Origin of the sequence: Arthrobacter sp. MP_M4, from assembly GCF_035984855.1 — a bacterium.
In the GTDB taxonomy this organism is placed as follows: Bacteria; Actinomycetota; Actinomycetes; order Actinomycetales; family Micrococcaceae; genus Arthrobacter.
On record NZ_JAXCHX010000011.1, the window covers coordinates 57,672 to 109,005 of the forward strand.

Sequence of the window (51,334 nt, forward strand, 5' to 3'; positions counted from 1 at the left end):
ATGAGCTCCCAGTTGGCCTGGGTGACGCCCGTGCCGTAGAAGATCCCGATCAGCACGGTGGCGGTGATGGCCCCGAGGTACCGGCAAGTCTGGAAGATCCCGGCGGCCACCCCACGTTCCTCCGGCCGGGTGGACAGGTACATGCCCTGGCTCGACGCGATGCTGACCACCCCGTAGGGCACCCCCAGCAGGGCGGTCAGCGCGATCACCAACGGAACGGCCAATGACCCCGTCAGGAGCCACATGGTGCCCGACGCCACAATGAGCAGCACGACGCCGGCGACCAGCACCCGCTTCACCCCGAAGCGGTCGATCGCGCGGACCGCGACCGGCGTGACCACCACCGACATCGCCGCCAGCGGCAGCATCAGCAGGCCCACGACGCCGGGCGCGTAGCCGCCGGCTTCCTGCAGCAGCTGGGGCAGGCCAAAAAACGCGAAATAGTAGACACCGTTGAACAGCGCAAAGCCGAGGTAGACCAGCAGCAGCGGTCGGTTCCGGCCCAGCAGCCGCAGGTCCAGGAACGGCGGGGCAAAACGCAGTTCGCGCCACACAAAGAGCACGGCGAGCAGCGTGCCTGCGCCGAGCAGCCACCAGCGGTAGCCGGGCACCACGTTGAGCAGCGCCATCATCACCAGCACCAGGGAGCCGGTGAATGCCAGGATGCCGGGGATGTCCGAGTCCCGCAGCAGGTCAGCGGCGCGGCCGCGTTCCCGCTCCTCATCTGCCGGCGCGAATTGCCGGACCAGGACGATGGCGGCCAGGGCCAGCGGGACGTTGATCAGGAACAGGGCCTCCCAGCCGACGAAGCCCACTAACAGCCCGCCCACCACCGGCCCGACGGCGGCGGCCGAGGTGTTGGCCATCTGGATCCGGCCCAGCGGCCGGGTGGATTTCACCTGTGCGAGCTTCGCCAGGGCACCGACCATCACGACCGCACTCGGGTAGGCGGTCGCTGTCCCAAGGGCCATGAACGCGCGGGCCACGCAGAGCACGGCGAAGTTCGGCGCGAACGGTGCCACCGCGCAGGTAACGGCCACGAGCGCCATGCCGACGATGAACAGCCGCCTGGGCCCGAACCGGTCCGCCAGCCGGCCCATCAACGGTTGGCCTGCCGCGGAGGTGAGATAGAAGGAGGTGATCACCCAGGTGACGGTGGCGACGTCGAGCCCGAAGTCCGCACGCAGCACCACGAGGGCCACGGCGATCATGGAAGAGTTCAGCGGGTTCAGGGCCGTGCCCAGGCTGAGGCCTGCGATGGCGAGGCCGGTCCGGGGAGAGTTGCTCACGGCAACAGTCTGTCCCACAAGCCCGGGCAAAATCGAACCGGACCGGCCGCCGCGGGCCTTAGAGGACCTTGGAAAGGAACGCCTTGGTCCGGTCATGTTGCGGAGCGCTCAGGACCTGCCGGGGTGGGCCGGCTTCCACCACCACGCCTTCGTCCATGAAGACCAGCGTGTCTGCCACTTCGCGGGCGAACCCCATCTCGTGGGTCACCACGATCATGGTCATGCCGCTCTTGGCCAGTTCCTTCATGACGTCCAGCACCTCACCCACAAGCTCCGGGTCCAGGGCGCTGGTGGGCTCGTCGAAGAGCATCAGCTTCGGGTCCATGGCCAGGGCCCGGGCAATGGCGACGCGCTGCTGCTGCCCGCCGGACAGGTGCGCCGGATACGCGTCGCCCTTGTCCCCCAGTCCCACCCGCTCCAGCAATTCCATGGCACGGGCCGTGGCTTTGGCCTTGGAGATTCCCTTCACCCGCATGGGCGCCAGGATGATGTTCTCCACCGCGGTCAGGTGCGGAAAGAGGTTGAACCGCTGGAAGACCATGCCGATTTCCTGGCGCTGGAAGGCCGCTTCCTTGAGTTTGAGCTCGTAGAGCTTGTCGCCTTTTTGGCGGTATCCCACCAGCTGCCCGTCCACCGACAGCCGGCCGCCGTCCACCCGTTCGAGGTGGTTGATGCACCGCAGGAAGGTGGACTTGCCCGAACCACTGGGGCCCACAATGCAGAGCACCTCCCCGGAGTCGACTTCGAGGCTGATGCCGCGCAGCACCTTGTTGGTGCCGAAATTCTTGGAGACCCGCTCCGCAAGGACCATCGGCGCGTCCGTCATCCTTTTCCTCCAAAGTCAGTGCCGAGCGGGGTGCCGGGCGTGCCGGGACCTGCCGCCGGCGCCGGGCCCGGCGCCGTCGGTTCCTTGTCCGTTTTGACCCGTCCGGTGCCGCGGGAGAACCGCTTCTCGATGAAGTGCTGCCCCACCATCAGGACCGAGGTGAACAGCAGGTACCAGAGGGACGCCACGATCAGCAGCGGCACCGGGGTGAACGTCACCGCGGAAATCCCGCGGGAGACGCCGTATAGGTCGATACTCAGCGGAATCGCGGCCACCAGGGATGTGGTCTTGAGCATCGAGATCACCTCATTGCCCGTGGGCGGGATGATGATCTTCATGGCCTGCGGAACCACGACGAAGCGCATCGTCTGACCCCAGGACATGGCCAGCGCCGTCGACGCCTCCTCCTGGCCCTCATCAACGGACAGCAGCCCGGCACGCACGATCTCGGACATGTACGCGGCCTCGTTGAGGGCCAGCCCGATCACCGCGGTGACGAACAGGTTGGTGAAAACCTCATTCGGAATGGTGACCCACGGCGTCGTGAACGGAATCCCCAGCGTGAACACCGGGTAGATCAAGGACACAATGCCCCAGAAAACCAGCTGGACGTAGACCGGGGTGCCGCGGAAAATCCAGATGTACAGCCAGGCAATGCTCTTCAGCACCGGGTTCGGCGAGAGCCGCATGATGGCCAACAGCAGTCCAATGACGATCGCGCCGATCATCGCGTAGATGGTCAGCCACAGTGTCACCCACGCTGCCTGGCTGATCCGGCGGTCAAAGATGTACTTGCCGACGTCGGGCCAGCCGAAGTCCGGGCGCTGGGCGGCGTCCAGCACAAAGACCGCCAGCCCAAGGACCAGGACCACCGCCACCGCGTTCCGCCAGGGGTGGCGCAGCGGGATGGCGACAATCGCTTCCGCCGGGGCGTCGTCAGCGTGGTGTTTCCTGCCGGCCGACGGCGCCCCGCCGGGTTCCGCTTCCAGCATCCGGCCGGGTTCAGGCTCGCTCATGGGCTATCACCCTTTGGCTGCCACATTGAGGTCCGCCGTCTTGACTCCGCCGGCTTCCACGCCCCACTTGGACAGGATCTTGGTGTAGGTGCCGTCGTCGATCAGTGACTGGAGCGCCTTCTGCAGGACCGGGGTGAACTCGCTGCCCTGGGCCACTGGGATGCCGTAGGGCGCCACTTCGAAGGCGTTGCCGGCGGTCTGCAGCTTGTCCTTGGTCTTGGAGATGGCGTAGAGGGTCACGGGCGAGTCGGCGCTCATGGCGTCGACCTGTCCCACCACCAGGGCGTTGGTGGCCTGGTCCTGCGCGTCGTACTTGAAGATGGTGATGGCGGGCTTGCCGGCGTCGGTGCAGGCCTTGGACTTGGCGGGCACTTCGTGGGTGTCCTCGTATGTGGTGGCCTGGACGGCGACCTTCAGCCCGCAGGCGTTCTCGGGGTCCACGGTCTTGCCCTTCGGCGCGGCCCACTGGATTCCGGCGGAGTAGTAGTTGACGAAGTCCACCTGCTTTTCGCGTTCCAGCGTGTCCGTGAACGAGGACATGCCCATGTCGTCCTTGCCGGCGCGCACGGCGGGCAGGATGTTGTCGAACGTGCCGATATCGAAGTTGACCTTCAAGCCCATGACCTTGCCCAGGGCGTTGGTGAGGTCCACCGACCAGCCTGCCGGCGCACCGTTATCGTCCTTGAACTCGTTGGGCGGGTAGTTGTTGGCCATGCCGACGTTCAGGACGCCGGCGCTCTTGATTTTCTCCGGGAGCATCGCGGCGATGGAGTCGCTCTTTTGCACGTCGATGGCGTCCGCGGTTCCGGATGCGCCGCCGGATGCTCCGCCGGTGGCGGCGGGTTCGCTGTTGTTGACGCAGCCGGAGAGCGAGAGCGCTGTGGCGACGGTGAGGACGGGGAGTAGGTATCGGGTGCGCATGATGTCCTTAGCTGTTCACATACTCTGGCCTCCCGCGACTCTGCGGGAGGGTATTGGCTGCCTGCTTCGTCAAAACTCATTCAGTAAGGTCACTGTACGCCGGAGCCGGACCGCCGGGTTGCCGCCCACGCCCCCATGCCAGCTCCCGGAGCCGGACCAGATCGAGTTCCGGCTGATCTGGCAGGACTCCCGGCCGGTTCCGCGGCACCAGGACCCGCAGGGCGCCGGGTTCGATGGTGCACCGCACCGGGGTAGCGAACAGCAGCGCCTCTCCGTCCACCCCGACCGGAATCTCGGGTACGTCGGCGTCGACCACCACCTCCTTCGCGGTGCGCTGGATCAGGCCGCGCTTGGAGGCCCGGCGCAACAGGCCAACGGCCTTCCGGGGGCTGATGACAGAGAGCGTCACCGCGCCGAGCACGCCCCGGTCCAGCCGGGTGCGGCGGCCCAGGCCGGCAAGGTCGTGGCTGCCGTAGGGCCCATTGCTGACCAGGACGGCCTGGGGCCCGTCCACGGTGACGCCGTCGAGGTTGACCAAAAGGCGGGCACCCCTGTCCCCCTGGATCAGGTCCGGAAGCATCTGCAGCACGGTACCGGCTTTGTCATTGCGGTACTCCGGGCTCTGCACCACCTCGGCGTAGACCCCGAAGGAGGAGTTGTTCACGAACGTACGGCCGTTGATCTTGCCAAGATCGACGTGCAGTTCCACGCCGTCACGGAGAGCCTCGAGGCCGGTAACGGGGTCTTCCCGGTCCAGGCCGAGGTCCAGGGCAAAGTGGTTGCGGGTGCCGGCGCTGATCACCAGGAACGGTAGATCATGGTCGGCAGCGATGCCAGCGACCAGCGCCTGGGTACCGTCACCGCCGGCGACACCGAGCAGATCGGCTCCCCGCGCCACCGCGTCCCGGGCCAGGGCAGCGACGTCCACCCTCCCCGGTCCCTGAAGCAACGCCACCTCGGCGCCGAGTTGTTCCGCTTTCCGCTGCAGATCGAACTTCACCACCTTGCCGCCACCGGCACGCGGATTCATCACCACAAAAGGATGCCGCACCGCCGGCGCGGGGTGCTCAGCCACCTGTAGCTCCGCCCGGTGCTCCCGGAGGGCGGCCCGCGCGCAGACCAGCGCCCCAAACACCAGCGCCAGCGTGAGGACGATTTCCCATAGCAACCCGGCCTGGATGAAGAGAAACAGAACCACCAGCGGAGCGAGCCCTGCCAGCGCCAGCGCACCCCAGCGCAAGGCGCCACGGTTGGTCAGGAACCAGTAGATCCCGACGAGGGTCACCACGATGCCAGCGGCACCGGTGAGCAGCAGCGCAACAGTCCCCGCTACACCGGCAGATACCAGCAGGACCGCCGCTGCGCACAAAACCGCGGCGTAGGCGGCCCGAGCCCACCACCGCCGGGTCTGCTGGATCCGGTCGAAAGGAATGACACTCATGTGCTGCTCCTTGCTGCAATCCGGGACCGCCCCGGCTTGCCCCCACCGGCCTCCGCGGGTGAGCCGTCAGGTCCTAATTTTCGCGACGGTCATCAGGATCGCCGAGTCCTCTTCCGCTTCCAGGCTGTGCAGCCCGTCCGGCACGATCAGGAGGTCACCGCTCTTTCCTTGCCAGGACTCATCGCCGGAGCGGAGCCGGACGCACCCGCGGAGCACAAACACCGTGGCCTCGCCGGGATTCTGGTGCTCGCTGAGCTGGGTGCCGGCCCGGAAGGCCATCACCGTCTGGCGGAGGATCTTTTCATGGCCGCCAAAGGCAGTATCAGCCGCACGTCCGCTGGGTGCCGCCACGGCGGCCGCCATCTGCTGACGGGCAAGGGCGTCGAGCGATATCTTCTGCATGGGCCCCACCCTACTCAAAAACCCGCCTGCTGCCGAGGGTCCTGAACCCGGGAGAAACAGCTGGGCGGGTCAGTACGCCACGTCGAAGTCCTTGAATTCGCCGGTGGCCCGGGAAATGGTTGCGTCCACGCTGTCCACCCGGCCCGGCGCGTCCGGCGAGCGCAACCAGCGGCGGAACTCCAGCACCACCGGCTGGGCACCCTCGGCGGCGATAGCCACCGTGCCGTCGTCGTTGTTCCGTACCGTTCCGGTCAGCCCCAGTTCCCCGGCTTTGCGCACCGTCCAGTAGCGGAACCCCACGGCCTGCACCACGCCAGCCACCCGCGCCGTCAGCCGGACCATCTCGCCGGGATCGTTTCTCGGAAACTCAGCCATGCTCCCAATGTAGCGCCCGGCACGGAGGCCGCCACCGGCACTGGCTGGGTTTTCCACATAGGGACCTTCGCCCCTAACCCTTGCGGAACGCTGCGGAAAGGATAGTGGAGTGCGCTGCGGGGAAGGTGTCGAGCAGACGGCATGGCACATGGAGGTGCCACGTCTTCCCGCGGTGCTGCATTACGGGAAGGACATCACCATGGCAGGACAATTCGAAATCTTCACGGACGCGGAGGCCAACGTCCGTTTTAGGCTCCTCGGCCCCGACGGTACGGTACTGGCGGTTTCCAAGGCATACGAGGACAAACGAGCGGCAGCGGAAGGAATCATGGCAGTCCGCGAGTGCGCCGGCACCGGCCTCATCAAAGAAGTCCGCTCCAACGCCTGGGGCGGCACTGGCACCAACAGGCCAGGCTTGCCCACCCCGGCTCACCGACGGCACCGCCACGTTCCCGCCGTCTAAACGGCGGGATCGCCAGCACTGAACGACGCGAACGCATTCCGGCGACGCGCGACGATCGCGTAAGAACCGGAACCAACAAAACCGACAAACTCTAAGACCCGGAGCGGGTTGCCTGGCAGGCGGCCCGCTTTGTCGTTAATGGCTATTTGTCCGCTGTTCCTATTTGACCGCCGTTCCTATTTGTCCGCTGTTCCTATGGCCGGGCGCAGGGATGTGATCATGGTCCGGATGTCCCGGTACTCGGGAGTGGACGCGTACAGCCTGGCCTTCTCCAGATAGGGCAGCGAGGGATCCCCGGGCGTCTGGTTGGACTCCGGGTTATAGGTCCCGCCGAAGAAAGCGCCGCTGGGCGGCCAGAGGAACAGGTGGAACATGGGGCACGCCGTATCACCGGACTCCTCCGGGAGCATGGTGATACCGAACGCGGCAACGGTGGACTGCGTGGCCACCGTGCCGGTGTCCGCACCCCGGGACTCGAAGACGTACCGGGGCACTCCGCCGTCGGCGCCCCCGGCCTCTGCGAGCGCGAGCATTGGCGCGGCGTCGTAGACCTCGTACGGCGACTTGTCGCGGCACTCCGATCCGGTGACGATGTTGGTCCGCAGCCCCGCCACCAACGTCGCCGCCGGGTTCAGCACGTCGACGAAATCCCCGGTGAGCGCACCGCCGGGATCTTTGACGGTCCAGCCCACAGGGTAGTCAAACGACAGGTCTCCGCTGGTGTTGGTGAACGTCTTCCAGCCCGACGGCGGGCCCTCCGGTGCGGGTGTCGGAGCGGCCGGCCCGGGTGACGGGGAGACAGCCGGCGTTGCGCTGTCCGTCGTTGTGCCATCCGGCGAGGTGGTACTCGGCGACGCCGGGACACAGGCCGTCACCAGCAGCACCAAGCCAAGAGCTGCGCACGCACGGGTGCACCGGGGGCCGCCAAGCAAGGCCGGCCGCCTCACGTCATGGCTTTCCGGCAGGCCGCAGGGACATGATCGCCTGCTTGACGTTCTTGTACTCGGGGGTGTCCTTGTAAGCCTCGGGAGTATCCACATGCGCGGGACCGCCCGGCGTGGTGTCCATGGGATCGTACGCGCCGCCGAACATAGCACCGCTGGGCGGCCAGCTGAAGAAGTGGAAGATAGGGCAGGCCGTATCTCCGGTGGGCTCGGGCGCCGAGGTGATGCCGTAGGCGAAAGTGAGGGTCGGCCCGGGGTTGCCTGCGTCCGGGTCACCGCCGGTCTCCTCCGGGCTATCCGAAGCAGAGGCATCTGCCGCCGGGTCCGCAGGTTCCTCCACAGCCGGGTCCGCACCAGCTTCCTCCGCAGCCGGGTCCGCCTGCGCATCCGTAGCCGGGTCCGCCTGCGCATCCGCTGCCGGGTCCGCACCTGGTTCCTCCGGTGCATCCGCTGCCGGATCACCTGCTGCCGGGTCATCTGCCGCAGGGTCACCTGCTGCCGGGTCACCCGCAGCAGGGTCACCTGCCGCCGGGTCACCTGCTGCCGGATCCGCCGCAACCGGTTCGGTGCGGCCCTCGTAAACAAAGCGCGGCGTAATTCCGCCCTGGGCCAGGGCCGGGACAGGTGCAGAGTCGTACACCATGAAGGGAGACTTCTCGGTGCACTCGGCCCCCACAACCATGTTGGTCCGCAGCGAGGCCATGGTCTTCCCGTAGTCACTGACCAGGTCCACGGCGATCCCGCCCTCGGCAGGCTCATCTGCCGGGTCCTTGACGGTCCACGTCTCCGGATAGTCAAACGCGAGGGTGCCATCCGACGTCGTATGTGTCTTCCAGCCCGCCGGTACCGTGGCGGCCGGCGCAGTGGTGCCGGCCGCCGACGTGGACGTGGCCGGCGTCGCACTGGATGATTGCGGGGCTGCCGTCGCCGTCGACGGTGGCGGGGAACTGGTAGCAGGTGCGGCCGGCGTCGACCCGCACCCGGCGAGAACGGCAGCGGCGCAGAAAGCGGAAATGGCTGTGGTGAACGACGCTGTCCGGCGCATGGCACTCTCCCCCGAAAAAACAAAGTGGTTGGACCATTCTCAGCGGTTTACGCGCAGAAACAAAGGCCTTTAGACCCTTGGCACTCATCCCGGGCGGAACTCGAAGACCTGGCGTTCCGGCCGTGACGCTACCCACGTTGGGTCCCCGCAATTTCAATTGGCCGCGGAACCTTGCTAGAGCTTAAGTAATGCAAGACCTCCTCGATCCCGCCCTGCCTTTCCTCGCCCCAGCCCTTGCCGTTGCCTTCGCCGTGGCCGCGGGCCTCCTCGCGTCCTGGCTGGTGCGCCGGATTGTTCTCCAGCTCAACCGCAACCGGCCCGCCCTCCGCGAGACCTCCCGGGTGGCGCGCCTGCCGTTGCGCCTGGCGCTCTGCCTGATCGGGGTCCGGATCGCCCTAAGCCTCACCACCGACGACGCCGACTGGCGCCGCACCGTGGACCATGCCCTCCAAATCGCGCTCATCGGCTCTATTGCGTGGCTGGCCATCGCGGTGGTCCTCATCATCGAGACGATGGTGCTGACCCGCTACCGGGTGGACGTGGCGGACAACCGGCGCGCCCGCCGGCTCCGCACCCAGGTGATCCTGGCCCGGCGGATCGGCACTGCCCTGATCGCCCTCGTGGCGCTGGGCATCGCGATGCTGACCTTCCCTGCCATCCAGGCCCTCGGCGCCGGGCTGCTGGCCTCCGCCGGCGTCATCTCGATTGTCGCCGGCCTCGCCGCGCAGACCTCCCTGGTCAATGTTTTCGCCGGCATCCAGCTGGCTTTCACCGACGCGATCCGGGTGGACGACGTTGTGGTGGTACAGAAGGAATGGGGCCGGATCGAGGAGATCACCCTGACCTACGTGGTGGTCCACATCTGGGATGACCGGCGGATGATCCTGCCCTCCACGTACTTCACCACCACCCCGTTCGAGAACTGGACCCGGCGGCAGTCCGAGGTCATGGGCACCGTGGAATTCGATCTCGACTGGCGCGCCCCGGTGGAGGCCATGCGGGCCGAACTCAAAAAGGTCCTGGCTGGCACCGAACTCTGGGATAAGCGGGTGGGCATCCTGCAGATCACCGACGCCACCGCAGGTTTCGTCCGGGTCCGCATCCTGGTCAGCGCCGCGGACAGCGCTGCGCTCTTTGACTTGCGCTGCCTGATTCGCGAGGAGCTGGTCCTGTTCCTGCAGCAGGAACACCCGAGGTCGCTCCCCCACATCCGGCTCGAATCGCTGGGCGCCGCATCGCCGGATTCCGGCCCGTCCCCCGCCCCTGGGGCTTCCAGCGGCTCAGCGAAGCAGCCGGGCACGGTCTCCGCCGCTGACGAGCACGGCCGCCACCCGGCGGATCCGCACGATTCCCAGCTGTTCACGGGCTCCATCGAGGCGATCGAGCGTTCCAAGGCGTTTACCGGCCCGGGCGAGGACGTCTTCGAGGACCGGGATAAGACCATCACCGCTCAAAACTGAGCCAGCGTGCCGCTGGCCGGGCCGGTCGAGGTGCACCTCGCGCCGCCGGGCTCTTCCCTGCCCACGGGAACTGATCAATAATCAGACGTTGGCGGGCCGGCACCGAGGCCGTCCGCCGCAGCCCGCCGGAGAAGCCGAGGAGCCCCCATGACGGTAGAACAACCGACAAACGCATCCGCAGAGGCACCGGCCCGCGATTGGTTCCAGAGCGCCGTCGTCTATCAGATCTACCCGCGCAGCTTTGCCGACGCCAACGGGGACGGCATCGGGGACCTGCGGGGCATCATCAGCAAGCTGGATTACCTGCACCGGCTGGGCGTCGACGTCGTCTGGCTCTCCCCGATCTACACATCCCCGCAGGATGACAACGGCTACGACATCAGCGACTACCGCACCGTGGACCCGATCTTCGGAACGCTCGAAGAACTGCGGGAGCTCACCGACGGGCTGCACGCCCGGGGCATGAAACTTGTCATGGACCTGGTGGTCAACCACACCTCGGACGAACATCCCTGGTTCGTGGAATCCCGCTCCTCCCAGGACAACCCGAAACGGGACTGGTACTGGTGGCGGCCGCCGCGCGACGCGTCCCCTGGCTCACCCGGTTCCGGGGCGGAGCCGAACAACTGGGGATCAGCGTTCTCCGGGCCGGCCTGGGAGTTCGACAAAGCCACCGGCGAGTACTACCTCCACCTGTTCTCCCGGAAGCAACCGGACCTGAACTGGGAAAACCCGGAGGTCCGGGCGGCGGTCTACGAAATGATGAACTGGTGGCTGGACCGCGGCGTCGACGGTTTCCGGATGGACGTCATCAACTTCATCTCCAAGGACACCGCACTGCCGGACGGGCCGATCGCCGCCGGAATGCTCTACGGCGACGGCACCCCGTTCTACATTGGCGGGCCACGGATCCACGAGTTTCTCCAGGAAATGCACCGGGAGGTGTTCGCCGGGCGCCCCGGCCCGCTGCTGACCGTCGGTGAAATGCCTGGCGTCACCGTGGACGAGGCCATCCTGTTCACCGACCCGGAGCGGGCCGAGGTGGACATGGTGTTCCAGTTTGAGCATGTTGCCCTGGACCAGGAGAACGGGAACAAGTGGCGTCCCAGGAAGCTCAAGCTCACCGACCTCAAGGCGACCCTGGGTCACTGGCAGACGGGGCTGGCGGAGCGCGGCTGGAACAGCCTCTACTGGGGCAACCACGACCAAGCCCGCGCGGTGTCGCGGTTCGGCGACGACGGCACGCACCGGGAGCTCTCCGCCAAGATGCTCGCCGGCATCCTGCACCTGCACCGCGGCACGCCCTACGTTTACCAGGGCGAGGAACTCGGCATGACCAACATGACGTTCGGGGCGATCAGCGACTACCGGGACATCGAGGTCCTCAACCACCACCGCGAAGCCACCACCCATCTGGGCCACACCGACGCCGACGTCCTGGCAGCGCTGGCCCCGCTGAACCGGGACAACGCCCGCACCCCGGTCCAATGGGACGCCTCGCAGCACGCAGGCTTCACCACCGGCTCGCCGTGGATCGCGGTGAACCCGAACGCCAACCACATCAACGCCGCGGACCAGGTGGATGACCCGGACTCGGTGTACAGCTTCTACCGCAAGGTGATCGGGCTGCGGCACTCCGAGCCGGTCGTCTCGCACGGGGATTTCACCATGCTGCTGCCCCGGGACGAGCACGTCTACGCCTTCGTGCGCTCGCTGCCGGATACCAAGCTGCTGGTGCTGGGCAACTTCTCCGGTCAGGACCAGCAGGTGGCGCTCGACGGCGCCGACGTTCCGCTCGCGTGGGACAGCGCGGAACTGGTCCTGGCCAATTACCCCGCCGACGCTGCGGTTCCCCGGCTGCATCTGCGGCCGTGGGAACTGAAGGTGTTCCGCGCCGAAGCATCCCATCCGAGCTGAACCAAGTGAAGGAGCCTGCCATGACCATTCCACCGCCCTTCGAACCTGGGCCGTTCCCGCCGGAACCCGGGCCCACCACGCCCGAGCCCCCGCCCGGGAACCCGTTTCCACCGGAGCCCGGCCCGGTACCTCCGCCGGCACCCATTCCGGAGCCTGGCCCGGCACCAACCCCCGGCCCCTTTCCCATGCCAGGACCGTCCCCCGTGCCCGATCCCGGTCCGGTTCCGCCGGGCCCGGACCCCACCCGGTTCTAGCCCGGGCTTCGCGCGAATCGTCAGACGGGGAGCTCCGCCAGCCCCGACGTGGCACGCGAAAGTGCCCGCGATGCGCAAAAGACCCCTCGCGCCCGTATCCGGGTGTCGAGGGGTCTTTTGCGCATCGCCAGGAAGTAAGCGTGCCGCCAGCTACAGCAGGACGATGTCGTGGGTCTGGTGGTTGTAATGGATGACCAGCTGGCCGCCCGAGTGGTGGACTTCGTGGTTGGGGCCATCGAAGGCACCGAAGGCGCCGTAGTTCTCGTCCCAGGAGCGGTTGAGCGCGATCTTGAAGGTGTAGGAACCGGCCGGAAGGTTCGCTGCCAGCTTCCAGAGCTGATCGACGAGGTCCAGCTCCATCTGGGATTCGTCGTACTGCGGGGCCCAGTTGGCGGGGGCGCCCAGCAGGATGTTGAAATCACCGGCCACTGCCACCGCGGCCGGCTGCTCGATGGTCTCGGCTGCTGCTTCCGGGGCGGCGGCCGGGGTGGCCTCTGCCGCCGGAGCGGGCTTAGAAACCGGTGCAGGCTCGGCGGCCGGGGTTTCTGCCGGGGCCTTGGCGGCCGGGGCTTTGCGCTTACGGACTGCCTTGGCGACGGGAGCGACGGCTTCTTCGACCAGTTTGGCGGCCTTGCCGGCGATCTTCTCGCCGACGGAGGAGTCGGCCTTGGGTGCGGCGTCGGCAGCGGACTTGCCGGCAGGGGCCGACGGGAGGGGTGTCTCGGCCGGAACCGGGGTTCCGGCGTCGAGCGCTGCGCCGAACGCGGCGGGGTCAGCGAACGCGACGGTGGCCCGCTGGCCGTCCTCGGTGATGGTCCAGCCCGCACGGCCCTTGACCAGCCAGCCGGCCTTGACCAGCTTTGCGGTGGCGGTGGTCAGCGTCTTGTGGCCGCGTGGAATTCCGCCGCTGAGTAGCTCGCGTTCGAAATCGTTGAGCGGTACGCGGGTGATTGCCTCACCCAGCACGGCGCCGGCGTTCAGTTTCTCACCGGTCCACACGCCCTCAGCGAGGACGTCCAGTACAGTCTTCAGTCGACGGGTGGTGTTTTCGGCAGTGTTCGCGCCCATGGGTCTCCTCTAGAACAATTGATCCACCTGCATTTTGCCAAGGATCGACGAGTTTCCGCGAGTCGGGAGCGGTTAACTCTGTGTGTCGTCACCCACTATTACATCCGAACCGGGCGTCCGCGACGGTCACACACCCAGTACCCGCCAGTAGCAATACAACGCGGGGTAAGCTGCGGCCCGGCAGGGGCGCCGCCACGGGCCGCAGCTGGCCCCGTTGGGGTTAGAGCTTGGGGATGAGAACTGGGGTGTTTTTCTTGTAGGCCTCATAGTCGGCCTGGCCGCCCCACTTCTTGTCGGACTTCTTCTCCAGCAGCGGCACACCGCTGACCTTGGTGAGCAGCAGGATGACAAAGACCGGCGAGATCAGCGCCACCCATTGCCAGCCCTCCAGTGCCGGAGCGGCGATGATGGCGACGCCGATCCACAGCAGGATCTCGCCGAAGTAGTTCGGGTGGCGGGACTTGGACCACAGTCCGGTGGAGATGAACTTGCCTCTGTTGGCGGATTCGGCATTGAAGCGGCTCTTCTGCAGGTCCGCCATGGCCTCGATGGCGAACCCGAGTGCCCAGACGAGGAAGCCGACCAGCGCGAACCAGTCAAGCCCCACCCGGGTCGCCGATGTAATGGCCACCCAGGCAGCTGCGGCCGTGAAGACCACCCAGAGACCCTGGATTGTCCACACGTTGAGGAACCGCACGAACGACGGCTTGATCTCGTCAAAGCGGTCATCCTTGCCGGCTTTGCTGATCCGGCGGAACAGGAAGCTTCCCAGTCGGATCGCCCAGATGAGGACCAGAGCCGCCAGCAGCAGTGCCCGCGCGTCGATCCCGGGCGTGAGCAGGACCAGCAGCACGGTGATGGCGATATAGGTCAGTGAGCCGGTCAGGTCGTAGAACTTCTCGGTCTGGGCCTTGAAGGAGGGGATGAACACCAGCCATTGGATGAGGAACGCCGCCCCCACCGCCAGGGCGAAGACGGGGATCCCGCCCAGCGTAGCGCCGCCCTGGGAGCCTGCCACGGCCACGAGTGCCGCCAGCAGCACCACCAGAGGTAGGGCGATGAGCGACTTACGGTATGAATCCTTCACGAGGAATCCCTTTCATCCGCGGAGCGGGCCGCGGCCATGTCGGCTGGAAACGGAGGTCCGGGCAACAGCAGTTTTAGCCATCCTAATAGATAATCAAATAGGATTGAATAATAGATCATCGAACTAGCTTGACGAATCCCGGGATCCGGACCCCCAAGGAGTGGACATGACCGCGTCGCAGCACCACCCGGCCACGCTGGCCCTGCAAAGCCTGTTCACCCTCGCCAACGAAACCGAGTGGGAGATCGCCCGCGGCATGGGGCTGAACCTCACGGACTTCCGCGCACTGTCCGTGCTCGGACTGTCAGGGCCGGTCACCGTGGGCAAACTCGCCGAAGAACTGGGCGCCACCCCCGCCACCACCACCGCCATCGTCAGCCGGCTGGAGTCCCGCGGCTACGTTGCGCGCCGCCGCAGTACCGAAGACCGCCGCCAGGTCCAGGTGAACGCCACAGCAACATCGTTCACCAGGATTATGAGCCTGATGCTGCCGCTCATGACCGCCACCAACGAACACCTCCGGGCCCTGCCGGCCGCAGACCAGAGGGTCGTCACGGACTTCCTCGACGCCGCCCAGCTCCTGATGCGCGATCACCTGCACGCACTTTCCGAAAAGGACGCCCGATGAAAGAGTTCAGCACCCCGCTGCTGGTTGAGCCGTCCGGTCACCGCAACGCCACCGAGTTGCTCCTGCAACGCTACCGGACCTCCCCGGACCACGTTGCCTTCGAGGTACGCGCCGCGGGAGCCGCGGTTACCGAACCGTGGCGCCAGGTGACCACCCGGCAATTTGTTGACGAGGTGCGGGCCCTGGCTAAAGGCCTGCTCGCCGCGGGCATCGAACCCGGGGAATCCCTCGCCATCATGTCTCCCACCCGGTATGAGTGGGCGCTGGCCGACATGGCCGCGTGGTTCGCCGGCGCCGTCGTGGTCCCGGTCTACGAGACATCCGCCGCGCCCCAGGTGACCGCGATCCTCGCCGACGCCGGGGTACGGCTGGCAATCGCCGGCACCGCCGGGCATGCCGCCCTGCTGGAGGTGGGTTTCGCGGAAGCCGGAATTCCGGGTCTGGGGATCTGGACCATGGACGTCAGGCCGGGCGCGGACCTGGCCGACCTTGTGGCCCGCGGCGCCGGAATTTCCGATGCCGCGGTGGAGGAACGGCGCCTGCTCGCAGGCCTCGACTCGGTTGCGACCATCGTGTACACCTCCGGCACCACGGCCGCGCCCAAGGGTGCGCTCATCACGCACGGCAACTTCGTAGGCCAGGTCCTAAACGTGGCCGCGGCTTACACCGGTGTGGTCCGCGAGGGCGGCAACACCATCATCTTCCTGCCGATGGCCCACGTGCTGGCCCGTGGTCTGCAGTTGACCTGCCTGGCCAACGGCATGCGCATTGCCCATTTATCCGATCCCCGGGACGTGGTGCCTGCCCTGGGCGTCCTGAAACCAACGTTCCTGGTGGTGGTTCCCCGTGTGCTCCAGAAGATCCAGGCTTCCGCAGCGGCGGCCGCGGCGCAGAAACACCTGGGACCGGTGTGGGCATCGGCGCAGGGCACCGCGGTTGCCTGGGGCAGGTTTGCGCAAGCCCGTGACGCCGACCCGGCCACCCGGCCAGGGCTGGGGCTGCGGGTCAGGCATGCGCTCTTTGACCGGCTGTTCTACGCCCGGCTCCGGACGCTGATGGGCGGGCGCCTGGATTACCTGCTGTCCGGTGCCGCCGCCCTCGACGCCGAGCTGTCCCTTTTCTTCCGTGGCCTCGGCCTGCCGGTGGTGGAGGGCTATGGCCTCACCGAGACCACCGCCCCGCTGACCGGCAACATGCCAGGGTCCATCCGGGCCGGATCGGTGGGCGTTCCGATGCCGGGCACCACGGTGCGGATCTCCGACCGGGGCGAGGTGCTGGCCCGCGGCGTCGGAGTGTTTGCCGGCTACCGCAGGCGGGCCGACAACGCCGACGCGTTCACGGACGGGTTCTTCCACACCGGAGACCTTGGCGAACTGGACGAGTCCGGAAGCCTGACCCTGAACGGCCGGATCAAGGACGTCATTGTCACCGCGGGCGGCAAGACCATCTCCCCCGCCATCTGGGAGGGCTACGTGGAGGGCGACCCCCTCGTGGCCCACGCCGTGATGGTCGGAGAGGGCAAACCCTATCTGGGCGGCCTGGTGCTGCTGGACCCGGAGTCCGTCGCGGCGTGGGCGGAACGGGAGGGCATCGCCGACCTCACCGGCCTGCAGATCCCCGACGACGGCGGTGCCGTCCAGATCGATGACGTGCGGCTCCTCAGCGCGATCGGGAAGGCCGTGTCCGCCGCGAACGCGAAGATCGCCCGGTCCGAGCAGGTCCGCCGCTTTGTGCTCCTGCTCACGGACCTCAGCGAAGCCAACGGCATCGTGACCCCCACCATGAAACTCAAACGCGGCGCCTTCACCGAACGCGCCCACCACATCGTGGACAAGCTGTACGCCGACCCAAGGAGCCAAGCATGAACCACCGCACTAAAAAGTGGCTGTTGACCTACGCAGCCACCGCCGTCATCTTCGCCGTCATCGACGTCGCCTGGATCAGCACCGTGGCAAACCGGCAGTACGAAAGCCAGATCGGTGACCTGCTCGCCCCCAGCGTGAACCTGGCCGGCGCCGTCGTGTTCTACCTGGTCTACGTCGCGGGCATCGTGCACTACGGGGTCCGGCCCAACAACGCCGCCACCACGATGCGGCAGCGGGTGCAGGGAGCCGCACTGTTCGGCTTCTTCACCTACGCCACGTGGGCGCTCACCGCGCTCGCCGTCCTCAAAGGCTTCCCCGTCCTGGTGGCCGTGACCGACATCGCCTGGGGCGCTGCGGTGTGCAGCGCGGTCACCTGGCTGACGGCCACCCTCCTGCGCCGCACGCTCGCGAAGCCCGTTCCCGCACGGTAACCGCCACCGGCACCACCCGCGGGGCCGCGGGTTCACTCCCCGGCGCTCCATTGGGCGCCGGTCTCGGCAACGTAGGCGGCCACGGCGGCGTCGACGGTGCGGTAAAAGTGGCGCGGTTCGATCTCGCGGGTCAGTTCGTAGCGTTCGAACTTCTCCCGGACGCCGTGCTTGAGCTCCGCGAACACCAACGACGTGCCCTGCGCATTCAGCTCGCGGTCCAGCTCAAGGAGCACGTCCGAGGCTGTGGTGTCGACGTCGGTGATGGGCTCGGCCGCGATGACGATCCACCGCGGTTTAGGATCGGCGCGCGCCAGCCGCCGCACGTTTTCGCGGAACGGCCTGACGTTGGCGAAGAACAACGGGGCGTCGAAGCGGTAAATCACGAGGCCGGGCAGGTGCTTGGCGTCCGGGTGGACGTGCACGTCGTGAAAGCCCTCCACTCCCGGGACGCGGCCGATCACCGTCTCGTACGGCCACCAGGCCCGGCGGAAGATGTTGAGGATGGAAAGGCCCACCGCAATGCCGATGCCGGGCAGCACCCCCAGCAGCACCACCCCGAGCAAGGCCGCAGCCGACAGCAGAAACTCGCTTTTGCGCTGCCGCCAAAGACGCACGCTGCCCGGGACGTCCGCGAGTGATACCGACGCGGTGATCACGATGGCCGCCAGCGCCGGCTGGGGCAGGTTCCGGAACAGCCCCGGCAGCAGCACCAGCATGAGCAGGATCAGGACGGCACCGGTCACGCCGGTGAGCTGGGTCTTCGAGCCCGCGCGCTCCGCGACCGCTGTCCGGGAGGCGCTGGTGCTGACGGGGAAGCCCTGGAAAAGTCCCGCCGCCAGGTTGGCTGCACCGATGCTGATCATCTCCTGGTTGCCGCGGACTTCCTGACGGGTGCGTGCGGCGAACGACGTCGCCGTCGAAATCGTGTCCGTCAGTGACACCAGCGCAATTCCCAGGGCGCCGGCGGACATCAGGGCGACGTCGGCGAGCTCCAGCGAGGGGATCGTGAACGGCGGGAAGCCCTGCGGAAGCTCCCCGACGAGTGAAACACCCCGATCCGCGAGATTCAGGACCGTCGCGGCACCGATCGCGAGCACCACCATCACGAGCACCGACGGGATTTTGGGCAGCCACCGCTGCAACGCCAGGACCAGCACAATCCCGGCGATCCCGACGGCGGCCGCGGCCACCACGGTTTCGCCCCTGGCCAGGCCTTGGCTGAAGCCGGTGAGGTCACCGACGAAGCCGTCGGCCTGCACCGAGAACCCGAAGAGCTTGGGCAGCTGGCTGACCAGAATCGTGACCGCGAGACCGTTCATGTAACCGATCATGGTGGGCTTGGAAATAAGGTCCGCGATGAAACCCAGCCGGGCCACCGAGGCGAGGATCATGAGGACACCGACCATCAGGGCGAGCAATGACGCCAGCGCCACCGCTTTCTGCGGGTCGCCGTCGGACGCGACGATCGGCAGGACCGTCGCTGCGATCAGTGGGCCCAGCGCGGAGTCCGGGCCCAGCACCAGGATCCGGGAGGGGCCGAAAACTGCATAGGCGAGCAGGCAGAGGACCGTGGTGTAGAGCCCCGTGATCGGCGGCAGCCCTGCCAGCACGGCGTAGGCCATGCCCTGGGGGACCAGGAGCGTCGCCAGGACGATGCCGGCGACGATGTCCTTCCAGAACCAACTGCCCCGGTACGTCGCGGCGGCGTCGAGCCCTGGCATCACCCGCACCAGTGCGGCCGCACTGCGGTGTCGAGTCGTGGTCATACCTGCACTATGCCGTGCGGTGCCGCCCGGCGCATCCTTCGCCGCTGGTGAACCGGGCAGGCGGCGACCCGGCAGGCGGCGACCCGGCAGGCGGCGACCCGGCAGGGCCGGGCGTTGTGCCTCCGGGCGGGCGGGCTTAGAGTGGCGGTCTGCCCCGGCGGTCCTTCCGGCAGCACGATCCCGCACCGGATGCCGCTCCCTTTCCGTCCTCCTGAGGAGACCCCATGGAAACCCGCACGCTCGGTACGCTCACCGTCTCACCCTTGGGTTTGGGGTGCATGGGGATGAGCGAGTTCTACGGCCAGCCAGATGACACCGAGGCCACCGCCACCATCCACGCCTTCCTCGACGTAGGCGGCAGCCTGTTGGACACCGCGGATATGTACGGCCCCTTCACCAACGAGGAGCTGGTGGGCCGCGCCATCGCGGGCCGGCGCGAGGACGTGGTCCTCGCCACCAAGTTCGGCAATGAACGCCGGGCCGACGGCTCCTGGGTCGGCATCAACGGCTCCCCCGACTACGTACGGGCAGCCTGCGACGCGAGCCTGCAGCGGCTGGGCGTCGACCACATCGATCTGTACTACCAGCACCGCGTGGACAAGACAGTCCCGATCGAGGAAACCGTCGGCGCCATGGCGGAGCTGGTGCAGGCCGGCAAAGTCCGGCACCTGGGCTTGTCCGAAGCCAGCGCCGACACCGTGCGCCGCGCCCATGCGGTGCACCCCATCGCCGCCTTGCAGTCCGAATACTCGCTCTGGGAACGGGAGCCTGAGACCAAGACCTTTCCAGTGCTCGCCGAGCTGGGCATCGGTTTTGTCCCCTACAGCCCGCTGGGCCGCGGCTTTCTGACCGGGCAGTTCCGGAGCCCGGACGACTTCGCGGAGGACGATTTCCGCCGGCACTCCCCTCGTTTCCAAGGCGAAAACTTCACCCGCAACCTCCGACTCGTGGACCGGGTCAAGGCGCTGGCGGATCAGAAGGGCTGCACCCCGGCTCAGCTGGCGCTTGCCTGGCTGCTGGCCCAGGGCGCGCACATCGTTCCCATTCCGGGCACCAAGAAGCGAAACCGCCTGCAGGAGAACCTGGGCGCCCTCGACGTCGAACTCACCGCCGCGGACCTTGACCGGTTGGACGAACTCGCACCGGCCGGGGCGACAGCGGGCGCACGCTACCCGGACATGGGCAGCATCGACAGCTAACGCTGGCCCGCTTTGACCAGCGCGGGTCAGTGGCCGGACGCCGCCAGATCAGCCAGCAGCTCGGTCTTCCGGTCCTCGCTGGCAAATGAGGACCGGATCGAGTTCGCGGCCATCCGTACGCAGTCGAATTCGGACAGACCAATCACCGACTTCAGCTGCGCGAAGTTGTCATCGACGTATCCGCCGAAATAGGCGGGATCGTCCGAGTTCACGCTGACGTTCAAACCGGCGGCGAGCATGGCCGGCAGCGGGTGGTCGGCCATGGTGTCCACAGCGCGGAGCCGGACGTTGGACAGCGGGCACACCGTCAGCGGCACCAGGTCCTCCACCAGCCGCTCCACCAGCTCGGGATCGTCCATACAGCGGATGCCGTGATCAATCCGTTCCACGTCCAGTAGTTCCAGCGCATCGATAATGTACGACGCCGGGCCCTCCTCCCCGGCGTGCGCTATCCGGTGCAGCCCCGCGTCCTTGGCCCGCGCGAACAGCCGCTGGAACTTGGCTGGCGGGTTGCCTACCTCGGCCGAGTCGAGGCCGATGCCGGCGATCGGCGCATTCATGGCGAGCAGCTGCTCCAGCACCTCAAGCGCCGAATCCTCGGACTGGTCCCGCAGGAAGGCGGCGATGAGCAGGGTGGAGATCCCGAACTCCTCAAAGGAGTTGGCCAGCACCGATGCCACGCCGTTCACGCAGGTCGCCAGGGCCACGCCGCGGGACAGGTGCGCCTGCGGATCGAGCATGATTTCGGCGTGCCGGACCCCGGCGAGCGCCGCCCGGCTCAGGTACGCCCGGGTCATGTCGGCGAAGTCCTGCTCGGTCTGCAGCACGGCCATATTGGCGTAGTAAAGGTCCAGGAACGATTGCAGATCCGTGAACTCGTAGCGGGAGCGCAGTTCGTCCAGGTCCGCATACGGCAGCCGGATTCCGTTGCGTTCCGCGAGCGCAAAGATCAGGTCGGGCTCAAGCGTTCCCTCGATATGCAGGTGGAGTTCCGCGACCGGCAGCGGACCGTGCACCTCCTCGGGAATCTCGGCAAATTCGTGCACTTCAATGTCGGCTGTTGCTGAGCTGTCCGGTGCGGCGCCCTCGGTGGCGGCGGGGCCGTCGTTAGTTTCCATTCGGTAAGGATATGCCCGCCAGCACCGGACCCGGATAGAGTCGATAGGATGCGCAATGATCAGCAGGCTTCCAATCCGCCCGGCCCCGCCATTCCAGGGCTGAACGCCGACTCCCCCGCCGACGGTTTTGTCCGTGTCCGCGGCGCCCGAGAGAACAACCTGCGGAACGTGGACGTCGACGTGCCCCGCGACGCGATTGTCGCGTTCACCGGGGTTTCCGGTTCCGGGAAGTCCTCCCTGGCCTTCGGCACCATCTACGCCGAAGCCCAGCGCCGCTACTTCGAGTCCGTAGCCCCCTACGCCCGCCGGCTGATCCAGCAGGGCCACAACCCCAAGGTGGAGATGATCACGGGGCTGCCGCCCGCCGTCGCGCTTCAACAGCGACGCGGGACGCCCAGCTCCCGGTCCACCGTGGGGACTGTCACCACGCTCTCCAATTCCCTGCGCATGCTCTTCTCCCGCGCCGGCAGTTACCCCGAGGGCGCAAGCCCGCTCGACTCGGACGCCTTCTCCCCCAACACCGCCGCCGGCGCCTGCCCGAAATGCCACGGCCTGGGCATCGCGCACACCGTCACCGAATCCTCCCTGGTCCCGGACACCTCGCTGAGCATCCGCGACGGCGCGATCGCCGCGTGGCCCGGCGCCTGGCAGGGCAAAAACCTCCGCGACATCCTCACCCATCTCGGCTACGACGTCGACACACCCTGGCGGAAACTGCCCAAAAAAGACCGCGACTGGATCCTCTTCACCGAAGAACAGCCCGTCGTGGAGGTGACACCGCAACGGGACCGGGTGGCGAAGCCGTACAAGGGCCGTTTCTGGAGCGCTAAAAGCTACGTCCTGCACACCCTCGCCGATTCCAAAAGCACCAGCATGCGCGACCGCGTGCTGCGCTTCATGGAAACCGGACCGTGCCCGGTCTGCGGCGGCGCCGGACTGACCCCGGCCGCACTGGCCGTGACCTTCGCCGGCCGGACCATCGCAGACCTCAACGGTGTCCCCATGACGGAACTGGCCGAAATCATCCGCCCCACCACCGAGTTGACGGCCACGGAGACCGCGTCCCGCAAGCAGAGTTCCGGCGAGTCCAATGAGGTGGCTGTCGCCATCACCCGCGACCTGCTGCAACGCGTCACCGTTCTCCTGGACCTCGGCCTGGGCTACCTCGCGCTGGGCCGGTCCACCCCCACGCTTTCCCCCGGTGAGATGCAGCGCCTGCGGATCGCCACTCAGCTGCGCTCCGGCCTCTTCGGTGTGATCTACGTCCTGGACGAGCCCTCCGCCGGCCTGCACCCCGCCGACGCCGAACCCCTCCTCGCGGTCCTGGACCAGCTCAAGTCCTCCGGTAACTCGGTGTTCGTGGTGGAGCACAACATGGACATCGTCCGCCGCGCCGACTGGCTGGTGGACGTGGGCCCGCGCGCCGGTGAGGGCGGCGGCGAGGTGCTCTACAGCGGGCCGGTGGCCGGGCTCGCTGAGGTGGAATCATCCGTCACCCGGCCGTTCCTGTTCCCGGACGGCGCTGGTGCGGACGGCTCCGGTGCGGACGGCTCCGGTACGGATGGCTCCGGTGCGGGGCGCACCCGCCGGCCAGCTGACGGCTGGCTGGAATTGCGCGACATCACCCGCCACAACCTGCGCGAGCTCGACGCCGATTTTCCGCTCGGCGTCCTGACCGCAGTCACCGGCGTGTCCGGCTCCGGCAAGTCCACCCTGGTCAACCAGGTCCTCGCCGAGGTTGTCGGCGCACACCTGCATCCGGACGCCGACGCGCCCGGGGTCGCGCCGGAGGACCTGGAAGCCGAGGCCGGCGAATCCGCCGAACCGCTCACCGTCGGCCCGGTCACCGGATTGGACCGGCTGGACCGGCTGGTCAAGGTGGACCAGAAGCCGATCGGGCGCACGCCCCGCTCCAACCTCGCCACCTACACCGGATTGTTCGACGCCGTCCGCAAGGAGTTCGCCGCAACGGACGAGGCGAAGGCCCGCGGCTTTGGCGCCGGGCGCTTTTCCTTCAACGTCGCTGGCGGCCGCTGTGAGACCTGCCTGGGTGAGGGCTTCGTCGCCGTGGAGCTCTTGTTCCTGCCCGGCAGCTACGGTCCCTGCCCGGTCTGCCACGGCTCGCGCTACAACCCGGAAACCCTCGAGGTGACCTACCGCGGCAAGAACGTCGCCGAGGTCCTTGGCATGACCGTCAACGCTGCCGCTGAATTCCTGGACGCGGTGCCCGCCGCCGCCCGGAGCCTGCAGACGCTGCGCGAGGTGGGCCTCGGCTACCTTCGGCTCGGCCAGCCGGCCACCGAGCTCTCCGGCGGCGAAGCCCAGCGCATCAAGCTCGCCACCGAACTCCAGCGCGCCCAGCGCGGCCACTCGCTCTACCTGCTGGACGAGCCCACCACGGGTCTGCACCCGGCCGACGTCGAGCTCCTCATGGCCCAGCTCCACCGGCTGGTTGACGCAGGCAACACGGTGATTGTGGTGGAGCATGAGATGGACGTGGTGGCGGCAGCGGACTGGGTCATTGACCTCGGGCCGGCCGGCGGAGACGCCGGCGGCAAGATCATCGCGGTGGGAACACCCGGCGAGGTTGCGGGGTCGAAGAAGAGCCGGACGGCCCCATATCTCGCCGAGGTGCTCGGCGGCTGAGCCCGGTGCGGGGGCGCTGCCAGCGGCCGAGTCTCCGGAACACGGCGAGAAATAACAGCTTGATAACGGCGGGTTCCTGCCTTAGTCTGGTATGCGTGCCCGGGTACCGGGTATGAATGCCCGGTGCTGCCACCACCAGATACTGCCCGACCGGTAGCTACCGTAATGACCTCTACTTGTCAGGGGCGGGCAGTAGCGCGTTAACGTCCGGGGACGGACCGAGCGCCGGTGGCCCTCAGGAGCATCAAACCCATGAAGAAATCCACCTACAGCACTGCCGCGCGCCGTGGCATCACTTTTGCCGCCGTCTCGATCGCCGGCGTCGCCCTGTCCGCGTCGGCTGCCAACGCAGCTGTCCCCACCGCCACTAACGCTTCCGTCTGGGATTCCCTGGCACAGTGCGAAAGCAGCGGAAACTGGGCCATCAACAATGGCAACGGCTTCTCGGGCGGGTTGCAGTTCACTCCCAGCACGTGGGCAGCCTACGGCGGTACCGGCTCAGCAGCCAACGCCAGCCGTGAGCAGCAGATCGCCGTAGCCGAGCGGGTTCAGGCCGGCCAGGGCTGGGGCGCATGGCCGTCCTGCTCCGCCAAGCTGGGCCTGAGCGGCGGGGCCATCGCTCCGCAGAGCGTGCCGGTCGTTAAGGCACCCGCAGCAGTTCCTGACCAGGCCAAGGTGCCCGCCAAGGCAGCACCGAAGGCCGCAGCACCCAGGGCTGCCGCACCGGTTGCCGCACCGAAGGTTGCCGCACCCAAGGCTGCTGTGCAGGCGCCGCGGCATGCTGCCGCCGTCGCCCTGAGCGGGGAAAGCTACACCATCCAGAGCGGCGACACCCTGAGCAAGATCGCCGACAAGCTCAACATCACCGGCGGTTGGCAGCAGTTGGCTGACGCCAACGCAGCCACCATCACCAACCCGAACCTGGTGTTCCCGGGCCAGGTGCTGCAGCTTCCGGCCTGATTCGGGCCCTTCCGCTCTCGTTAGCGGCGCTTCACCCACGACGCCGGAGCGTTCCCCCAGGGGAACCCTCCGGCGTCGTGCTGTCTGCGTGGTGTTGTTGGCCTAAGTCGCGGCCAGTTTCACTTACTGCCGGCTTCGGTGGCGGTAAAGGAGCCGGTCAGCAGTCAGACCTGAGCGGCCCGCGGAATTTCCCGGATGATCTGCACCTTCCAGGCGGTGTCATCGCTCGTGTCCAACAGCGCGACCGTGCCCATGGCGAGGTGCAACGCCACGCGCTTGGCGACCAGCAGCTCGAGGTAAAGGTTCTCGTTCATCCGGGCGGGGGCATCGATAACGTATTTCACGGCGTCGCGGACTTTGCGGTAGTTGTCGCTTTTCTCGCGGTTGAGGTGCAGTTCGAGCATCCGCCGCTGCCGGATCTGGGGTTCGTGACGGTTCAGCCAGGACACCGCTGCATGGACCGCCACCACAAGGGTGAGCGAGACGGCGTAGATTTCCCAACCGCTGGAGAGCAGGAACAGCGGAAGGTTCGCGACCGCCACCGCGGCGATGAGGAGCCGGAAGGCAAGGATTCGCCGCATGGTCAGCGCTAAGGCGGCCAAGGCTGTCCGGAAGCCGTGCTGTTCCTTGCGGGCGGCCGCCGGATCGAGGATGAATTCCTCCAGCACCAGGATTCCGTGGGCTTCCGGGCCCAGCATGAGCCCGTACTTGGGGAGTTGGCTGGGCGCAGACTGCACCCGTGATTCATTTGCTGGCTTCATTGGCATGGCGTGTCTCCGGGGCGGCAGGACTGTGTCGTGCTAGTTTACGCGCCGGTTTCACGTGCTGTCTGTTCCGTTCCGAATTGTGAAGGCGCTCACCTGCAGCAGTCCTTAATTGGTGCATTGGCTCTGTGGCCTCAAACTGGAGAGATGCAGACTTTTCTCCCCTTCCCCGATTTCCAGCAGAGCGCCGCGGTTTTGGACCGCGCCCGCCTCGGCAAGCAGCGCGTTGAAGCCCTGCAGACCCTGCGTGCGCTGGTGATCCCGGAGTACGGCTGGCAGTCGCACCCAGCCATCCGGATGTGGATGGGGTACGTCCCCGCCTTAACTCTTTATGGCTTGGCCATGGTGGATGAGTGGACGGCCCGCGGCGGCCAGGACACCACGCGCGAGAAGATCATGGAATTCGCACCCCAGGCGGCGCACCCGGATTACGCTAAGAAAATTCCGATGCCCCCGTGGCTCGGGGCAGCCGAGCTGCACCTGAGCCACCGTTCCCGGCTGGTGGCCAAGGACCCGCGGTTCTACGGGCCGTTGTTCCCGGACGCGGACCTGGACCTCGAATACGTCTGGCCCGAGCCCAGGCTGGAACTGCTGCCGGAGGACCCTATCGGCGACCGCATTTGGGTGCTCCGCCAGCCCCTGGATAACACGGAACCGGAGAAAGTGGACACCGTCAGCCTTCCGCCCGCGGGCAAGGCCAAAACTGCTCCGACCGAGGACGAGGATTACCAATTCGTCTATGCCGATTCCGGCTCACGACGGCCCAAGGTGCGCAAGCTCCCGCCCAAGCAGCTCGTGAAGAAGCCCACGCGCAAGCGCCAGCACCAGGAGGAGGCATTCAACACCCTTCCGGGCAACTCCGTCATCGCCATCCCGTTCGACGGCGGCGCGTCCTTCGCCGTCGGCAAGGTCCTAGGCCGTCCCATCACTGTTGACGGCCGCTTCGCGCGGAACTTCAAGGTGGACGAGATCCTGGACCGCGCCGCCTTTGACTACCCGGCACTGCTGCAGGACCCGCGGGTGTTCTTCCCGATTCCGGCACCGTAGCCCGCGGACTGGCACCCCCGGCGGCCGAAAACTGGCAGACTTGCCAGCATGACTGTACTTATGGCCGGTTGCGGCGATCTGGGCACTGAAGCGGGGCTGCGGTTCGCGAAGGCGGGCCACCGGGTGGTGGGCTGGCGGCGTTCGCCGGAAAAACTTCCGGCTGCGATCGAAGGCGTGGCGGCTGACCTGAGCTCGGACGAACTGCCGCCCGTACCGGCCGACACTTCCGCCGTCGTCGTCGCTGTTGCAGCGGACTCCCCCACCGAGGCTGCCTACCGGGCGGCCTATGTGGACGGGCTGTCCAATGTTGTCGACGCCATCCTCGCCTCCGGCGCTCCCGTTAGACGGGTGGTTTTTGTCTCCTCGACCGCCGTATATGGCGACGCCGGCGGGAACTGGATCGATGAACGCACGACGCCGGAACCTGGCGGGTTCTCGGGCCGCATCATCCGGGAGGCGGAGGAGCTTCTCTCCCGCCGGTTGAGCGGCACCGGGATTACTCCGGTGGTGCTGCGGCTCGGCGGGATCTACGGCCCGGGCCGGACCCGGCTCATTGACCAGGTCCGCGGGGGCTCGGCGGTGATCCCGGCGGAGTCACGCTTCACTAACCGCATCCACCGGGACGATGCCGCCGCCGCGATCGTGCGCCTGTGCACCATGGAAACTGTTCCAGCGCCAGTCTATCTGGGCGTCGACAACGAACCTTGTGAGCTTGGCGAGGTGCTGGGTTTCCTGGCTGCCGAGCTGGGACTGCCCCGACCGCCGTCGGACGCGGCAGAACAAAGCGGAACGGGCGGGACCTCGCAGGGTCGTGGTGAGCCGTCCCGGACTTCGCAGGGTCGCGGTGAGCCGTCCCGGACTTCGCAGGGTCGCGGTGAGCCGTCTCGCGGCGGTAACAAGCGGTGCAGCAATGCGCTGCTCCGCAGCACTGGCTTCGAATTCCAATACCCCGGGTTCCGTGAGGGGTACCGGGCTATCCTTACCGGAGCCGGAGTCCGGCACCCCTAAGGCCTTGTCCGATTCACCCACCCAATCCTTCAGAGGGGAACCATGGAATTCAAAGACATGATCCAGACGGTCGGCGAGTTCATGGACATGGCCGGTGTGGCCGTGATGGTGCTCGGCGCCCTTGTGTCGCTGCCTATGGCGCTGCGCGGTTATCAGCCGCGGAAGCTGCCGGAAGGATACGCGCCGCTGTCCTTGTACCGCTCGTACCGCCAGTTGCTGGGCCGATCGATTCTGCTCGGGCTGGAGCTGCTGGTCGCGGCGGACATTATCCGGACGGTGGCCGTCACGCCCACCTTCGAAAGCGTGGGCGTCCTGGCCATCATCGTGCTGATCCGAACGTTCCTGAGTTTCTCCCTTGAACTTGAGATCACCGGCCGCTGGCCGTGGCAGAAGGAACCCGAGGGCGCTGCCGCCCCGTCACCGGCCGGCTGAACAGCTGTGCGTCTCAGGCGACCGCTAGGCTCAGGACATGACCGAAACTGTTTCTTCCCTCGCTTCCAAGGCCACCGAACTCCTGCGGCTCCACCGGGCCCCCGAACTTCTCCAGGTGGTTAACGTCTGGGACGCCATCTCCGCCAAGGTGGTCACTGATGTCCCGGGCACCGCCGCGTTGGCCACGGCCAGCCACTCCATCGCCGCTTCGCAGGGCTACGCGGACGGGGAAAACATTCCACTGGACGAAATGATCGACGCCGTCCGGCGAATCGCCGCTGCCACTACGCTGCCCGTCAGCGCCGACCTCGAATCCGGGTACGGCAACCCGGGCGAGACAGTGCGCAAGGCCATCGGCGTCGGCATCGTCGGCGCCAACATCGAGGATCAGATGCGGCCGTTCGACGACGCCGTCGCGCAGATGAGCTCGGTGGTACGTGCGGCCGAAGCGGAGGGCATCGAATTCGTGCTCAACGCCCGCACCGACGCTTTCCTTCAGGGCAAGGACCGGGACTCCTCGGTGGTGCTGGCCGATGCCATCGAGCGCGGCCGGGCGTTCCTCGACGTCGGGGCCGCCACCGTGTTTGTGCCCGGCCTCCTGGACGAGGCGACTGTTACCGCACTGGTGGACGGCATCGGCTGGAACAAGATCTCCGTCATCAACGTCCCCGGTTCCCTGGCGCCCGCCAAGCTCCAGGACCTTGGCGTGGCACGGATTTCCTACGGCCCATGGACCCAGCGCGTGGCGCTGACCGCTTTGGCCGATGCCACCGCCGAGCTGCTGGCAGGTGGCGCGCTGCCCCAAGCCACCCGGCCGTTGAATTAACGGACCGTGACCGATGAGCCCTGACCTTTGGCCCCTTGCCCCTGAACTTCCAGCCCCGACCATCATGGATCAGCGCTGGGAAGATGCTGTTTTCCTGCACTGGCGGATAGCAGATGCCGTCGCCGCCCCGTTCATGCCCCGAGGGGTGGTCCCGGACAGTTTTGACGGGTCCGCGTGGGTTGGGCTGATCGGATTCCGCATGCGGGGCGCCGGCCTGGGCCGCGGGCCAGGTATCCCCTACTTCGGGAGCTTCGATGAGATCAACGTGCGCCTTTACTCCCGCGAGCCCAACGGCACCCGGGGCGTCGTCTTCCTGAGCTTGGATGCTACCCGGCTCGCGGTTGTTCTGGCCGCGCGGGCGGCCGGAATCCCATACGTCTGGTCGCGGGCCGGGTTCCACGGGGAGGGCACCTTGACTCCGTCAGCGGGGGTGGGTCTGTCGGCGGGGGCGGCTCCGACGGGGGTGGCGCTGGCGGGGGCGGCTCCGACGGGGGTGGCGCTGGCGGGGGCGGCTCCGACGGCAGGACACCCCGGGCGGAGAGGGCCTCAGGCCGGATACTGGGTGCGGCGGTTCCGGGGCGGGGCCCGGAGCGATTTCGCCGCGGCTCCGGAGCTCGACGCCGAAGCGACAGATCCGCTGTCGCTTCACCTCACGGCCCGGTTTGGTCTGCATACGAGGTTCCGGGGCAGGACCATGTACGTTCCGAACACCCACACCGAGTGGCCGCTGTACCACGCGGAACTGACACATGTAGAGGATCAACTGGTCGCCGCGGCCGGTATCACGGTCAAGGGGCCGCCCGACTCCGTCCTCTTCTCACCCGGGGTCCGCACCCAGTTTGGCCGGCCTCGATTCCTGGAAAACGGGGCCTAAACTAGCCGAACCCCCGGATTCCAGGGGTTGCCCGTTCCCACACGGTGATGGGACTAAAATGTCGGACCCCGTCGGTAGATTTAGTTCATGGAAGCCGTCAGGAATTTCATTTCTTTCCAGAACACGGATCGGGTTGCTGATCCGACCGGGCAGTCCGGCGTGGATGACGCCCTGGCCACGCTTAGGGCTGTGAGTTTGACGGCGGTCGGGGATGCGGCGTTGCTGGGGTTCCAGGCCGCCTCTGATTTCGCCGGGACGGTGGAGGAAGCCTCCCGGGTCGTGGAGTACCTGCAGCTCGTGGCGGCCGCCGCCGTGGACCGGACCCGGAAGCAGTCCGCAGCTACCGCCGCGAAGCGGGCAAGTTCCTGGACCACCGGCTGGCGCGAAACGCCATGCTCCCCCGCCACGGCCGCAGCCACGGCATTCCCGGCCGGCCCAGCTGACTCGGCCGGCTGGACCGGGGATGCCGACTCGCCCCGCCCAGCCGACTCGGCCGGCTGGATCAGGGATGCTGGCTCGGCCGGCTGGACCGGGGATGCTGGCTCGCCCCGCCCAGCCGACTCGGCCGGGGACGCGGGCGCGGCTGGGGTCGCTGCCGGCGTCGAGTGTGGTGTGGATGACGGGTACCGGAACACCGGGGAATTCCTGCGGGCCCGGTTACGGATCAGCGCCGCGGAGGCCCGGCGCCGGCTGTCCCTGTCCGGGGACCTGCTGCCCCGGCAGGGCTTCACCGGCGAACCCTTACCTGCCGTGCACGCCGAACTCGGTGCCGCGGTCGCCGCCGGGAACATCGCGTCCCGGCCCGCGGGCACCATCAGCCTGGCCCTGGACCGGGTAAGGCACCTCTGCGACACCGACACCCGGGACCGGATGGAACACGCCCTGACCCAAACGGCGGCCGAGAACGACCCCGACTTCCTCGCCCGCGTCGCCCGGAGCTGGATGGACGCGATCGATCAGGACGGCGCCGAACCCTCCGAGGAGCTCCTGCGCCAACTCCAGGGCGTGTTCCTCCGCAAACCCCGCCACGGACTCGAACACCTGGAAATCTTCGCGACCACCGAACAGTTCGAACACCTCCTCACAGTCATGAACACCGCCACGAACCCCCGCACCCCGCCCACACCACCCACCACAACCGCCCCGGCCGGCAGCGCCGGCAGCACCTTGGACTGGGCACTCCCGGGCACCAGCACCAGCCCCGGTGATGGCGCCTGCGATGGTGGCAGTGATGGCGCCTGCGATGGTGGTGGTGGTGGTGTTGTGCTGGATTTGCGTTCACGGCCGCAGAAACACCTCGACGGGCTCGTCGGTGCCTGCAAAGTAGCGCTCACCACCGGGCTGCTGCCCGCCACCGGCGGGCTGCGGCCCCAGGTCATGGTCACCATCGACTACCGCGACCTCCTGGCCCGCCTGCGCCGGACCGACGAAACCGGCAACGGCCCCGAGCCCCTCAACGACACCGAGACCGACAGCAGCTCCGGACCCCTCAACGGAACCGAGCCCCTCAACGGCTCCGAGTCCGGGAACGGCACTGCGTGCGGGAAGGGCTCCGAGTGCGGGAACGGCTCTTTCTCCGGCGGGACAGCGGCGCATACGGGGGCGATGTTGTTCACCGGGCCTGTCACCGCCTCGACCGCGCGGAAGATCGCCTGCGACGCGGACATCATCCCGGTCTTGCTAGGCAGCGAAGGCAGGGTCTTGGACATCGGCCGGGCCACCCGGATCTTCCCGCCGCACATCCGCAAAGCCCTCACCGCCCGCGACCAAGGATGCGCCTTCCCCAGCTGCACCATCCCGGCCCCCTGGTGCGAAGCGCACCACATCACCTACTGGTCCCGCGGAGGAACCACCGGCACAGACAACGGAGTCCTGCTGTGCTCACACCACCACCACATCATCCACAAAGAACACTGGACCATCCACCTCCGCACCGGCATCCCCTGGTTCATCCCCCCACCCCACGTCGACCCACGCCAAAAACCCCAACGAAACCGCTACTTCCACCCCACACACCTCAACACCGCCAGCTAACGACGGGCTGTAGTTACGCCGGCTCGGGTGCGCAGCAACTTGAAGGATCCGTCCTCCCACAGCAGAGATATCTCCATGATGGAGATACCATCGAACTGTGAAAGACACGACGTCAAAGAACGCAAATCTGACCGCCAAACCCCCGCACGTCGAAAGTTGGCACAGCGAAAGTCCGCACGCCGAGCGGACAGAAGCATGGTCGGCAGTCCTGCGCTGGAGCGGCCTTTTGACTGCGGTAGCGCTGGTAGCGGTTCCGCTGTGGATGCTGTTAGGCAACAGCGCCGTGCTCGGCGGCCATCCTGCGCTGCCCATCCTGCTTCTGGCCGCCGTCGCCCTCGGCCTCCTCTGGATGGTTCTTCCGGCCATTCGCACAAGCCGGAAGAAACCGCGGAAGGCAGCAAACGGTCCGCAGCCACACCGCACGGAATCGCGCTGGCCCTTGGTCCGCGGCATCGCAATACGTCTCGCCGCCTTGGGTCTCGTCGCCGCCATGGCATGGCTCAACCCCTTTGCTCACCAGCCCAGCGGAGCGACCGGCCAAACCACGGGAACGACAACCGAGGACACCACCTCGATCACACTGGCTCCCGAAGGCAAAGCCAGCACGGGCCTCATTTTCTATCCCGGGGCACGGGTCGACGCCCGCGCATATCAGGACATCCTGGGTCCCCTCGCCAACGCGGGCCATCTGGTGGTCATCCTGAAAGTGCCCCTGGGCATCTCGCTGCTTGACTCGGGCCAAGCCCGTGGGATCATGGCGGTCCACCCTGAGATCACATCCTGGGCAGTCGGCGGTCATTCCTTGGGAGGGGTGAGTGCATCTTCCTTCGCAAAGTCGAACGCCGATATCTCCGGACTTCTGCTCTTCGCCTCTTACCCCGTGGACAGCATGGCGGGCTCCACCGGGCTCTCGGTGCTATCGATCTCCGGCTCCAATGACGGGCTCTCGACCCCGGACAAAATCTCCGCGTCGAAACCCCTCCTGCCACCCGCCACCCGCTTTGTAACCGTAGAGGGTGGAGTCCACGCCTTTTTCGGGGACTATGGCGAACAGCCCGGGGACGGCACGATGGGCGTCAGCCGTGATGAGGCCCGAAAGCAGATCACCGCGGAGTCCGTCCAGTTTCTGGATCAGTTGCGGCCCCGCGGCTGAGAGCCTCCTGCTCAAACAAACGCCGGTTTTAGAGAACCGGAAGACCAGAGTCCAGTGGTCGGCCATTCCAGCCAGTCCCCCGAGGCGTTCCAACCCGGCGATGACGTCCTTGCCAGCCTGTCCTCGGCAACGGCGCCCCCTGGCTTCCGTGGGTGCGGCCAGAACGACCCGGGCATCGATGTCGTACGGAGCGCGGGCGCGCCGATGGTCTGCTACGCGAGTTGCCGCCCACGATGGCGCACAACACGCCCTCGATGGTGCACAACAGGACCAAGGGCAGCTGCCATTGGTCCTGTTTGTCACCGCCGGATGACCCCAGCGGCGACCTCCCTGGCCACCCGCCGCACCAGGGTCAGCGTGAGCGTGGTGCTGCGGCCGCTTACCGGGCGTGTGGGTGCAGGGCGTGGCTGCTTCCAGCCGGGTTAGCCAAAGAGGGCTGCCACGCGGGTGAGGGTCTCGTAGACGCCGTAGCCCAGCGGGATCCCTACCAGCGCCCAGGCGATCACAATTTTCCCGGTGGACTGTTTTGCGGATGTCTGTACAGTGCTCATCTCAGGCCTCCAGGGCAGGTTCGTCGGACCGGACACGGTCCGGGCGTGGCTCATGGAACCGGGCATCAACCGGCTTGACCAGCAGGTTGGCTACGAAGCCGATGACCAGCAGCCCCACCATGGTCAGCAGCGCAGGCTGGTAGGACGCAGCATTCAACTGCCCGGGCTTGCCCTGGGCATCCAGGAAAGCATTGACGATCAGCGGTCCCGCGACGCCGGCTGCGGACCAGGCGGTCAGGAGCCGGCCGTGGATCGCGCCGACCTGGAACGTGCCGAACAGGTCACGCAGGTAAGCCGGTGCCGTCGAGAAGCCGCCGCCGTAGAAAGAAATGATCAGGAACGCGAGGACCACATACAGGACGGTGGTGGTGGACCCGGCCAATGCCAGCACAGTGTAGAGCACCGCGCCGACGCCGAGGTAGACCATGTAGATGCGCTTGCGACCGGTGATGTCCGACGTCGCAGACCACGCGAAACGGCCTGCCATGTTGCCGATGGAGAGAAGGCCGACGAAGCCGGCGGCAACGGCGGCACTGACGAGGGACACGCCGTCGGACTGGCGGAAGAAGTCCTGGATCATGGGTGCAGCCTGTTCCAGGATGCCGATACCGGCGGTGACGTTGCAGAACAGCGCCACCCAGACCAGCCAGAACTGCTTGGTCTTGACGGCGTTCTTGGCGGAGACGTGTTCCGTGGTGACCAGTTTGGCAGCCTTGACCTTGGTGGGGTCGAAGCCGGCCGGCTTCCAGCCGTCGGCCGGGACCTTGATGGTGAAGGCGCCGAAGAGCATGTAGGCGAGGTAGATGACGGCGAGGGTGAGGAAGAGTTTGCCAACAGAGTCGCCGCTGGCCACCCAGCCCTTGGCCCCGGAGTTGGGGTCGTACATCTTCAGCAGCGCGGTGGAGACCGGGCTGGCGATCAAGGCGCCGCCGCCGAAGCCCATGATGGCCATGCCGGTGGCAAGGCCCGGGCGGTCAGGGAACCACTTGATCAAGGTGGACACCGGCGAGATGTAACCGATGCCCAGGCCGATTCCGCCGATGACGCCATAACCGAGGTAGACCAGCCACAACTGGCTGGTAAAGATGCCGAGCGAACCGACCAGGAAGCCGCTGGCCCAGAACACGGCCGAGGTAAACATGGCCTTGCGGGGACCGTTCGTATCCACCCAGGTGCCCATGATGGCCGCGGAGAGTCCCAGCATCACGATGGCGATGGAAAAGATCACGCCGATTTCGGTCAGGCTGGCACCGAAATGCTTCACCAGGGCTGTCTTGTAGACGCTGGTGGCGTAGGCCTGGCCGATGCACAAATGCACGGCAAGGGCTGCGGGAGGCACCAGCCACCGGTTGAATCCCGGCGGGGCAATTGTGCGGTCTCGGTCCAGCCAGCCCATTATGTATTTCCCTTGTTCGTCGAAGACCACAGCGTCCAGCGGTCCAGAGGCGAACGACCTCGAAACGTGCCGTTGCCTCCGGCAATCATGGTCCAAATGATCAGCAAACGTAGTATTCCTGCGCCGAGCGGTAGGAAATCCGCGCTAAGTGGTGGCGCTAGCGCCCGAGTCCGGCGTTCCGCAACGCCTCGGCCATCGCGGTGTCGGCCGGCACAGGCGCGGGCTTCGACCGTAGCGCAGGCGCAGCGGAGGTCCGACGATCAGGCTGCTTTCTGGACTGCTGCGTGCCGGGCTGCTGCCTGTCTGGCGCCTGCTTCCCGGGCTGCTGATTCCCGGGGGCCTGCTTCCCGGGCGCGTGTTTGCCGGGTTGCTGCGTGGACGCATTCCGCGCGGCCGCTCGCCCGCCGGGAGCCGGGCCGCCGTCGGGGGCAGAAAGGTCGTCGTCGAGTCGCAAGGTGAGCGATATGCGCTTGCGCTCCGGATCCGCCTCCAGCACCTTGACCCGAACCACCTGACCGGACTTCACCACCTCGCGGGGATCGGAGACGAAGCGGTTGGCCAGCGCGGAGACGTGCACCAGGCCGTCCTGGTGGACCCCGACGTCGACGAACGCACCGAACGCGGCCACGTTGGTGACAGTTCCCTCCAGCACCATCCCTGGCCGGAGATCGGAGATTCTCTCAATCCCTTCCGAGAACGTCGCCGCAGCAAAAACCGGCCGTGGATCCCGGCCCGGCTTTTCGAGCTCGGCGATGATGTCCTGCACCGTGGGCAGGCCAAACGCGCCGTCGACGAAATCCTGCGGGTTCAGCGCGGCGTAGCTTTCCGTGGCCTGGCCCTTTGCGCCGGCGGCGGTTTTGATCTTCCGCGCCACCGGGTACGCCTCCGGGTGCACGCTGGAGGCATCCAGCGGCTCCGCTCCCCCGCTGATCCGCAGGAAGCCGGCACACTGCTCGAACGCCTTGGCCCCGAGCCGCGGGACCTTCTTCAGCTCACTGCGCTTGCGGAACGGCCCGTGCTCGTTCCGGTAGGCGACAATGTTCTCGCTCAGCAGCGGCCCGACGCCGGCCACGCGGCTCAGCAGCGCCGGGGACGCCGTATTGACGTCCACACCGACGGCGTTCACGCAATCTTCCACCACGGCGTCGAGGCTGCGGTCCAGTTTCGCGGCGGTGACGTCGTGCTGGTACTGCCCGACGCCGATCGACTTCGGCTCGATCTTCACGAGCTCAGCGAGCGGGTCCTGCAACCGCCGCGCGATCGACACCGCCCCGCGCAAGGACACGTCCATGCCCGGCAGTTCAGCGGCCGCCAGTGCCGACGCGGAATACACCGAGGCGCCGGCTTCCGAGACGACGATCTTCTGCGGTTTGGCGCCGGGGCTGGTTGAGTTCAGTTTGGCTGAGTTCTGGCTGGCCGACCCGTGAACGGGTGAGTCCGGGCCGGAGGTGAGTTGTTTGAGCAGCTCTGCACCGAGTTTGTCCGTTTCCCGGGAGGCGGTGCCATTGCCGATCGCCACGAGTTCGACGCCGTACGTCCGTGCCAGCTTTACAAGCGTCCGCAGCGCCTCATCCCATTTCCGGGCCGGGGCATGCGGATAGACGGTATCAGTGGCCACGACCTTGCCGGTGCCGTCCACGACAGCGACCTTCACACCGGTGCGCAGTCCCGGATCCAGTCCCAGGGTGGTGCGGTTTCCGGCGGGCGCCGCGAGCAACACATCGCGCAGGTTTGCGGCGAAGACCCGCACGGCCTCGTCCTCGGCAGCGGCAAACATCCGGCTGCGCAGGTCAGCCGCCAACCGTGCCAGCACCCTCGATCGCCAAGCGAGCTGCGCGGTCTGCACCAGCCAGGCATCGGCGGGCCGGCCACGGTCGGCGACCCCGAGGAACCGGGCCACCGCTGCTTCATACCGTCCGCGCGCGGCGGTGAGGGCGGCGTCGTCGTTCGGTTCAGCCTCGGCGAGGTCCAATTCCAGCACCCCGTCCTTCTCGCCGCGCAACAGAGCCAGGACACGGTGCGACGGCATCCCGGCGGGGGCTTGCGAGAAGTCGAAATAATCCTTGAACTTTTGCCCCTCGGCGTCCTTGCCCTTTTTGACGCGGGACACCATCCGGCCCTGCGTCCAAAGCCGTTCCCGCAGCGTGGCGGCGAGGTCGGCGTCCTGCGCGACGCGCTCCACCAGAATGGACCGGGCACCGGCGAGCGCCGCGGCGGGGTCACCGATGGAGTGTTCGGCGTTGAGGTACTTGACGGCTTCGCGGTCCGGGTCCAGCTCGGGCCGCTCCAGCAGGGCCGAGGCGAGCGGCTCCAGTCCGGCCTCACGGGCAATCTGCGCCTTGGTGCGCCGCTTGGTTTTGAACGGCAGGTAGATGTCCTCCAACCGCGACTTCGTGTCGGCACCGACGACGGCGGCCTGCAGCTCCGGCGTGAGTGCGCCCTGTGCCGCGATCGCCTCCAGCACGGTCCGACGCCGGTCCTCCAGCTCGCGCAGGTACCGCAGCCGCTCCTCCAACTCCCGCAGCTGGGTGTCATCCAGCGTTCCGGTGGCTTCCTTGCGGTACCGGGCGATAAACGGCACGGTGGAGCCGGCGTCGAGCAGGTCCACGGCGGCTTTAACCTGCCATGCCTGCACACCAAGTTCTGCGGCGATCTGGGCGGCGATGCCCGACTCCTGGGTGTTAGCAGCCTCGGTTTTGGCGGTGCGGGTTGTTGCGGGCGCGGACGGTCGCTGCGGGGTGTGGTTCACCCTGCCATTTTGCCTTATTGGGGGCCGTTACAGCGCGGGCTGGGGTTGTTCGATGTCCTGGAGGACTTCGTTATGGCGGAGGAACCAGGGCTTGAAGGGCGGGTCGAAGCGCGCGAACCGTGGCAGGCCGACGCCGGTCAGGCCTGCGCTGGCCAGCGCGGTTTGCAATTGTTGGTTGCGTTTGTCGAACGCGCTTCTCGACCCACTGCCGGAAAAGACAAGCGCGGCGGTCACCGAACCGGGCATTTCCCGGATCTTGACGACCGGATCCGTCGGAACCGGGGCCGTCTCAGCTGTCATCGCTGCCGGCAGGACGAAGGCCACAACGTACTCGCCGGGGCCCTCACCCCCTGTCAGCGCCCCGCTTTGGAGAACGGGGGCCGTCATGGCGATCTTTTGTGAAGGGCCGTACCCCTGGATCACCGGGGCCGTCATCGCTACTGACTGCCGGGCCACATTGTTGCCGGTGATGTAGTTGAAAAGGTATCGGAAGGCCGCATTTCCGGCCCGGTCGAAGGTCGCATCAACCTGGACCTCGGCGACCACATGCGCTGGATAGCGGCGCACCTCGAAGTCAGGGTAGCGCTGGATGAGCTCAAAGGGCTGCTGTTCAGTCATTGTCTCTTAGACAATACGCCCGGCCTGCGACTGGAACCAGCCCGTTTCTCCCGGGTGCCACCAGGATTGTCAGAGGGCTTTGATAGCTTGAAGAGTGGAACGGCGAGGCCGCGTTCGAGGCACTCCAGCGACCAGTCCGGCTTCTCATGAGTGCAGCGCATCGACATCGGGGGCACAGTGTTTTTTCTTGAACCGGAAGTTCCGGGGTCCGCGCCGGACCTGGTCTTCTCCGCGAGTGACCTGGTGACCGCTGCCAGTTGCGAATATCAGCTGCTCAGGAAGCTCGATGAAAAGCTGGGCCGGTCCGCCAAGGCCGTTTTCGAGGACGACGAGATGCTCAAGCACGCCGCCGCGCTCGGTGATGTCCACGAACGCAAAGTCCTGGACGGCTTCGTCCGGGATTTCGGCCACTGGGACCCGGCCGCCGGGAGGGGCGTGTATGACGTCGCAGAGGCTGTGGCCATGGACCGCGCCACCCTGCAGGCCAAGCACCGCGAGTCCATCAATGCCCTGCGCGCCGGCGCCGACGTCGTGTTCCAGGCGGCCTTCTTCGACGGACAGTTCCACGGCCGCTCCGACTTCCTGGTCCGCCAGACCGACGCCAGCTACGCAGTATTCGACACCAAACTGGCCCGCCACGCCAAGGTCACCGCGCTGCTCCAGCTTGCCGCCTACGGGGACCAATTGCTGAAGGCAGGAATCCGCACGGATCCCGCTGTGACCCTGGTCCTCGGTGCCACCGTCCCGCTCCCCGACGGGGGTTTCGACTACGTCCGCAGTCACCACAAGCTGGCCGAGATCCTGCCGGTTTTCCGGGAGCGGAGGGACCGCTTCGTCGCACTGACCTCCTCGCACACTGCGCAGCCCGGCACCATTCAGTGGGGCGCCCCCGGGGTCAGCGCGTGCGGCCGCTGCGACTACTGCCAGGAGCAGGTCGCTGCCACCGACGACCTCCTGCTCGTGGCGCGGATGAATTCGGCACAGCGCAAGGCACTGCACGAACGCCAGATCTTCACGGTGCAGGAATTCGCGGAAGCACAGCTTCCCGACGCGAACTCGGCATTGCTGCGCCTGCAGGACCAAGCCCGGATGCAGTGCGGTGTGGGCCCGACCGACGGCGGCGTCCGGTTCGTCAAGGACGGAACCGACCACTCCATCAGCTACCGGGTGGTTCCCGGGAACACGTTGGCCGAGCTGCCGCCGCCCAGCGCCGGAGACATCTTCTTCGACTTCGAGGGCGACCCTCTGTGGCAGGAAAACGCCACCGGCGTCTGGGGACTGGAATACCTGTTCGGGGTCGTCGAAGCACCCGCTGGGCCCGGCGTGCCCGGAGTGTTCCGGCCGTTCTGGGCCCACAGCCGGGAAGCCGAAAAACAAGCATTCCTCGACTTTCTCGACTATGTGGAGAAGCGCCGGCAGGACTACCCGGACATGCATGTCTACCACTACGCCGCATACGAGAAAACCGCCCTCCGGAAGCTCTCCGTGCTGCACGTTGCCGGCGAAGACACCGTGGACCAGTGGCTGCGCGACGGGCTTCTGGTGGACCTCTACCAGACGGTCCGGAACAGCATTCGGGTCTCGGAGAACTCCTACAGCATCAAGAAACTCGAGCCGCTGTACATGGGGACAAACCTGCGCTCCGGTGACGTGAAAGACGCCGGAGCCTCGGTGGTGGCCTACGCCCACTACTGCGACGCCCGCGACGACGGCCGGGCCGAGGACGCGGCCACCATCCTCGCCGGGATCTCTGACTACAACGAATACGACTGCCTCTCCACACTGGAGCTGCGGAACTGGCTGCTGGGCTTGGCAAGCGATCGAGGCATCAAACCGGCAGGCGAGGGGGCCACGGGCGAGGCCACGTCCGGCGGCAACCCCGGCGCCGGCTCTGCGCCGACCACCGCGGAGCTGGATCCGCTGAATCCGCTGGATCCGCTGGAAGTGACACTCGGGAAACTGGCGGAGTCCGGCGTCGGGCTGTCCGAGGACGACCGGAAAGCTGTTTCAATGCTGGCAGCTGCCGTCAGCTATCACCGCCGGGAACGCAAGGCGTTTTGGTGGGCGCACTTCGACCGCTGCGAGAACGGCCCGGACACCCACCACCAGCAGGACCGCAACGTCTTCCTGGTGGAAAGTGCCCACGTGCTGGAGGACTGGTGGAAGGACGGCGCCAAGCTACCGGAGCGAAGGGTGAAGCTGGTCGGCACTCTCAGCCCCGGCTCGGACCTCCGCGAGGGCAGTAAATGGTTCCGGATGTACGACCCGCCACTTCCGGCCGGGCTTGAGGGCACCGGTATCAACGGCACCGGACGCAACGGGTGGTTCGGGACCGAGGTTCTGGAACTCGGCCAGGAGGACGGCAGGGACACCGTCGTCATCCGGGACAAACTCCGCAAGACCGTCGAACCCTACAGCCAGGTCCCCGTGGCGCTGACCGAGGACCAGCCCATCCAGACCAAGAGCCTCGAGGACGCACTCGCCGCGCTGGCCTCCACCGTCACGGCAGGACTACAGGCGGGGGCGTCCGGTTTTCCCCGGCATCCGGCCTTGGATCTTGTCCGCCGTGTTCCGCCACGGCTGGCCTCCGGTGCGCCGCTCCCCACGCCAGGGGCAGGCGAGGACCGCTTCATAGACGCGATCACGGCGGCCGTCGGCGCCTTGGACCATTCCTACATCGCGGTCCAGGGCCCGCCCGGGACGGGCAAAACCCACGTGGGCTCCCACGTCATCGCCCGCCTGGTGGCCCGGGGGTGGAAAGTCGGGGTGGTCGGCCAGTCCCATGCCGTGGTGGAGAACCTGCTCAAGACGGCTGTGACCAAAGCCGGCGTCGATCCAGTCCGCGTGGCCAAGGACGTGAAGCACGGTGAGCCGCTCCCGTGGGAGCAACGCTCGGCCCAGGACGTGGCACGGCTGCTCGACTCCCCCGGTGGCGCGCTCATCGGCGGCACCGCCTGGACCATGACGGGAGCCAACGTTCCGGCCGGGTCCTTGGACCTGCTGGTGATCGACGAGGCCGGGCAGTTCTCGCTTGCCAACACCCTCGCCGTGGCACAGGCCAGCAGCCGGTTGCTGTTGCTCGGCGACCCCCAGCAGTTGCCGCAGGTCAGCCAGGGCGCCCACCCCGAACCGGTGGATGAGTCGGCTCTGGGCTGGGTTTCCGCCGGCCATGCCACGCTGCCGTCGGAGCTGGGCTATTTCCTGGCCGACTCGTGGAGGATGACATCGGAGTTGTGCCTGGCCGTGTCCGAACTCTCCTATGAGGGAAAGCTGCGGTCGGCCCCGGCCGCCGACCTCCGGAGGCTCGATGGGGTCCCCGCCGGGATCGAGACCGTGCTGGTGGAGCACAGCGGCAACATCACGTCCTCCCGCGAGGAGGCCGCCGAAGTCGTCCGGCAAGCGCGGCGCCACCTGGGCCTGGTCTGGCATGCTGAGGACGGCAGCCGGCCGCTGGCAGCCGCCGACATCCTGGTGGTGGCCGCCTACAACGCCCAGGTCAACGTTATCCGCGAAGCCCTCGACGCCGCGTCCCTGGCCGGTGTCCGGGTGGGGACCGTCGACAAGTTCCAGGGCCAGGAAGCCGTCGTCGTGATGGTGTCCATGGCGTGTTCGGCGGTGGCGGAGGCTCCGCGCGGGATGGAATTCCTGCTCTCCCGCAACCGGATCAATGTGGCAGTGTCCCGCGGGCAGTGGCGCGCCGTCGTCATCCGCGCACCCGAACTCACCAACTACCTTCCTGCCCATCCCGACGGCCTGGAGCAGCTTGGCGGGTTCATCGGGCTGTGCCAGCGCTCGGTCGCCCCCAACTGACACCCGGGCATGCCCATCGTTGCCCAGCACCCACCGGGCATGCCCATCGTTGCCCAACACCCACCGGACATGCCCGTTGTTGTGCCGCACCCACCGGACATGCCCGTTGTTCGCGCCAAGGCCCACGGGACATGCCCATTGTTAAACGCGAACAGTGGGCAGAATCGCATTCTGCCCACTGTCCGTGGCCGCCAATGGGCATGTCCGGTCCCGGGGTCGCCAGGAGGGGACATGTCCAGTGGTGAAGGGTGAAGCTGGCGGACCTAGTTCTGGTACGCCGGGTAGTCCGTGTAGCCCTTGGCGCCCTCGCCGTAAAAAGTCAACGGGTCCGGCTCGTTGACCGGGAGCCCTTCACGCCAGCGGCGGACAAGGTCCGGGTTGGCGATGGCCGGGCGTCCGACGACGACGGCGTCAGCGAGGCCGTCGGCGACCAAGGCCGTGGCTTCCTCGCGGGTGGTGATGACGCCGAAGCCGGTGTTGAGCAGGAAGGTGCCGCCGAAGCGGCTGCGCAGATCCTGCACCAGGTCGCCTGTGGGCTCCTTGTGCAGGACGCTGAGGTAAGCGAGCTTCAGGGGCGCAAGCGCATCCACCAGGATGTCGTAGGTTGCGCGGACGTCGGCTGCCTCGCTCTCCACGGCTCCCTGGACATTGTGCTCGGGCGAGATACGGATGCCAACGCGGTCGGCGCCCACGGCCTCGACCACGGCGCGGGTCACCTCAATGACGAAGCGCGCACGGTTCTCCGGCGAGCCGCCGTAAATGTCGTCGCGCTGGTTGGCGGACGGGGTCAGAAATTCGTGCAGCAGGTAACCGTTGGCTGAGTGCAGCTCGACGCCGTCGAACCCGGCACCGATCGCGTTGCGGGACGCAGTGACAAATTCCTGGACGATGCCCGGCAGTTCGTCGGCGGTCAGGGCGTGCGGAACAGGGAACGCCTGCTTGCCCGTGTAGGTGCGGGTTTCACCGTCGATCGCGATGGCGCTGGGTGCTACCACTTGGTAACCGCCGGTGGTGTCTTCATGGGTGACACGTCCGGCGTGCATGACCTGGGCGAAAATGCGGCCGCCCTCGGCGTGCACGGCGGAGGTGACGTTGGCCCAGCCCTCCAGCTGGGCCTCGGTCACCAGGCCGGGCTGCCCCGGGAACCCCCGGCCGGCGTGGCTGGGGTACGTGCCCTCACTGACGATCAGTCCGAGGGACGCCCGCTGCCGGTAGTGCTCGACGACGAGGGGCCCGGGGATGCCTTCCTGACCGGAGCGGACGCGCGTCAGCGGCGCCATCACGAGTCGGTTGGGCAGTTCCATCTCGCCGAGAGTCATTGGGGAAAACAGCATGCGCAGTTCCTTTCACCAGGGATTGGGTTCACTGGAGGTAACTGCGGGGCGCCTGCAACTATTCCGGACGAGACCCGGATCACTACGGATGAACGATGATCTTCACTGCGGTGTCGTTGTGGTTGATCAGAGTATCGAAGCCCTTGTCCACGAGGTCATCGAGTGCGATTCTGCCCGTGATGAAGGGTTTCAGATCAACCTTGCCGTCCTGGACGAGCTTGATCGCGGCCGCATGGTCGCCGCAGTAGGCAATGGTGCCGCGCAGGTCGATTTCTTTCAAAACGATCTTTTGCATGTCCACCGTTGCCGGACGTCCCCAGATCGAAACGTTAACCACCACGCCGGCTGGCTTGACGACGTCGAGCATCGTGTCCAGCACGGCATTCACTCCCGCGCATTCAAAGGCCCCGTCTGCCCCGAGGCCGTTGGTGAGCGCCAGCACCCGGGCCTTGACGTCATCCGAGCTCGGATCGAGGACATGGTCCGCAACACCGGAGGAGACCGCCTTCTCCTTCCGGGCCGCTGACAGTTCGGTGACAATGGTGGTGATTCCCAGGCCCTTGAGGACCGCTGCGGTGAGCAGGCCAATGGGGCCGGCGCCGCCGACGACGGCGACGTCCCCGGCTTTGAGCCCGCCGCGGCCGACGGCGTGGTAGGCGACGGCGAGGGGTTCAATGAGCGCCGCTTCATCCAGCGGGATGTCACCGACGGGGTGCACCCAGCGGGCGTCGACCACGATGGTCTCACTAAGGCCGCCGCCGCCCCCTGCCAACCCGATGAAGCCCAGCTTGGTGCACAGGTTGTAGTGGCCGCTTCGGCACGGGCCGCATTCATTGCAGACGAGATACGGTTCCACCACCACGTTGTCCCCGACCTTGAGACCACTCACGCCCTCCCCCAGTTCGTTGACCGTGCCGGAGAATTCGTGGCCCATGGTCACCGGGGCGGCTTCGCTGGAAAGCGGGTGGGGATGGCCGGGCGCCGGGGTGAAGATGGGCCCTTCCAGGAACTCATGCAGGTCGGTGCCGCAGATGCCGCACCAGGCGACGGAAATTTTCACCGCTCCGGGGCGCAGCTCCGGCTCGGGAATGTCTTCGATTCGGAGGTCGTTGCGGGCGTGGAAACGTGCTGCCTTCATGGTGTTCTGCCTTCGCGTTGCTGCTGTGGAAGCGCCCGGGTGAGGCGCTTCTACAGCAGGTCATTGGATTGTCAGGGAAAGGGCCGTCACCCCCAGTGTGGTTCCCGGGGGCGCGGATGTCACGGCAGGTGCGGTTCAGCGGGTGTGGTGCGTGGGCTGGCGCTCGAAGACCGGCGTCGGGAGTCCTTCCATTCTGGCCTTGAGCTGCAGCGCCAAGTAGTTGGAGTAGTGGCGGCTTTGGTGCAGATTGCCGCCGTGGATCCAGAGTTGGTCCACGTTGGTGGGCTTCCACATGTTCCGCAGCTCACCCTCCCACGGTCCCGGGTCCTTCGGGGTGTCCGAGCCGAAGCCCCAGCACTTGCCGACGGCGTCGGCCACCTCGGGAGAAACGAGATCGGCCAGCCAGCCGTTCATCGACCCGTAGCCGGTGGCGTAGACGATGGCGTCGGCTTCCAGTTCGGTTCCGTTGGCCATGACGACGGCGTTGCCGGTGATCTTGCCGACCTCGCCGTTGGCGAGCTTGACCCGTCCGTCGATAATTAGCTGCGAGGCGCCGACGTCGATGTAGTAGCCGGAGCCGCGCCGCAGGTATTTCAGGAACAGGCCGGAACCGTCGACGCCGAAGTCCAGATCAAAGCCGGCTGCCTCCAGCTGCGAGTAGAACTCGGCGTCCCGCTCGGCCATCTCCGCGTACACGGGGATCTGGGCTTCCGGCAGGATCCGGTACGGCAGTGAGGCGAACAGCAGGTCGGCTTTTTCCGTGGTGACGCCGTTGGCCAGCGCCTGCTCCGAATACAGGCCTCCCAGAGCGAGGTCCATGAGGGATTCACTGCGGGCGATGTGGGTGGAGGAGCGCTGGACCATGGTGACGTCCGCGCCGTGTTCCCAGAGGTCGGCGCAGATGTCGTGGGCCGAGTTGTTGGAACCGATGACCACGGCTTTTTTACCGGTCCAGTCTCCGCCGCCGGGGTGCTTGGAGGAGTGGTATTGCTCGCCCTGGAAGGATTCGGCGCCGTCGAACGTGGGGACGCTGGGGTACCCGGACACGCCGAGGGCGAAGACCAGCTGCTTGGGACGCAGGGTGACGGGTTCGCCGTCGCGCACCACCTCTACCACCCATTCCTGCGCGGATTCGTCGAAGCGGGCGGCGGTGCATTCGTTCTTGGACCAGTAGTTCAGTTCCATGATCCGGGTGTAGTTCTCCAGCCAGTCGCCGATCTTGTCCTTGGCCGCGAAGACCGGCCAGTCGTCCGGGAACTTGATGTAGGGCAGGTGGTCGTACCAGACCGGGTCGTGGAGGTGGAGGGACTTGTAACGGTTCCGCCAGGAGTCACCCGGGCGATCGTTCTTTTCGATGATGATGGTGGGCACGCCAAGCCGCCGCAGCCGGGCGCCCAGCCCGATCCCGCCCTGGCCGCCGCCGATGATGACGGTGTAGGGCTGGTCTTCGTAGCCGAGCCGGGCTTCCTGCTCTTCTTTCAGCTCCAGCCATGATTTGCGGCCCTTGGTGATTTGGTGGGCGACCCCCTTCTCCCGGTTGGGGCCCTTCTTTTCCTCGAAGCCCTTGAGTTCCTGCATGGTGGTGAGCAGGGTCCAGCATTTGCCGTTGCGGAGGCGCAGATGGGCGTAGCCCCGGGCCTGGGCGGTCTCAAAGTCCACCCAAGCCTCGGTGTTGGCCGCATCCCCGGTAGCGTCTTCCGCCAGGGTCCAGTTGCTGGGCCGCACGTCGTCGAGGGTTGCATCCAGCATGCGCCGGATGTCCTCTTTACCTTCCAGAGTTTTGAGATTCCAGGTGAAGGAAACGAAATCGCGCCAGTACGAATCGTCGTCGAACAGGTCAAGCACGCGGTCCGTATCGTGGCTGCGCAGCGCCTCATCGAACTGCGCCAGCCACGCCTCGACCACGCCATTGGGTGTCTCAGGCATGATTCCTCTTTCCGTTGCCAACTGTGGGCGGATGCCGCTGCAGGACATGCCGTCCGTGCAGTGACCCGCCTCACAAGTAAAGATCACCGGGGGTTACAATCGGGTTACACAGAGCGCTCCTGATCCCGGCCTTGGTTCCGCCGGTCAGGGGCTGGCCTGAGCTGGAGGGTCCGACGATTCGAGGGCGAGTTGGGAACATGATCATGCGGCCGGGCAGTCGCTCTTTCACGCAGCTCTCGGACTTGAGATTTTCCGCGCCGGCAGAGTACGCCCGGGCCCTCCGTAAGGCACATGAAGCCTCGGTCTCCGGCTCGCCAAGCCCGCATTTGTCGCCGTCCCTGATCAAGTCCTGGCAGCGTTCGCTTGCCATGGGTATCAATCCCGACGGACACCGACCCGTCCACCGGCATGAAGTTTCCGAGGCCCGCTCGCTCAGTGCCGGCCACCGGCTGGCGGCTGTGATGCCTGCGCTGTCCCAACTCCTGGCCGATGAGACCGTCACCGGGCGCCATCTGCTGATCGTGACCGATCACGACGGGGAGGTGCTCTGGCGTGTGGGGAGCAAACAAGCGTTGAAACTTGCGGATTCGCTGGAGTTTGTCGAGGGCGCGGATTGGTCTGAGGCCGGGGTGGGAACCAACGCCATCAGCGAGGCCTTGGTGACGGGAGCGCCGGCGCAGCTCTTCTCGGCGGAGCACCTCGTCCGGACCCATCACGACTGGGCCTGCACGGCATCGCCGATTCGTGACCCGCTGACGGGGGAAGTCCTCGGTGTTTTGGACGTGTCCGGCCCGTTCGAATCCGTGACACCGGACAGCCTTCGTCTGGTGCGGTGCGGGGTGCGCTTGGCCGAGGAGCTGTTGAAATCCGCGGCTCCCGCGGACGGTTCCCGCCGCCCGGAGCGCAGCGGGTCAGGTGTCGACAGCTCAGTGCGGGCCTCTTCCGGAGTCCGGGTCCAGTTGACGCTGTTGGGAGACGCCCCGTCAGCAGCGCTCGACGGCGGCACCCGCCGCCCGCTGACACTGCGCCGGGCCGAGATCCTGGCCTTACTGGCCTCCCGGACACGGGGTTGGAGCGCCGACGAATTAGCCTTTGAAATCCACGGCGATGCGGGCACCGCAGCGGCGATCCGGACCGAGATGCACCGGATCCGCAGCGTGCTGGGCGAGGTAGTGGAGGCAAACCCCTACCGTTTTTCGTCTTCGGTCGGGGTTGAGACAGACGCATCGGCGGTGGCAGGCCACCTGCGGGAGGGCCGGGTTCATGCGGCGGTTGCGGCCTATCCGGCCAAAATTCTCAATCGTTCCAACAACCTCGCCATCGGTTTCCTGCGGGATGAACTCAATGAAGCCGTCGGCGCCTCGGTTCGGGCCAGTGGCGATGCCGGGTTGATGCTGCGGTGGTGCACGTCCGATATGGGGTCCACGGACACGGCCGCTGCGGCGCTGGCTGCGAAGCTTTTCGGGCCGCTGAATCCACGCGCCCAGCTGGTGACGGCACGGATGGAGCGACTGGACCGGGAACTGCGGGCGTAGGCGGCATCAAGCGCTCACGCTGCCTCCCAGTCTGGTCTCACTCAGCCCCTTCTGGCTCGACTCTGTCCTAGTGAGCCGGAGGTGCGACGCCGGGGCAACCTTGGCCCAGCGGGTTGCGGAGGCAGTCGTCAGCATAGTTCCGCGTGATGGAACGCCAGACACTGACGGGCTGCGGTGGAGCACTGAACTGCCCTTGCCCCGGGATTGGCAGGGGTGGTCCGCCGTTGACCGAGTACGTGCCCTGGAAATGGGTGGTCAGCACCACCGAGAAATCACCGGTCTGGGCATAAACGTGACTGGTGGCAGTCTTCTCACCCCAGCGGTCCTGCGGGAGGGGTCCTCCGGTGGCGGCCTGCGGTCCCAGCGAGATTCCGTCGCCATAACTCCAGGTGTATCGGACGGGCTTGGCAGCGACGTGCACCTTTTGGGCCAAAATTGTGATGTCGAACTGCTGCTCAGCCACGTCGGCGAAAAAATTGGTCTCGGCTCCCCGAAGGGTATGGGGACTGGGTTGCGCGGTGACCGAGCCTGCACTGACTGGCAGCTTTTGGAACTCCGTTTGGATCATCGCTGCGATCCGGGGCAGCAAGTCTTCCGGCCTTGGGTCAAAGAGACACGTGGGTCCGGAGTGGTACGTCCATGTGGGATTTGGTACGCCGGCCGGTGCTTTCAGCCACAGGACCGGGATGCCGTCTTTGCCGTCCGGGCCGTTTTTGCAATCCACAAGGTCCGCGAGGCAGTTCGTGTCAAAGTCTCCAGCGCCGAGGTGGCACTGGAGTTCATATTTGTATTGGTACGGGTCGGCACTGGGGCTACCCGGTTGAAGCGCCACGAACTTCCCAGTCGCTGGATCCAGACGCCAGCCCCCGACGTTGACGCCCTGATTGCCAAAACCAGCATCTATGCCATCGCCCTCCGCAACCGCGGAGGGCGGAGAAAGGGTAAATCCGAGAATTATGCACGCGACTGCGAAAATCTGACGGATGTGACGTCGATCGAGGCGACCCAGGCCACTCATCGGATCGGATGAAGTGCGGCGAGTTGCCATGAATCACTCGCATATTTCACAAGCAAGACGTTTCCCGTGTCGGATGGTTGAGTGGATTCGCGAAACTCGACGCCTCCCGGCTCAAAATAAGTGATCATCGCCTGTTGGACTTGCACTACAACCTGGTACTGGCCGTCACTTCCTCGTTCAAAGGTCGTGCTTATGGAGGGAGTCTCAATGCGCCCACCGGCCAGCCAGCGATCGTCAGCATAGTTTGTCGTCAGGGAGCGCACTATGTTGGAACAGAACTGACAACTCGGGGATGTCACCGAATCTAATCCTGAGGTATCGCCCGTTTCATATGCGAAGTTCAACTGATCGAACCAGTACCGCGCAAACGCCTCCAGACCTTCCTTCGTCTCGGCCTTGGCGGTTTCCGGCAACGCGGGGACGGGCACGTTTTGCGCCCGGCCAGAGGCGTCGGCGGGCTTGTAACTGGCCGTCGGTGTCGGCGTTGGCGTCGGAGTAAGCGACCCGGTCGGACTCGAGGACGGTGGTGCCGCCGTCGCTCCCGGCGTTGCTCCCCCGCCGGTGCAGGCTGTGATCGGGAACAGGGAAAGTGCGACCAAGACGGCGCAAATTTGTCTGCGATGGCCGAAGAACGGAGTGCGGGATGTCATGGTCAGCTATTCCCCCCGATAGAAATCAAGACGCCTGAAGCCAAACAATGACTTAAGGGTAACCGACATCACATTTTGGACATCCAAGTTATCCACAGACGCCGGCATGACCACCGGCGCACTCGATCCCCGGTGCAGCGTCAGACTATGGCCGGGGTCGGACATTCCAGGTGCTGTTCAGTCGCTTCGCCGCACCAGTGCCACCTCACGCCGATTCACGGTGACTTCCCCGCGTTAGCCTCTGGTGTTTTTCCATACAGCCCAGAACAATGAACCCATGATGTTCGAACATGAAGGCGAAAACCCCATCCTCGTCCTTGACGCTGATCAGAGCTGGAAGCTGATCGAGAGCACCAAGCACGGCAGGCTGGTGCTGATCGTGGGCGGCGAGCCCGATATCTTTCCTGTGAACTACGCCGTCAGCGGCAGGAAGCTCTACCTCCGCACAGCCCCGGGCAACAAGCTTGCCGAGCTGACCATTAACGCCAAGATCCTGTTCGAGACGGACGGCATCCTGTCCGAAGAGGCCTGGTCAGTTGTTCTTCGTGGCACGGCCCGGGTGTTGGAGCAGTCCGCCGAGATCGAAGCGGCAGAGGCCTTGGAGCTCAAGCCCTGGGTGCCCACCCTGAAGGACTTCTATGTAGAGATCGAGCCCACCTCGGTGAGCGGCCGACACTTCCAGTTCGGCGAGCATCCAGAGCGGGAGATTTAGCAGCCAGTCTGACGCCGCAGGCCGCCTAGACTTAAACGATGGCGGACCAGTTGACCCCGGAGTGGCGCAGCTGGAACATGTCCCGGATCCGCGGGAAGAACACCAAGCCTGAACTGCAAGTCCGCAAATTTCTGCATGCCAAGGGCTATCGATACCGGCTGCACGGCGCCGTCCGCGGAGCACGGTTGCCCGGCCATCCCGATCTGGTGTTCGCGGGCCGCCGCAAAGTTATCTTCGTCAACGGTTGCTTCTGGCACTTCCACGACTGCCGGGTGGGGCAGCATGCGCCGAAGGCCAACGCGGAGTTCTGGGAAACCAAACGCACCCGGACCCGGACCCGGGACGCCGAACAGCGCAGGCAGCTAGCAGACTCGGGTTGGGAGGTCCTCACCGTGTGGGAATGCGAGCTCAAGGACCGTACGGCACTGGAGAAGCAACTGGACGACTTCCTGCAGCCAACGGACTCACACCGCGCGCCGCCACCTATACTCGGGTAACCGCGGCGGCAGTGGCGATGGTTGGGTCCCCGTGTAGAAGTCCAGTTGCTCCGGGTCCCTCTTGGTGGACCGGCTATATGTGAGAGGTGGATAGTGACTTCGAGGAGGTCATGAAATGCCTTTTGAATATCCTGCATCTGT

General features: G+C 66.5%; 43 protein-coding genes (1 of these 43 running past the window's edge). 20 read left to right on the forward strand and 23 right to left on the reverse strand.

The window, feature by feature from the left end:
• The 7 genes from RCH15_RS10220 to RCH15_RS10250 form a co-directional block, all read right to left on the reverse strand.
• On the reverse strand, positions 1 to 1,289 hold the 5' portion of the coding sequence (locus RCH15_RS10220; RefSeq protein ID WP_326960552.1) for an MFS transporter. Its footprint begins 73 nt before the window's first position; only the first 1,289 of its 1,362 coding nucleotides appear in the window; the start codon lies at positions 1,287 to 1,289; its stop codon lies beyond the left edge, outside the window.
• Between the two features lie 58 nt (positions 1,290 to 1,347).
• Positions 1,348 to 2,115: an amino acid ABC transporter ATP-binding protein gene (locus RCH15_RS10225; RefSeq protein ID WP_326960554.1), complete on the reverse strand. Its 768-nt coding sequence runs from the start codon at positions 2,113 to 2,115 to the stop codon at positions 1,348 to 1,350.
• On the reverse strand, positions 2,112 to 3,131 hold the full coding sequence (locus RCH15_RS10230) for an amino acid ABC transporter permease (RefSeq protein WP_326960556.1): 1,020 nt from the start codon (positions 3,129 to 3,131) through the stop codon (positions 2,112 to 2,114). Before RCH15_RS10230 ends, RCH15_RS10225 begins: the two co-directional genes overlap by 4 nt.
• A gap of 6 nt (positions 3,132 to 3,137) precedes the next feature.
• Complete coding sequence (locus RCH15_RS10235) at positions 3,138 to 4,052, reverse strand: ABC transporter substrate-binding protein (protein ID WP_326960558.1); 915 nt, start codon at positions 4,050 to 4,052, stop codon at positions 3,138 to 3,140.
• 76 nt (positions 4,053 to 4,128) lie between these two features.
• The gene (locus RCH15_RS10240) at positions 4,129 to 5,493 is read right to left on the reverse strand and encodes a diacylglycerol/lipid kinase family protein (protein ID WP_326960560.1); all 1,365 of its coding nucleotides are present in this window, start codon (positions 5,491 to 5,493) and stop codon (positions 4,129 to 4,131) included.
• Between the two features lie 66 nt (positions 5,494 to 5,559).
• Positions 5,560 to 5,895: a cupin domain-containing protein gene (locus RCH15_RS10245; protein ID WP_326960562.1), complete on the reverse strand. Its 336-nt coding sequence runs from the start codon at positions 5,893 to 5,895 to the stop codon at positions 5,560 to 5,562.
• Positions 5,896 to 5,964: 69 nt separating this feature from the next.
• Complete coding sequence (locus tag RCH15_RS10250; RefSeq protein WP_326960564.1) at positions 5,965 to 6,270, reverse strand: acylphosphatase; 306 nt, start codon at positions 6,268 to 6,270, stop codon at positions 5,965 to 5,967.
• A gap of 199 nt (positions 6,271 to 6,469) precedes the next feature.
• Between RCH15_RS10250 and RCH15_RS10255 the strand changes: the two genes are divergently transcribed.
• On the forward strand, positions 6,470 to 6,733 hold the full coding sequence (locus tag RCH15_RS10255) for a YegP family protein (protein ID WP_326960566.1): 264 nt from the start codon (positions 6,470 to 6,472) through the stop codon (positions 6,731 to 6,733).
• Between the two features lie 176 nt (positions 6,734 to 6,909).
• Here the strand turns inward: RCH15_RS10255 and RCH15_RS10260 are convergent, their stop codons facing one another.
• Together RCH15_RS10260 and RCH15_RS10265 are read right to left on the reverse strand one after the other, a co-directional pair.
• On the reverse strand, positions 6,910 to 7,608 hold the full coding sequence (locus tag RCH15_RS10260) for a hypothetical protein (protein WP_326960568.1): 699 nt from the start codon (positions 7,606 to 7,608) through the stop codon (positions 6,910 to 6,912).
• A 73-nt stretch (positions 7,609 to 7,681) separates the two neighbouring features.
• Complete coding sequence (locus tag RCH15_RS10265) at positions 7,682 to 8,722, reverse strand: hypothetical protein (protein WP_326960569.1); 1,041 nt, start codon at positions 8,720 to 8,722, stop codon at positions 7,682 to 7,684.
• A gap of 188 nt (positions 8,723 to 8,910) precedes the next feature.
• On the opposite strand from RCH15_RS10265, the gene RCH15_RS10270 reads away from it, so the two are divergent.
• On the forward strand, positions 8,911 to 10,182 hold the full coding sequence (locus tag RCH15_RS10270) for a mechanosensitive ion channel family protein (RefSeq protein WP_326960570.1): 1,272 nt from the start codon (positions 8,911 to 8,913) through the stop codon (positions 10,180 to 10,182).
• Positions 10,183 to 10,329: 147 nt separating this feature from the next.
• Positions 10,330 to 12,099: a glycoside hydrolase family 13 protein gene (locus RCH15_RS10275; RefSeq protein WP_326960571.1), complete on the forward strand. Its 1,770-nt coding sequence runs from the start codon at positions 10,330 to 10,332 to the stop codon at positions 12,097 to 12,099.
• A 404-nt stretch (positions 12,100 to 12,503) separates the two neighbouring features.
• On the opposite strand, the gene RCH15_RS10280 is transcribed toward RCH15_RS10275, so the two are convergent.
• Together RCH15_RS10280 and RCH15_RS10285 are read right to left on the reverse strand one after the other, a co-directional pair.
• Positions 12,504 to 13,421 (reverse strand): pullulanase X25 domain-containing protein, encoded by a 918-nt coding sequence (locus RCH15_RS10280; protein WP_326960572.1) that lies wholly within the window; start codon positions 13,419 to 13,421, stop codon positions 12,504 to 12,506.
• A gap of 220 nt (positions 13,422 to 13,641) precedes the next feature.
• Positions 13,642 to 14,508 carry a DUF1295 domain-containing protein gene (locus tag RCH15_RS10285; protein ID WP_326960573.1) on the reverse strand — a complete coding sequence of 289 codons (867 nt, stop codon included), beginning with the start codon at positions 14,506 to 14,508 and terminating at the stop codon, positions 13,642 to 13,644.
• Between the two features lie 166 nt (positions 14,509 to 14,674).
• On the opposite strand from RCH15_RS10285, the gene RCH15_RS10290 reads away from it, so the two are divergent.
• From RCH15_RS10290 to RCH15_RS10300, 3 genes are read left to right on the forward strand one after another with little or no spacing between them, the layout of a single operon-like run.
• Positions 14,675 to 15,136 (forward strand): MarR family winged helix-turn-helix transcriptional regulator, encoded by a 462-nt coding sequence (locus RCH15_RS10290; RefSeq protein ID WP_326960574.1) that lies wholly within the window; start codon positions 14,675 to 14,677, stop codon positions 15,134 to 15,136.
• Positions 15,133 to 17,001 (forward strand): AMP-dependent synthetase/ligase, encoded by a 1,869-nt coding sequence (locus RCH15_RS10295; protein ID WP_326960575.1) that lies wholly within the window; start codon positions 15,133 to 15,135, stop codon positions 16,999 to 17,001. Before RCH15_RS10290 ends, RCH15_RS10295 begins: the two co-directional genes overlap by 4 nt.
• The gene (locus RCH15_RS10300; protein WP_326960576.1) at positions 16,998 to 17,432 is read left to right on the forward strand and encodes a DUF2177 family protein; all 435 of its coding nucleotides are present in this window, start codon (positions 16,998 to 17,000) and stop codon (positions 17,430 to 17,432) included. The genes RCH15_RS10295 and RCH15_RS10300 overlap by 4 nt, the downstream gene beginning before the upstream one ends.
• 32 nt (positions 17,433 to 17,464) lie before the next feature.
• Here the strand turns inward: RCH15_RS10300 and RCH15_RS10305 are convergent, their stop codons facing one another.
• On the reverse strand, positions 17,465 to 19,198 hold the full coding sequence (locus RCH15_RS10305; protein WP_326960577.1) for a SulP family inorganic anion transporter: 1,734 nt from the start codon (positions 19,196 to 19,198) through the stop codon (positions 17,465 to 17,467).
• Between the two features lie 224 nt (positions 19,199 to 19,422).
• Here RCH15_RS10305 and RCH15_RS10310 point away from each other — a divergent pair, with 224 nt between their 5' ends.
• Entirely contained in the window at positions 19,423 to 20,397 is a 975-nt protein-coding gene (locus RCH15_RS10310; protein WP_326960578.1) for an aldo/keto reductase, read from the forward strand.
• Positions 20,398 to 20,423: 26 nt separating this feature from the next.
• On the opposite strand, the gene RCH15_RS10315 is transcribed toward RCH15_RS10310, so the two are convergent.
• On the reverse strand, positions 20,424 to 21,515 hold the full coding sequence (locus RCH15_RS10315; RefSeq protein WP_326960579.1) for an adenosine deaminase: 1,092 nt from the start codon (positions 21,513 to 21,515) through the stop codon (positions 20,424 to 20,426).
• A 48-nt stretch (positions 21,516 to 21,563) separates the two neighbouring features.
• Here RCH15_RS10315 and uvrA point away from each other — a divergent pair, with 48 nt between their 5' ends.
• Together uvrA and RCH15_RS10325 are read left to right on the forward strand one after the other, a co-directional pair.
• The gene (gene uvrA / locus RCH15_RS10320) at positions 21,564 to 24,161 is read left to right on the forward strand and encodes an excinuclease ABC subunit UvrA (protein WP_326960580.1); all 2,598 of its coding nucleotides are present in this window, start codon (positions 21,564 to 21,566) and stop codon (positions 24,159 to 24,161) included.
• Between the two features lie 252 nt (positions 24,162 to 24,413).
• On the forward strand, positions 24,414 to 25,121 hold the full coding sequence (locus tag RCH15_RS10325) for a transglycosylase family protein (protein WP_326960581.1): 708 nt from the start codon (positions 24,414 to 24,416) through the stop codon (positions 25,119 to 25,121).
• Between the two features lie 164 nt (positions 25,122 to 25,285).
• On the opposite strand, the gene RCH15_RS10330 is transcribed toward RCH15_RS10325, so the two are convergent.
• Positions 25,286 to 25,819 carry a hypothetical protein gene (locus RCH15_RS10330; RefSeq protein WP_326960601.1) on the reverse strand — a complete coding sequence of 178 codons (534 nt, stop codon included), beginning with the start codon at positions 25,817 to 25,819 and terminating at the stop codon, positions 25,286 to 25,288.
• A 213-nt stretch (positions 25,820 to 26,032) separates the two neighbouring features.
• Between RCH15_RS10330 and RCH15_RS10335 the strand changes: the two genes are divergently transcribed.
• From RCH15_RS10335 to RCH15_RS10365, 7 genes are all read left to right on the forward strand, one after another.
• Entirely contained in the window at positions 26,033 to 26,932 is a 900-nt protein-coding gene (locus RCH15_RS10335; protein WP_326960582.1) for an MSMEG_6728 family protein, read from the forward strand.
• A 48-nt stretch (positions 26,933 to 26,980) separates the two neighbouring features.
• Positions 26,981 to 27,940 (forward strand): NAD(P)H-binding protein, encoded by a 960-nt coding sequence (locus RCH15_RS10340; protein WP_326960583.1) that lies wholly within the window; start codon positions 26,981 to 26,983, stop codon positions 27,938 to 27,940.
• 42 nt (positions 27,941 to 27,982) lie between these two features.
• Positions 27,983 to 28,372, forward strand: coding sequence for a DUF1622 domain-containing protein (locus tag RCH15_RS10345; protein ID WP_326960584.1), 390 nt, complete (start codon positions 27,983 to 27,985; stop codon positions 28,370 to 28,372).
• Between the two features lie 37 nt (positions 28,373 to 28,409).
• Positions 28,410 to 29,198: an isocitrate lyase/PEP mutase family protein gene (locus tag RCH15_RS10350; RefSeq protein ID WP_326960585.1), complete on the forward strand. Its 789-nt coding sequence runs from the start codon at positions 28,410 to 28,412 to the stop codon at positions 29,196 to 29,198.
• A 13-nt stretch (positions 29,199 to 29,211) separates the two neighbouring features.
• The gene (locus RCH15_RS10355) at positions 29,212 to 30,072 is read left to right on the forward strand and encodes a YqjF family protein (RefSeq protein ID WP_326960586.1); all 861 of its coding nucleotides are present in this window, start codon (positions 29,212 to 29,214) and stop codon (positions 30,070 to 30,072) included.
• An 87-nt stretch (positions 30,073 to 30,159) separates the two neighbouring features.
• The gene (locus tag RCH15_RS10360) at positions 30,160 to 32,106 is read left to right on the forward strand and encodes an HNH endonuclease (RefSeq protein ID WP_326960587.1); all 1,947 of its coding nucleotides are present in this window, start codon (positions 30,160 to 30,162) and stop codon (positions 32,104 to 32,106) included.
• Positions 32,107 to 32,203: 97 nt separating this feature from the next.
• Positions 32,204 to 33,259 (forward strand): alpha/beta hydrolase, encoded by a 1,056-nt coding sequence (locus RCH15_RS10365; RefSeq protein ID WP_326960588.1) that lies wholly within the window; start codon positions 32,204 to 32,206, stop codon positions 33,257 to 33,259.
• Positions 33,260 to 33,681: 422 nt separating this feature from the next.
• Here the strand turns inward: RCH15_RS10365 and RCH15_RS10370 are convergent, their stop codons facing one another.
• From RCH15_RS10370 to RCH15_RS10385, 4 genes are all read right to left on the reverse strand, one after another.
• Positions 33,682 to 33,810 (reverse strand): MFS transporter small subunit, encoded by a 129-nt coding sequence (locus RCH15_RS10370; protein ID WP_326960589.1) that lies wholly within the window; start codon positions 33,808 to 33,810, stop codon positions 33,682 to 33,684.
• 1 nt (position 33,811) lies between these two features.
• A complete protein-coding gene (locus RCH15_RS10375; protein WP_326960590.1) occupies positions 33,812 to 35,206 on the reverse strand; it encodes an OFA family MFS transporter in 1,395 nt (464 codons plus the stop codon).
• 157 nt (positions 35,207 to 35,363) lie between these two features.
• Positions 35,364 to 37,955 carry a Tex family protein gene (locus tag RCH15_RS10380; RefSeq protein WP_409017125.1) on the reverse strand — a complete coding sequence of 864 codons (2,592 nt, stop codon included), beginning with the start codon at positions 37,953 to 37,955 and terminating at the stop codon, positions 35,364 to 35,366.
• 27 nt (positions 37,956 to 37,982) lie between these two features.
• Positions 37,983 to 38,573: an SOUL family heme-binding protein gene (locus RCH15_RS10385; RefSeq protein WP_326960591.1), complete on the reverse strand. Its 591-nt coding sequence runs from the start codon at positions 38,571 to 38,573 to the stop codon at positions 37,983 to 37,985.
• 177 nt (positions 38,574 to 38,750) lie between these two features.
• On the opposite strand from RCH15_RS10385, the gene RCH15_RS10390 reads away from it, so the two are divergent.
• Positions 38,751 to 42,383 (forward strand): TM0106 family RecB-like putative nuclease, encoded by a 3,633-nt coding sequence (locus RCH15_RS10390; RefSeq protein WP_326960592.1) that lies wholly within the window; start codon positions 38,751 to 38,753, stop codon positions 42,381 to 42,383.
• Positions 42,384 to 42,646: 263 nt separating this feature from the next.
• On the opposite strand, the gene RCH15_RS10395 is transcribed toward RCH15_RS10390, so the two are convergent.
• The 3 genes from RCH15_RS10395 to RCH15_RS10405 all read right to left on the reverse strand — a co-directional run bounded on the left by RCH15_RS10395 (position 42,647) and on the right by RCH15_RS10405 (position 46,781).
• Positions 42,647 to 43,717, reverse strand: coding sequence for an alkene reductase (locus RCH15_RS10395; protein ID WP_326960593.1), 1,071 nt, complete (start codon positions 43,715 to 43,717; stop codon positions 42,647 to 42,649).
• Between the two features lie 82 nt (positions 43,718 to 43,799).
• A complete protein-coding gene (locus tag RCH15_RS10400) occupies positions 43,800 to 44,855 on the reverse strand; it encodes a 2,3-butanediol dehydrogenase (protein ID WP_326960594.1) in 1,056 nt (351 codons plus the stop codon).
• A gap of 135 nt (positions 44,856 to 44,990) precedes the next feature.
• Entirely contained in the window at positions 44,991 to 46,781 is a 1,791-nt protein-coding gene (locus tag RCH15_RS10405) for an NAD(P)/FAD-dependent oxidoreductase (RefSeq protein ID WP_326960595.1), read from the reverse strand.
• Between the two features lie 203 nt (positions 46,782 to 46,984).
• Between RCH15_RS10405 and RCH15_RS10410 the strand changes: the two genes are divergently transcribed.
• Entirely contained in the window at positions 46,985 to 48,316 is a 1,332-nt protein-coding gene (locus tag RCH15_RS10410) for a GAF domain-containing protein (RefSeq protein ID WP_409017124.1), read from the forward strand.
• 67 nt (positions 48,317 to 48,383) lie between these two features.
• On the opposite strand, the gene RCH15_RS10415 is transcribed toward RCH15_RS10410, so the two are convergent.
• Both RCH15_RS10415 and RCH15_RS10420 read right to left on the reverse strand, forming a co-directional pair.
• Positions 48,384 to 48,779: a PKD domain-containing protein gene (locus RCH15_RS10415; RefSeq protein ID WP_326960597.1), complete on the reverse strand. Its 396-nt coding sequence runs from the start codon at positions 48,777 to 48,779 to the stop codon at positions 48,384 to 48,386.
• 551 nt (positions 48,780 to 49,330) lie between these two features.
• Entirely contained in the window at positions 49,331 to 49,984 is a 654-nt protein-coding gene (locus tag RCH15_RS10420; protein ID WP_326960598.1) for a DUF6318 family protein, read from the reverse strand.
• A 277-nt stretch (positions 49,985 to 50,261) separates the two neighbouring features.
• Between RCH15_RS10420 and RCH15_RS10425 the strand changes: the two genes are divergently transcribed.
• Together RCH15_RS10425 and RCH15_RS10430 are read left to right on the forward strand one after the other, a co-directional pair.
• Positions 50,262 to 50,696, forward strand: a complete 435-nt coding sequence (locus RCH15_RS10425; RefSeq protein ID WP_326960599.1) for a pyridoxamine 5'-phosphate oxidase family protein — start codon at positions 50,262 to 50,264, stop codon at positions 50,694 to 50,696.
• A gap of 38 nt (positions 50,697 to 50,734) precedes the next feature.
• A complete protein-coding gene (locus tag RCH15_RS10430; RefSeq protein WP_326960600.1) occupies positions 50,735 to 51,193 on the forward strand; it encodes a very short patch repair endonuclease in 459 nt (152 codons plus the stop codon).
• Positions 51,194 to 51,334 lie beyond the last annotated feature (141 nt).

Coding starts and splice junctions, on each gene's coding strand:
- RCH15_RS10300 (WP_326960576.1), top strand. CDS start 16,998: ATGAACCACCGCACTAAAAAGTGGCTGTTGACCTACGCAGCCACCGCC.
- RCH15_RS10400 (WP_326960594.1), bottom strand. CDS start 44,855: ATGAAGGCAGCACGTTTCCACGCCCGCAACGACCTCCGAATCGAAGAC.
- RCH15_RS10245 (WP_326960562.1), bottom strand. CDS start 5,895: ATGCAGAAGATATCGCTCGACGCCCTTGCCCGTCAGCAGATGGCGGCC.
- RCH15_RS10235 (WP_326960558.1), bottom strand. CDS start 4,052: ATGCGCACCCGATACCTACTCCCCGTCCTCACCGTCGCCACAGCGCTC.
- RCH15_RS10340 (WP_326960583.1), top strand. CDS start 26,981: ATGACTGTACTTATGGCCGGTTGCGGCGATCTGGGCACTGAAGCGGGG.
- RCH15_RS10350 (WP_326960585.1), top strand. CDS start 28,410: ATGACCGAAACTGTTTCTTCCCTCGCTTCCAAGGCCACCGAACTCCTG.
- RCH15_RS10280 (WP_326960572.1), bottom strand. CDS start 13,421: ATGGGCGCGAACACTGCCGAAAACACCACCCGTCGACTGAAGACTGTA.
- RCH15_RS10290 (WP_326960574.1), top strand. CDS start 14,675: ATGACCGCGTCGCAGCACCACCCGGCCACGCTGGCCCTGCAAAGCCTG.
- RCH15_RS10275 (WP_326960571.1), top strand. CDS start 10,330: ATGACGGTAGAACAACCGACAAACGCATCCGCAGAGGCACCGGCCCGC.
- RCH15_RS10270 (WP_326960570.1), top strand. CDS start 8,911: ATGCAAGACCTCCTCGATCCCGCCCTGCCTTTCCTCGCCCCAGCCCTT.
- RCH15_RS10305 (WP_326960577.1), bottom strand. CDS start 19,198: ATGACCACGACTCGACACCGCAGTGCGGCCGCACTGGTGCGGGTGATG.
- RCH15_RS10395 (WP_326960593.1), bottom strand. CDS start 43,717: ATGCTGTTTTCCCCAATGACTCTCGGCGAGATGGAACTGCCCAACCGA.
- RCH15_RS10385 (WP_326960591.1), bottom strand. CDS start 38,573: ATGACTGAACAGCAGCCCTTTGAGCTCATCCAGCGCTACCCTGACTTC.
- RCH15_RS10355 (WP_326960586.1), top strand. CDS start 29,212: ATGAGCCCTGACCTTTGGCCCCTTGCCCCTGAACTTCCAGCCCCGACC.
- RCH15_RS10335 (WP_326960582.1), top strand. CDS start 26,033: ATGCAGACTTTTCTCCCCTTCCCCGATTTCCAGCAGAGCGCCGCGGTT.
- RCH15_RS10345 (WP_326960584.1), top strand. CDS start 27,983: ATGGAATTCAAAGACATGATCCAGACGGTCGGCGAGTTCATGGACATG.
- RCH15_RS10250 (WP_326960564.1), bottom strand. CDS start 6,270: ATGGCTGAGTTTCCGAGAAACGATCCCGGCGAGATGGTCCGGCTGACG.
- RCH15_RS10325 (WP_326960581.1), top strand. CDS start 24,414: ATGAAGAAATCCACCTACAGCACTGCCGCGCGCCGTGGCATCACTTTT.
- RCH15_RS10255 (WP_326960566.1), top strand. CDS start 6,470: ATGGCAGGACAATTCGAAATCTTCACGGACGCGGAGGCCAACGTCCGT.
- RCH15_RS10310 (WP_326960578.1), top strand. CDS start 19,423: ATGGAAACCCGCACGCTCGGTACGCTCACCGTCTCACCCTTGGGTTTG.
- RCH15_RS10225 (WP_326960554.1), bottom strand. CDS start 2,115: ATGACGGACGCGCCGATGGTCCTTGCGGAGCGGGTCTCCAAGAATTTC.
- RCH15_RS10375 (WP_326960590.1), bottom strand. CDS start 35,206: ATGGGCTGGCTGGACCGAGACCGCACAATTGCCCCGCCGGGATTCAAC.
- RCH15_RS10360 (WP_326960587.1), top strand. CDS start 30,160: ATGGAAGCCGTCAGGAATTTCATTTCTTTCCAGAACACGGATCGGGTT.
- RCH15_RS10230 (WP_326960556.1), bottom strand. CDS start 3,131: ATGAGCGAGCCTGAACCCGGCCGGATGCTGGAAGCGGAACCCGGCGGG.
- RCH15_RS10295 (WP_326960575.1), top strand. CDS start 15,133: ATGAAAGAGTTCAGCACCCCGCTGCTGGTTGAGCCGTCCGGTCACCGC.
- RCH15_RS10240 (WP_326960560.1), bottom strand. CDS start 5,493: ATGAGTGTCATTCCTTTCGACCGGATCCAGCAGACCCGGCGGTGGTGG.
- RCH15_RS10315 (WP_326960579.1), bottom strand. CDS start 21,515: ATGGAAACTAACGACGGCCCCGCCGCCACCGAGGGCGCCGCACCGGAC.
- RCH15_RS10265 (WP_326960569.1), bottom strand. CDS start 8,722: ATGCGCCGGACAGCGTCGTTCACCACAGCCATTTCCGCTTTCTGCGCC.
- RCH15_RS10420 (WP_326960598.1), bottom strand. CDS start 49,984: ATGACATCCCGCACTCCGTTCTTCGGCCATCGCAGACAAATTTGCGCC.
- RCH15_RS10370 (WP_326960589.1), bottom strand. CDS start 33,810: ATGAGCACTGTACAGACATCCGCAAAACAGTCCACCGGGAAAATTGTG.
- RCH15_RS10430 (WP_326960600.1), top strand. CDS start 50,735: ATGGCGGACCAGTTGACCCCGGAGTGGCGCAGCTGGAACATGTCCCGG.
- RCH15_RS10425 (WP_326960599.1), top strand. CDS start 50,262: ATGATGTTCGAACATGAAGGCGAAAACCCCATCCTCGTCCTTGACGCT.
- RCH15_RS10330 (WP_326960601.1), bottom strand. CDS start 25,819: ATGCTGGGCCCGGAAGCCCACGGAATCCTGGTGCTGGAGGAATTCATC.
- RCH15_RS10410 (WP_409017124.1), top strand. CDS start 46,985: ATGCGGCCGGGCAGTCGCTCTTTCACGCAGCTCTCGGACTTGAGATTT.
- RCH15_RS10405 (WP_326960595.1), bottom strand. CDS start 46,781: ATGCCTGAGACACCCAATGGCGTGGTCGAGGCGTGGCTGGCGCAGTTC.
- uvrA (WP_326960580.1), top strand. CDS start 21,564: ATGCGCAATGATCAGCAGGCTTCCAATCCGCCCGGCCCCGCCATTCCA.